This window comes from Neobacillus vireti, from assembly GCF_036962465.1.
GTDB classification, from domain to species: domain Bacteria; phylum Bacillota; class Bacilli; order Bacillales; family Cytobacillaceae; genus Neobacillus; species Neobacillus vireti_B.
Genome location: NZ_JBALNF010000009.1, coordinates 1 through 54349, shown reverse-complemented (window position 1 = coordinate 54349; position 54349 = coordinate 1). Strand labels below are relative to the sequence as shown.

The 54349-nt window shown below is 38.2% G+C and carries 82 protein-coding genes and 1 riboswitch (1 of these 83 cut by a window edge); of the genes, 72 read left to right on the top strand and 10 right to left on the bottom strand.

Annotated elements, in window-relative coordinates; genetic code table 11:
• From V7077_RS04305 to V7077_RS04025, 57 genes are all read left to right on the top strand, one after another.
• Window positions 1-41 carry the final stretch of a helix-turn-helix transcriptional regulator gene (locus V7077_RS04305; protein WP_335498626.1) on the top strand. 193 nt of this gene lie to the left of the window's left edge, so only the last 41 of its 234 coding nucleotides appear in the window; its start codon lies beyond the left edge, outside the window; it ends in the stop codon at window positions 39-41.
• Window positions 42-65: 24 nt separating this feature from the next.
• Complete coding sequence (locus V7077_RS04300) at window positions 66-197, top strand: hypothetical protein (RefSeq protein WP_335498625.1); 132 nt, start codon at window positions 66-68, stop codon at window positions 195-197.
• 14 nt (window positions 198-211) lie between these two features.
• Window positions 212-565, top strand: coding sequence for a hypothetical protein (locus V7077_RS04295; protein ID WP_335498623.1), 354 nt, complete (start codon window positions 212-214; stop codon window positions 563-565).
• Between the two features lie 177 nt (window positions 566-742).
• Window positions 743-1480: a BRO family protein gene (locus V7077_RS04290; protein ID WP_335498622.1), complete on the top strand. Its 738-nt coding sequence runs from the start codon at window positions 743-745 to the stop codon at window positions 1478-1480.
• A complete protein-coding gene (locus V7077_RS04285) occupies window positions 1473-1652 on the top strand; it encodes a hypothetical protein (protein ID WP_335498620.1) in 180 nt (59 codons plus the stop codon). Before V7077_RS04290 ends, V7077_RS04285 begins: the two co-directional genes overlap by 8 nt.
• 14 nt (window positions 1653-1666) lie before the next feature.
• Complete coding sequence (locus V7077_RS04280) at window positions 1667-2011, top strand: YqaI family protein (protein ID WP_335498619.1); 345 nt, start codon at window positions 1667-1669, stop codon at window positions 2009-2011.
• A 90-nt stretch (window positions 2012-2101) separates the two neighbouring features.
• Window positions 2102-2989 carry a phage replisome organizer N-terminal domain-containing protein gene (locus V7077_RS04275; protein WP_335498618.1) on the top strand — a complete coding sequence of 296 codons (888 nt, stop codon included), beginning with the start codon at window positions 2102-2104 and terminating at the stop codon, window positions 2987-2989.
• Window positions 2990-3018: 29 nt separating this feature from the next.
• A complete protein-coding gene (locus tag V7077_RS04270) occupies window positions 3019-3828 on the top strand; it encodes an ATP-binding protein (RefSeq protein WP_335498616.1) in 810 nt (269 codons plus the stop codon).
• Between the two features lie 171 nt (window positions 3829-3999).
• Window positions 4000-4257 (top strand): hypothetical protein, encoded by a 258-nt coding sequence (locus tag V7077_RS04265; RefSeq protein WP_335498615.1) that lies wholly within the window; start codon window positions 4000-4002, stop codon window positions 4255-4257.
• On the top strand, window positions 4250-4588 hold the full coding sequence (locus V7077_RS04260; protein WP_335498614.1) for a hypothetical protein: 339 nt from the start codon (window positions 4250-4252) through the stop codon (window positions 4586-4588). Before V7077_RS04265 ends, V7077_RS04260 begins: the two co-directional genes overlap by 8 nt.
• Window positions 4589-4814: 226 nt before the next feature.
• On the top strand, window positions 4815-5009 hold the full coding sequence (locus tag V7077_RS04255) for a hypothetical protein (protein WP_335498613.1): 195 nt from the start codon (window positions 4815-4817) through the stop codon (window positions 5007-5009).
• Window positions 5010-5055: 46 nt separating this feature from the next.
• The gene (locus tag V7077_RS04250) at window positions 5056-5259 is read left to right on the top strand and encodes a hypothetical protein (RefSeq protein ID WP_335498612.1); all 204 of its coding nucleotides are present in this window, start codon (window positions 5056-5058) and stop codon (window positions 5257-5259) included.
• The gene (locus V7077_RS04245) at window positions 5259-5531 is read left to right on the top strand and encodes a hypothetical protein (protein ID WP_335498611.1); all 273 of its coding nucleotides are present in this window, start codon (window positions 5259-5261) and stop codon (window positions 5529-5531) included. The genes V7077_RS04250 and V7077_RS04245 overlap by 1 nt, the downstream gene beginning before the upstream one ends.
• Window positions 5528-6013, top strand: coding sequence for a dUTP diphosphatase (locus V7077_RS04240; RefSeq protein ID WP_335498610.1), 486 nt, complete (start codon window positions 5528-5530; stop codon window positions 6011-6013). The genes V7077_RS04245 and V7077_RS04240 overlap by 4 nt, the downstream gene beginning before the upstream one ends.
• Before the next feature lie 96 nt (window positions 6014-6109).
• Window positions 6110-6577 carry a DUF1064 domain-containing protein gene (locus V7077_RS04235; RefSeq protein WP_335498609.1) on the top strand — a complete coding sequence of 156 codons (468 nt, stop codon included), beginning with the start codon at window positions 6110-6112 and terminating at the stop codon, window positions 6575-6577.
• A gap of 110 nt (window positions 6578-6687) precedes the next feature.
• A complete protein-coding gene (locus tag V7077_RS04230; RefSeq protein ID WP_335498608.1) occupies window positions 6688-6807 on the top strand; it encodes a DUF3983 domain-containing protein in 120 nt (39 codons plus the stop codon).
• A complete protein-coding gene (locus V7077_RS04225; RefSeq protein WP_335498607.1) occupies window positions 6800-7057 on the top strand; it encodes a hypothetical protein in 258 nt (85 codons plus the stop codon). Before V7077_RS04230 ends, V7077_RS04225 begins: the two co-directional genes overlap by 8 nt.
• Window positions 7054-8328 carry a DNA cytosine methyltransferase gene (locus V7077_RS04220; RefSeq protein ID WP_335498686.1) on the top strand — a complete coding sequence of 425 codons (1275 nt, stop codon included), beginning with the start codon at window positions 7054-7056 and terminating at the stop codon, window positions 8326-8328. Before V7077_RS04225 ends, V7077_RS04220 begins: the two co-directional genes overlap by 4 nt.
• Window positions 8329-8344: 16 nt before the next feature.
• Complete coding sequence (locus tag V7077_RS04215) at window positions 8345-8548, top strand: hypothetical protein (protein ID WP_335498606.1); 204 nt, start codon at window positions 8345-8347, stop codon at window positions 8546-8548.
• A gap of 9 nt (window positions 8549-8557) precedes the next feature.
• The gene (locus V7077_RS04210) at window positions 8558-8851 is read left to right on the top strand and encodes a hypothetical protein (RefSeq protein WP_335498605.1); all 294 of its coding nucleotides are present in this window, start codon (window positions 8558-8560) and stop codon (window positions 8849-8851) included.
• 32 nt (window positions 8852-8883) lie between these two features.
• Window positions 8884-9021, top strand: a complete 138-nt coding sequence (locus V7077_RS04205; protein ID WP_335498604.1) for a hypothetical protein — start codon at window positions 8884-8886, stop codon at window positions 9019-9021.
• 119 nt (window positions 9022-9140) lie between these two features.
• Window positions 9141-9314, top strand: coding sequence for a hypothetical protein (locus V7077_RS04200; protein ID WP_335498603.1), 174 nt, complete (start codon window positions 9141-9143; stop codon window positions 9312-9314).
• Between the two features lie 11 nt (window positions 9315-9325).
• A complete protein-coding gene (locus tag V7077_RS04195; protein ID WP_335498602.1) occupies window positions 9326-9499 on the top strand; it encodes a hypothetical protein in 174 nt (57 codons plus the stop codon).
• 71 nt (window positions 9500-9570) lie between these two features.
• A complete protein-coding gene (locus V7077_RS04190; protein ID WP_335498601.1) occupies window positions 9571-10026 on the top strand; it encodes an ArpU family phage packaging/lysis transcriptional regulator in 456 nt (151 codons plus the stop codon).
• Complete coding sequence (locus V7077_RS04185) at window positions 10023-10565, top strand: site-specific integrase (protein WP_335498600.1); 543 nt, start codon at window positions 10023-10025, stop codon at window positions 10563-10565. Before V7077_RS04190 ends, V7077_RS04185 begins: the two co-directional genes overlap by 4 nt.
• A gap of 40 nt (window positions 10566-10605) precedes the next feature.
• Window positions 10606-10839 carry a hypothetical protein gene (locus tag V7077_RS04180; protein WP_335498599.1) on the top strand — a complete coding sequence of 78 codons (234 nt, stop codon included), beginning with the start codon at window positions 10606-10608 and terminating at the stop codon, window positions 10837-10839.
• A 428-nt stretch (window positions 10840-11267) separates the two neighbouring features.
• Window positions 11268-11420, top strand: coding sequence for a hypothetical protein (locus V7077_RS04175; RefSeq protein ID WP_335498598.1), 153 nt, complete (start codon window positions 11268-11270; stop codon window positions 11418-11420).
• A gap of 97 nt (window positions 11421-11517) precedes the next feature.
• Window positions 11518-11907, top strand: a complete 390-nt coding sequence (locus V7077_RS04170) for an HNH endonuclease (RefSeq protein ID WP_335498597.1) — start codon at window positions 11518-11520, stop codon at window positions 11905-11907.
• Between the two features lie 190 nt (window positions 11908-12097).
• Window positions 12098-12664, top strand: coding sequence for a hypothetical protein (locus tag V7077_RS04165; protein ID WP_335498596.1), 567 nt, complete (start codon window positions 12098-12100; stop codon window positions 12662-12664).
• Window positions 12654-14345 carry a terminase TerL endonuclease subunit gene (locus tag V7077_RS04160; protein WP_335498595.1) on the top strand — a complete coding sequence of 564 codons (1692 nt, stop codon included), beginning with the start codon at window positions 12654-12656 and terminating at the stop codon, window positions 14343-14345. Before V7077_RS04165 ends, V7077_RS04160 begins: the two co-directional genes overlap by 11 nt.
• Window positions 14346-14359: 14 nt before the next feature.
• Window positions 14360-15601, top strand: a complete 1242-nt coding sequence (locus V7077_RS04155) for a phage portal protein (protein WP_335498594.1) — start codon at window positions 14360-14362, stop codon at window positions 15599-15601.
• Window positions 15564-16175, top strand: a complete 612-nt coding sequence (locus V7077_RS04150; RefSeq protein WP_335498593.1) for an HK97 family phage prohead protease — start codon at window positions 15564-15566, stop codon at window positions 16173-16175. The genes V7077_RS04155 and V7077_RS04150 overlap by 38 nt, the downstream gene beginning before the upstream one ends.
• Complete coding sequence (locus V7077_RS04145; protein ID WP_335498592.1) at window positions 16175-17344, top strand: phage major capsid protein; 1170 nt, start codon at window positions 16175-16177, stop codon at window positions 17342-17344. Before V7077_RS04150 ends, V7077_RS04145 begins: the two co-directional genes overlap by 1 nt.
• A gap of 54 nt (window positions 17345-17398) precedes the next feature.
• Window positions 17399-17563, top strand: coding sequence for a hypothetical protein (locus V7077_RS04140; RefSeq protein ID WP_335498591.1), 165 nt, complete (start codon window positions 17399-17401; stop codon window positions 17561-17563).
• A complete protein-coding gene (locus V7077_RS04135; protein WP_335498590.1) occupies window positions 17553-17843 on the top strand; it encodes a head-tail connector protein in 291 nt (96 codons plus the stop codon). The genes V7077_RS04140 and V7077_RS04135 overlap by 11 nt, the downstream gene beginning before the upstream one ends.
• A gap of 11 nt (window positions 17844-17854) precedes the next feature.
• Window positions 17855-18187, top strand: coding sequence for a phage head closure protein (locus tag V7077_RS04130; protein ID WP_335498589.1), 333 nt, complete (start codon window positions 17855-17857; stop codon window positions 18185-18187).
• The gene (locus V7077_RS04125) at window positions 18187-18678 is read left to right on the top strand and encodes an HK97-gp10 family putative phage morphogenesis protein (RefSeq protein WP_335498588.1); all 492 of its coding nucleotides are present in this window, start codon (window positions 18187-18189) and stop codon (window positions 18676-18678) included. Before V7077_RS04130 ends, V7077_RS04125 begins: the two co-directional genes overlap by 1 nt.
• 5 nt (window positions 18679-18683) lie before the next feature.
• On the top strand, window positions 18684-19070 hold the full coding sequence (locus tag V7077_RS04120) for a DUF3168 domain-containing protein (protein ID WP_335498587.1): 387 nt from the start codon (window positions 18684-18686) through the stop codon (window positions 19068-19070).
• A 5-nt stretch (window positions 19071-19075) separates the two neighbouring features.
• Window positions 19076-19483 carry a phage tail tube protein gene (locus V7077_RS04115; RefSeq protein WP_335498586.1) on the top strand — a complete coding sequence of 136 codons (408 nt, stop codon included), beginning with the start codon at window positions 19076-19078 and terminating at the stop codon, window positions 19481-19483.
• Between the two features lie 50 nt (window positions 19484-19533).
• A complete protein-coding gene (locus V7077_RS04110; RefSeq protein ID WP_335498585.1) occupies window positions 19534-19857 on the top strand; it encodes a hypothetical protein in 324 nt (107 codons plus the stop codon).
• Window positions 19858-19913: 56 nt separating this feature from the next.
• Window positions 19914-20210 carry a hypothetical protein gene (locus V7077_RS04105; RefSeq protein ID WP_335498584.1) on the top strand — a complete coding sequence of 99 codons (297 nt, stop codon included), beginning with the start codon at window positions 19914-19916 and terminating at the stop codon, window positions 20208-20210.
• Entirely contained in the window at window positions 20194-22782 is a 2589-nt protein-coding gene (locus tag V7077_RS04100; RefSeq protein WP_335498583.1) for a phage tail protein, read from the top strand. Before V7077_RS04105 ends, V7077_RS04100 begins: the two co-directional genes overlap by 17 nt.
• Window positions 22783-22794: 12 nt before the next feature.
• Entirely contained in the window at window positions 22795-23145 is a 351-nt protein-coding gene (locus tag V7077_RS04095; protein ID WP_335498582.1) for a DUF6711 family protein, read from the top strand.
• A gap of 8 nt (window positions 23146-23153) precedes the next feature.
• Window positions 23154-23495: a hypothetical protein gene (locus V7077_RS04090; protein ID WP_335498581.1), complete on the top strand. Its 342-nt coding sequence runs from the start codon at window positions 23154-23156 to the stop codon at window positions 23493-23495.
• The gene (locus tag V7077_RS04085; protein ID WP_335498580.1) at window positions 23496-25475 is read left to right on the top strand and encodes an SGNH/GDSL hydrolase family protein; all 1980 of its coding nucleotides are present in this window, start codon (window positions 23496-23498) and stop codon (window positions 25473-25475) included.
• A 91-nt stretch (window positions 25476-25566) separates the two neighbouring features.
• Complete coding sequence (locus V7077_RS04080; protein WP_335498579.1) at window positions 25567-26418, top strand: SGNH/GDSL hydrolase family protein; 852 nt, start codon at window positions 25567-25569, stop codon at window positions 26416-26418.
• Window positions 26419-26495: 77 nt separating this feature from the next.
• On the top strand, window positions 26496-27407 hold the full coding sequence (locus tag V7077_RS04075; RefSeq protein ID WP_335498578.1) for a hypothetical protein: 912 nt from the start codon (window positions 26496-26498) through the stop codon (window positions 27405-27407).
• Window position 27408: 1 nt separating this feature from the next.
• Window positions 27409-27948 carry a hypothetical protein gene (locus tag V7077_RS04070; RefSeq protein WP_335498577.1) on the top strand — a complete coding sequence of 180 codons (540 nt, stop codon included), beginning with the start codon at window positions 27409-27411 and terminating at the stop codon, window positions 27946-27948.
• A gap of 12 nt (window positions 27949-27960) precedes the next feature.
• Complete coding sequence (locus tag V7077_RS04065) at window positions 27961-28230, top strand: hypothetical protein (RefSeq protein WP_335498576.1); 270 nt, start codon at window positions 27961-27963, stop codon at window positions 28228-28230.
• Between the two features lies 1 nt (window position 28231).
• Entirely contained in the window at window positions 28232-28363 is a 132-nt protein-coding gene (locus tag V7077_RS04060) for an XkdX family protein (RefSeq protein ID WP_335498574.1), read from the top strand.
• A gap of 42 nt (window positions 28364-28405) precedes the next feature.
• Window positions 28406-28807 carry a phage tail fiber protein gene (locus V7077_RS04055; protein ID WP_335498573.1) on the top strand — a complete coding sequence of 134 codons (402 nt, stop codon included), beginning with the start codon at window positions 28406-28408 and terminating at the stop codon, window positions 28805-28807.
• 2 nt (window positions 28808-28809) lie between these two features.
• Complete coding sequence (locus V7077_RS04050; protein WP_335498572.1) at window positions 28810-29055, top strand: hypothetical protein; 246 nt, start codon at window positions 28810-28812, stop codon at window positions 29053-29055.
• Between the two features lie 5 nt (window positions 29056-29060).
• Complete coding sequence (locus tag V7077_RS04045) at window positions 29061-30482, top strand: hypothetical protein (protein ID WP_335498571.1); 1422 nt, start codon at window positions 29061-29063, stop codon at window positions 30480-30482.
• Window positions 30479-30796: a hypothetical protein gene (locus tag V7077_RS04040; RefSeq protein WP_335498570.1), complete on the top strand. Its 318-nt coding sequence runs from the start codon at window positions 30479-30481 to the stop codon at window positions 30794-30796. The genes V7077_RS04045 and V7077_RS04040 overlap by 4 nt, the downstream gene beginning before the upstream one ends.
• 10 nt (window positions 30797-30806) lie before the next feature.
• The gene (locus V7077_RS04035) at window positions 30807-31142 is read left to right on the top strand and encodes a hypothetical protein (protein ID WP_335498568.1); all 336 of its coding nucleotides are present in this window, start codon (window positions 30807-30809) and stop codon (window positions 31140-31142) included.
• A 4-nt stretch (window positions 31143-31146) separates the two neighbouring features.
• Entirely contained in the window at window positions 31147-31335 is a 189-nt protein-coding gene (locus tag V7077_RS04030; RefSeq protein WP_335498567.1) for a hypothetical protein, read from the top strand.
• Window positions 31335-31961, top strand: coding sequence for a glucosaminidase domain-containing protein (locus tag V7077_RS04025; RefSeq protein WP_335498566.1), 627 nt, complete (start codon window positions 31335-31337; stop codon window positions 31959-31961). Before V7077_RS04030 ends, V7077_RS04025 begins: the two co-directional genes overlap by 1 nt.
• A 38-nt stretch (window positions 31962-31999) precedes the next feature.
• On the opposite strand, the gene V7077_RS04020 is transcribed toward V7077_RS04025, so the two are convergent.
• Genes V7077_RS04020 through V7077_RS04005 form a run of 4 tightly spaced genes read right to left on the bottom strand, consistent with a single transcriptional unit; the run spans window position 32000 to window position 33102 of the window.
• Window positions 32000-32521: a hypothetical protein gene (locus tag V7077_RS04020; protein ID WP_335498565.1), complete on the bottom strand. Its 522-nt coding sequence runs from the start codon at window positions 32519-32521 to the stop codon at window positions 32000-32002.
• 15 nt (window positions 32522-32536) lie between these two features.
• Window positions 32537-32782: a hypothetical protein gene (locus tag V7077_RS04015; RefSeq protein ID WP_335498564.1), complete on the bottom strand. Its 246-nt coding sequence runs from the start codon at window positions 32780-32782 to the stop codon at window positions 32537-32539.
• Window positions 32766-32933 (bottom strand): hypothetical protein, encoded by a 168-nt coding sequence (locus V7077_RS04010; protein ID WP_335498563.1) that lies wholly within the window; start codon window positions 32931-32933, stop codon window positions 32766-32768. Before V7077_RS04010 ends, V7077_RS04015 begins: the two co-directional genes overlap by 17 nt.
• Window positions 32917-33102: a helix-turn-helix transcriptional regulator gene (locus V7077_RS04005; protein WP_335498562.1), complete on the bottom strand. Its 186-nt coding sequence runs from the start codon at window positions 33100-33102 to the stop codon at window positions 32917-32919. The genes V7077_RS04010 and V7077_RS04005 overlap by 17 nt, the downstream gene beginning before the upstream one ends.
• 155 nt (window positions 33103-33257) lie before the next feature.
• Here V7077_RS04005 and V7077_RS04000 point away from each other — a divergent pair, with 155 nt between their 5' ends.
• From V7077_RS04000 to V7077_RS03980, 5 genes are all read left to right on the top strand, one after another.
• Window positions 33258-33524 carry a hypothetical protein gene (locus V7077_RS04000; protein ID WP_335498561.1) on the top strand — a complete coding sequence of 89 codons (267 nt, stop codon included), beginning with the start codon at window positions 33258-33260 and terminating at the stop codon, window positions 33522-33524.
• A gap of 102 nt (window positions 33525-33626) precedes the next feature.
• Window positions 33627-33851: a hypothetical protein gene (locus tag V7077_RS03995; RefSeq protein WP_335498560.1), complete on the top strand. Its 225-nt coding sequence runs from the start codon at window positions 33627-33629 to the stop codon at window positions 33849-33851.
• Between the two features lie 190 nt (window positions 33852-34041).
• Window positions 34042-34278, top strand: a complete 237-nt coding sequence (locus tag V7077_RS03990) for a hypothetical protein (protein WP_335498559.1) — start codon at window positions 34042-34044, stop codon at window positions 34276-34278.
• 165 nt (window positions 34279-34443) lie between these two features.
• On the top strand, window positions 34444-35835 hold the full coding sequence (locus V7077_RS03985) for an FtsK/SpoIIIE domain-containing protein (RefSeq protein ID WP_335498558.1): 1392 nt from the start codon (window positions 34444-34446) through the stop codon (window positions 35833-35835).
• Entirely contained in the window at window positions 35777-36403 is a 627-nt protein-coding gene (locus V7077_RS03980; protein WP_335498557.1) for a replication-relaxation family protein, read from the top strand. Before V7077_RS03985 ends, V7077_RS03980 begins: the two co-directional genes overlap by 59 nt.
• A 12-nt stretch (window positions 36404-36415) precedes the next feature.
• Here V7077_RS03980 and V7077_RS03975 read toward each other — a convergent pair whose 3' ends face one another.
• The 3 genes from V7077_RS03975 to V7077_RS03965 form a co-directional block, all read right to left on the bottom strand.
• Window positions 36416-36913, bottom strand: a complete 498-nt coding sequence (locus tag V7077_RS03975) for an ATPase, T2SS/T4P/T4SS family (protein WP_335498555.1) — start codon at window positions 36911-36913, stop codon at window positions 36416-36418.
• A gap of 150 nt (window positions 36914-37063) precedes the next feature.
• Complete coding sequence (locus tag V7077_RS03970; protein ID WP_335498554.1) at window positions 37064-37855, bottom strand: YqhG family protein; 792 nt, start codon at window positions 37853-37855, stop codon at window positions 37064-37066.
• Window positions 37833-39521, bottom strand: a complete 1689-nt coding sequence (locus tag V7077_RS03965) for a DEAD/DEAH box helicase (RefSeq protein ID WP_335498552.1) — start codon at window positions 39519-39521, stop codon at window positions 37833-37835. The genes V7077_RS03970 and V7077_RS03965 overlap by 23 nt, the downstream gene beginning before the upstream one ends.
• A gap of 210 nt (window positions 39522-39731) precedes the next feature.
• Window positions 39732-39819: riboswitch (glycine riboswitch) on the top strand.
• Between the two features lie 157 nt (window positions 39820-39976).
• Here V7077_RS03965 and gcvT point away from each other — a divergent pair.
• Genes gcvT through gcvPB form a run of 3 tightly spaced genes read left to right on the top strand, consistent with a single transcriptional unit; the run spans window position 39977 to window position 43901 of the window.
• Entirely contained in the window at window positions 39977-41080 is a 1104-nt protein-coding gene (gcvT, locus tag V7077_RS03960; RefSeq protein WP_335498551.1) for a glycine cleavage system aminomethyltransferase GcvT, read from the top strand.
• Window positions 41081-41101: 21 nt separating this feature from the next.
• Window positions 41102-42448 carry an aminomethyl-transferring glycine dehydrogenase subunit GcvPA gene (gene gcvPA / locus V7077_RS03955; protein ID WP_335498550.1) on the top strand — a complete coding sequence of 449 codons (1347 nt, stop codon included), beginning with the start codon at window positions 41102-41104 and terminating at the stop codon, window positions 42446-42448.
• A complete protein-coding gene (gene gcvPB / locus V7077_RS03950) occupies window positions 42441-43901 on the top strand; it encodes an aminomethyl-transferring glycine dehydrogenase subunit GcvPB (protein WP_335498549.1) in 1461 nt (486 codons plus the stop codon). Before gcvPA ends, gcvPB begins: the two co-directional genes overlap by 8 nt.
• Before the next feature lie 91 nt (window positions 43902-43992).
• Here gcvPB and V7077_RS03945 read toward each other — a convergent pair whose 3' ends face one another.
• Window positions 43993-44376, bottom strand: a complete 384-nt coding sequence (locus V7077_RS03945) for a rhodanese-like domain-containing protein (protein WP_335498548.1) — start codon at window positions 44374-44376, stop codon at window positions 43993-43995.
• A 189-nt stretch (window positions 44377-44565) separates the two neighbouring features.
• Between V7077_RS03945 and V7077_RS03940 the strand changes: the two genes are divergently transcribed.
• The 4 genes from V7077_RS03940 to V7077_RS03925 all read left to right on the top strand — a co-directional run bounded on the left by V7077_RS03940 (window position 44566) and on the right by V7077_RS03925 (window position 50415).
• Entirely contained in the window at window positions 44566-45402 is an 837-nt protein-coding gene (locus V7077_RS03940; protein WP_335498546.1) for a lipoate--protein ligase family protein, read from the top strand.
• A gap of 326 nt (window positions 45403-45728) precedes the next feature.
• Window positions 45729-48284 (top strand): vitamin B12-dependent ribonucleotide reductase, encoded by a 2556-nt coding sequence (locus V7077_RS03935; RefSeq protein WP_335498544.1) that lies wholly within the window; start codon window positions 45729-45731, stop codon window positions 48282-48284.
• A gap of 140 nt (window positions 48285-48424) precedes the next feature.
• A complete protein-coding gene (gene splB, locus V7077_RS03930) occupies window positions 48425-49450 on the top strand; it encodes a spore photoproduct lyase (protein ID WP_335498542.1) in 1026 nt (341 codons plus the stop codon).
• Window positions 49451-49530: 80 nt separating this feature from the next.
• Window positions 49531-50415: a patatin-like phospholipase family protein gene (locus tag V7077_RS03925; RefSeq protein ID WP_335498540.1), complete on the top strand. Its 885-nt coding sequence runs from the start codon at window positions 49531-49533 to the stop codon at window positions 50413-50415.
• Between the two features lie 56 nt (window positions 50416-50471).
• Here the strand turns inward: V7077_RS03925 and V7077_RS03920 are convergent, their stop codons facing one another.
• Together V7077_RS03920 and V7077_RS03915 are read right to left on the bottom strand one after the other, a co-directional pair.
• Complete coding sequence (locus V7077_RS03920; RefSeq protein ID WP_335498539.1) at window positions 50472-50864, bottom strand: SA1362 family protein; 393 nt, start codon at window positions 50862-50864, stop codon at window positions 50472-50474.
• 57 nt (window positions 50865-50921) lie between these two features.
• A complete protein-coding gene (locus tag V7077_RS03915) occupies window positions 50922-51866 on the bottom strand; it encodes a DUF1385 domain-containing protein (RefSeq protein WP_335498538.1) in 945 nt (314 codons plus the stop codon).
• A gap of 240 nt (window positions 51867-52106) precedes the next feature.
• On the opposite strand from V7077_RS03915, the gene V7077_RS03910 reads away from it, so the two are divergent.
• The 3 genes from V7077_RS03910 (at window position 52107) to efp (ending at window position 54320) form a co-directional block, all read left to right on the top strand.
• Window positions 52107-52604 carry a YqhR family membrane protein gene (locus tag V7077_RS03910; RefSeq protein WP_335498537.1) on the top strand — a complete coding sequence of 166 codons (498 nt, stop codon included), beginning with the start codon at window positions 52107-52109 and terminating at the stop codon, window positions 52602-52604.
• A 76-nt stretch (window positions 52605-52680) separates the two neighbouring features.
• Window positions 52681-53742, top strand: coding sequence for a M24 family metallopeptidase (locus V7077_RS03905; RefSeq protein WP_335498535.1), 1062 nt, complete (start codon window positions 52681-52683; stop codon window positions 53740-53742).
• 20 nt (window positions 53743-53762) lie between these two features.
• Complete coding sequence (gene efp, locus V7077_RS03900) at window positions 53763-54320, top strand: elongation factor P (RefSeq protein ID WP_335498534.1); 558 nt, start codon at window positions 53763-53765, stop codon at window positions 54318-54320.
• The last annotated feature ends 29 nt before the right edge of the window (window positions 54321-54349 follow it).

Genomic DNA, 54349 nt, shown 5'->3' with positions numbered 1-54349 from the left:
TTTTTTTTATAGAAGATGCTTGCAAAAGTTATCAAAACTAAATAGAAGGCTTGGGAGCTGGAGAAATGCAAACAGGGAGTCAGCCAAAAATAAGTGAAGAAACATTAAAAGAAATGGCTAAGTTTTTTATGAAGACATCAATTCCTCGAATTCTTGCAGAAAAGAAAAAGGCTGCTGAAAGTCAAACAGCAAAATAAAGGAGGCATTAAAAGTGGATGGAAAATACTTAGCAAGCAATTTTGAGGCATTAAAAGTATTGGGCGATGGGAAAGTGTTTGTTACTGTTAATGATTTGTTAAACAGTAATCGGTTTGAAAATGTTGAGTTGGTAGCTTATTCAATTGATGGAACTAGCTCAGAAATTGTAAACGTTGAATGTCTGTTTCGACATACAAAAAGAGACACAATGTATTTTCGAGATTTTGATTTTTACAAAAATCCTGATCATGTTTCAGATAACCTTAAACGCACTGCGGATTATGGCAGAGGCTTTGCTGATTATGATTTGTACAGATTCATAAAGCTTCGTGATTTCTATCTCCAAAGCATTGAAATTAAAGCCTAATGGCTTTCTCTTTTTAGCCAATATGCAGAAATTGTCTAGCGATTAAATGAATATTTTTAGGAGGTAAAACATATGGGCTACATCGTTTTTATCAGTATATTCTTTCCGGTCGCCATGGCATTAATGTGGGTTGTTGAAAAGTACTTAATCAAACCGTCTGAAAGGAGTTGAAGAAGGTTGAATGTGATTCAAAAAGCGTTTAATTACAGCGGCAATAAGGTACGTACCATTGTTAATTGTGATGAAGTTTGGTTTATAGCTAAAGATGTGTGTGAAATTCTAGATATTAAAAATGTTTCCGATGCCGTATCAAAATTAAATGAAAAATTTAAAACCACTGTCGGTTTAACCGATAACGGTTCAAATTACAAAACCAACGCTTTAGCAGTTAATGAAGCAGGACTTTATAAACTAATCTTTAGATCACGTAAAGAGGAAGCTGAAAAATTCAGCGATTGGGTAGCTGAAGATGTTATTCCAAGTATCAGAAAAACGGGAGGATACATAGCTAACGATGAAATGTTCATCAAGACATATCTTCCGTTTGCTGACGAACAAACGAAATCGATGTTTAGAGCAACTTTATTGACAGTAAGACGGCTAAATGAAGAAAAAGCAATCATGCAGCCAAAAGCTGATTACTTTGATGCTCTGGTTGATCGCAACCTTTTAACTAATTTCCGTGACGCTGCAAAAGAGCTTCAAGTAAAGGAAAGGGATTTTATAAACTGGCTTATCAGTAATAAGTTTGTCTATCGTGATTCAAAGGGGAAATTAAAGCCATATGCTCAATTTGTTCCTGAATTATTCCAGATAAAAGAGTGGGAACGAAATGGCCGTGCTGATGTTCAGACACTAATTTCTCCTAAAGGGAGAGAAACATTCCGACTGTTAATGGAGAAAAGAGTTGGTTGAAATGTTATTTGAGGTTGATTATGCATTGAAGGTTAACGGTAACTTCTATACCGTCTTCAAAGAATTTGTGTTTGCAGATAGTGTATCTGAATGCTGGAGTAAAGTAGAACCAATTAGGCAAGAACTTGAATTAAAAAATAAGCAGCAGATTCATATATTCATAGGAGATTGAGAGGATGAGAGGAAATGGAAAAAGCCAAGCTAATAATATCCCAGGCTGATGCCTTAGAGATGGCATTGAAAAAATCAAAAGGGGATAAACAAAGTATCATTTCATGGCATGTACAAGATTTTTGGGCTGGGGACGAGGAGCCATTAAATAAATTATCACTAGATACGTTAATTATTGCTCTTTATTTTGGGTTTGAAATCGAGGAAGGACCAGAAAGTTTTGGTGATGATGTAATGGGCGATGAGATTTTAAAAGGTGATTACTATTTAGAACATGACGGAGAATTGATATTAGAAATCAATGCAATTGATTATCTATGTGATCATTTAGGAGCTGTAAAGAAAACTGCAGGAGAATAAAAACCCGATGCGCCAACATCGGATTCAAAAGAAAAAACCTTAATACTATTCTATCACAATATGTACAAGTTATTCCAAGAAGGTGAAAAAATGACAGAAGTTAAGTGGATCAAGTTAAGCGTGAACATGTTCGAAGATGAAAAAGTACGCTTGATTGAATCTCTTCCCGAAGCTGATACCATTTTGATCATTTGGATTAAATTATTAGCTCAAGCCGGGAAAACAAATGCATCAGGTTACATTTTTCTCAATGAGCATATTCCATATACCGATGAAATGTTATCGACTATCTTCAATCGACCAATAGGAACTGTTCGATTAGCTCTAAAAACCTTCGAACAGTTCGGGATGATTGAAATAAATGATGATCACTTTATCTCAATAACTAACTGGGAAAAGCATCAAAATATTGATGGATTAGAAAAAATAAGGCAGCAAACAAAAAAACGAGTAGCTGAACACCGGCAAAGAAAAAAAGAAACGTTACTCGAATCTCCAAGTAACGTTACAGTAACGCGTGGTAACGAAACAGAAGTAGAAGTAGAAGTAGATAAAGAAAAAGAATTTACTACTACTACAACTTTAGAAAATCCGGTTGTTCTCTTTGAACGATTATTGTGTCGATTGTCTCCAATTCAATCCGATAAACTTTTCCAATGGGTAGATGATTTTAATGGAATATCAGAAATAGTGAATGAGGCAATTATCATAGCGGATAACAAGAACAAACGGTACTTCGGATTTGTAGAGTTTCTATTGAAAGAATGGTCTAACAATAACCTTAAAAGCCTGGACCGTATTAAAGCATATGAGCAAGAGAAGTTCAATAAACAAAAGTCAGTAAGAACAGGAACAAGTAAAAAAGGCTCCCTTTTTGAACAAGGGGAAGAAAGCAAAAAGCGGCAAGCTGCAATTAAACCTTTATCTCCAGAAGAAATGGAAAGGTTGAAACGATTGGAGGATGAGCTGCCATATTAACTATTAGTAAATTATTAGGCCCCGAACGAATGAAGAGAATGATTTTTAATATCCGACCTGATTTAAAAGGCAAAGTTGAGCTTCGGGATATATTACTAAAGAAATTCAATTGCTCTCAATGCGGAGAAGAAACTATTGATGGATGGGAATTTGACTTAGATGGAACCAGACAACTCATTACTGCTGCAACAGTTTGTAACAGATGCGGGACAAAAGAACTTAGTAGTTTGGTTACAGATGAATTGATTCAAAAAAGAGTTGATTCACTTTTATCGAATTGGTATTTCCTTCCTGATAAAGAAACGGCAGGCTTTAGGAATTTTCAACCCGTTAACGAGTTAATTAAAGAAGCTAAACAAAAAGCTATGAACTATGTTGGTGCTTTTAGCCAGGATGATTTAAAAGAGAAAAATCTCTTGATTATGGGAAATCCGGGAACCGGTAAAACTCATCTGTCTAAAGCTATTGCTCGAACATTAAAAGCAAGGGGATTTAAGGTAGGTTTTATTCCAGCAGTGGAATTGTTCAACAAAATTAAAGGAACATTCGATTCAGGCTCGTCTGAACGATTATATGAAGATATGAAAAAGTTAGATCTTCTCATTATTGATGATATGGGAGTAGAAACAACAAAACTAAATGATGTCAGCTGGACGGTCCGTACCTGGACAGAAATCATTGATGCACGATTAGGATTAGCAAATATATGGACTACTAACCTTGATGATACTCACTTAGGTGAAGTAGTGGGACAACGTGCTTTTTCACGAATGTATGAAGATACAAGATTTATAGATTTATTCACCGATGATTATCGTAAAACAAAAACGATAAAGTGAGGGTTATTATGTGCCAAATATGCAATGGTACCGGTGTTGTACATGATATTGGTAGCTTTGGCTATCGGACAAACTGCTGTCCTGTTTGTGGTCCAGAATCGGATGAAGTATGGAGAGGGAAGATTGAAGCGTTTCTTATGGAAATTAATCAGAAAAAGGAGGCGCATAAATATGGGCTACTCAGAAGGTGATTGGGTAAGGGAAATCGACACCGGAAGAATCGGCATCTGTAAAAAGAAAAGTTGGTGTGAAGTGAGCGTACGGTTCGGAAAAGCGGCCGCTCTAAGATATCCGGAGGAATTGGAATTAGCACCTTTGGATATCCAAAATGAAGATTTACTCGCGATGCAGCACTTGGCAGTTGAAATAGGAGATGAGCAATGGTTTAGAGAACTCGCTCAAAAGATGGGAGTTGAACAGCTTGGCTGATTTTACTGAATTAGAAAGAAAAGTTAATTGGGTGAAACAATGCCCGGTGGAAGCGGCAGAATTAATTATTTTACTTGAAACCCAATCCGGTTTGATGGCAGAAAAGGCAGCTGAAAAAGAGCAGGCTTTTGGTCAATTCATGCAGATCATCGAAGACCAGAAGAGTGATCTCGCTTTATATAAACTCCAGGAAACAAGACTCCTTGTCCAATTAGCTATTAAGGACCAAGAAATAAAAAAGCTGAAAAGCAGTACACGTTTTCGGGTATTTCAGGAAAATTTATCACTCGCAGAGGAAAATGCCCGCTTAAAGGAGTTGGCAAAGGTATGAGCCCCAGATGTCCGAAATGCGGCGGCAATGCTTATGTGGTGGATAAGCGTAAATCACAGGTAAAGCTACAGTGCCTTGATTGCCAAGTTACCTGGAAAACAGATTCTAAGATCTGCCCAAGGTGCAAGAGACATAACGGTTATGCAGTGGATGGGTTATGTGCCCAATGCTACTCAACTCAATTGAGTCTTAAGTGACCAATATAGCGAAGGAAGGAGATGAAACGATGAAAGTAACAGATATTCAAAAGGCAAAAAAGATTTATGCCGATGAAAATGGGATTGTCTTAGAAATTAATGATGAAAAAATACACTTGTTTTGGGGTGTTATTGACGAAATTGCAGAAGTTTCAGAAGAGCATTACCATGAGCAAACTGTTGAAGTATTCAAGGCGTTAATCAGTCAGAAAAACGTTAATTAGTTATGTCGCAATACGAGAAAATTATAAAAAGTTAGGAGTTGTCTATATGGGTATTCTCTACAACTCTGTAAAACTTCAAAAGAATATGAAACAGGAATTTATTTTAGAAAGATTACTAGCTTTGGGTATCACTAAATCTCAAACTGGTAAATCCATTCATGAATGTGATTATGAGGAATTGAAATATGAATTGGTACTCGCTTCCTTTAGGGAAATTGACGATAACAATGATAGCGGAAAGTGGTTCTAATGTCCGGATTTGATAGCTTAAAGAATCGTATCATCCTTATGCCAGAAGCAAAAATGGATTATTCACAAAGGCAAATTGAGAAATTCGTTGAAATGTGGAAAGCAGGTAAGCCTATCGGAGAAATTGCGGATCACTTTTGGATTAAGCATTATGAAGTAGCGCTCCTAGTGATGCACTGCGAATTGGAAAATTTAATCAGACCGAGAAAAGGCGGGCTGTATGGATCAGTACCCAGGAAGAAGAGATATAGACGAAAGGGGAAAAGTAAATGAATTTAGGCAAACTTTTTATGCTTCAAAGCGAGTTAGATGCACATATTGAGGAACAACATCCGCGGCAAGAAGGGACAAGCCGGCATCATGAGAAAGTGTTAGCTCTATTAGTGGAGCTTGGGGAGCTGGCTAACGAAACACGCTGCTTTAAGTTCTGGAGTCATAAACCGGCAAGTGAAAGACAAGTGATTCTTGAGGAATATGTGGACGGAGTGCATTTCCTGCTTTCTATCGGCTTAGAAAACGGCATTGAGGAATTAAATATTAGACCAATCAAAGCTAAGACGTTCACTGAGTTATTTATTGGTTTATACAATGCGTTTTCAGTACTGAGTATACATTTTTCTCCTAAAACATATAGCGCTGCATGGTCAGCTTATGCGGGCTTAGGAGAAATGCTTGGGTTCAGTTGGAAAGAAATTGAGGCCGCTTATGGTGCTAAAAACACGATTAATCATGCTAGGCAGGAGTCGTGGTACTGATGAACAAACGCCAGCAAAAGAAGCAGGAGAAAAGGGAAAGGCAAGCATTATATGAACTATTGGAGAAATTAAAGAGCTTTATAAGGGTGAAACTAGATGGCAAGTAAGTATAACTCAAAAAAGGTCGAAAAAGATGGACACCTTTTTGACTCCAAGATAGAGGCTAGATACTTTGATCAATTGAAATGGCTCGAAGCGAATAAACAGATTTTATTTTTCCGCATGCAGCCGAGGTATTTGCTTCAAGAAGCCTTTGAGAAGAACGGAAAAAAGTATCGAAGAATTGATTATGTTGCTGATTTTGAAATACATCATATAGACGGAAGCATCGAGGTAGTTGACTGCAAAGGGTTTGAAACTACTGATTTTAAAATCAAGAAAAAACTATTTGAATACAAGTACCCTCATAAACTATCACTTGTTACATACAGCCAAATCGATGGGGGATGGATGGAATTAGAGCAGCTCAACAAAAATCGGAAGTTGAGAAAGGCTGTGAAGGAATCTGGAAGCAAAAGTGGTAATCGCAGACGACAGAACAGCATGGCAACAGGCAGAGGATAAATGGATGGTGTGTTTTTCACGCTGTCCCCTTTATAAAAAATGCGCTAGTCACTTTGGGACCGATTGTAAGCGACTAGGCGGTGAAGAAATACCGAAAGTTAGTGTAAGTAATGGCAAACAAAGCAAAAAGAAAAAGAAGGCTTAAAAAGGCATTTAAGAAGCGTGAGAAAGAACAAGTAAAGATAGCTTGGCGCAATATTTTTGTAAAAGCTGGTGTGTTAAATGGGTAGTATCCGAAAGATGAAACGGGACCAGCAGTCGAAACCAAAGATCAATTATCAACTAGACCTAAAATTAACGGAATCTTTAATTTTTAACCGTGGTTTTGATGCTGGAGCGAAAGAGCAAAGGGAATCAGATATTGAATGCCTGGTAAATCTCCTTGAAGGATTAGAAGAGTGGCCGGGGATTGGTGAGGTTACAGCCGCTAAAATTCGGCAACATTTTTTAAGTAAGTTTGGTGTGAAGGAGGATGAATAGTGCAACTGGATTTATTTAGAGAAATCATAGTGGACAACTTCGCAGGCGGTGGTGGTGCATCGACAGGTATTGAAATGGCTACAGGATTATCAGTAGACATTGCGATTAATCATGATCCATCTGCTATAGCCATGCACAAAGCAAATCATCCTGACACCGAGCATTATTGTGAGAGTGTGTGGGATGTAGACCCGGTTAAAGCAGCCAAAGGTAGAAAGGTGGGGCTTGCTTGGTTCTCTCCGGACTGTAAGCATTTCAGCAAGGCTAAGGGCGGAAAACCTGTCGAAAAGAAAATCAGAGGGTTAGCTTGGATTGCAGTGAAGTGGGCAATTGCTGTAAAACCTAGAGTCATAATGTTAGAGAATGTTGAAGAATTCAAGACGTGGGGCCCGTTAACTAATGATGGTTATCCGGATGAAAGTAAAAAAGGTAGGACATTTCAATCATTCGTTAAATCTCTAGAAGCTTTAGGTTATGAGGTTCAGTTCAAAGAATTGAGAGCTTGTGACTTTGGAGCTCCTACAATTCGAAAAAGATTTTTTATGGTAGCAAGATGCGATGGAAAACAGATTGTATGGCCTCAGCCAACACATGGGGATCCACAGAGTTTAGAAGTACAAGCAGGTAGGTTAAAACCATGGCATACAGCTTCAGAAATTATTGATTGGAATATCGGTACTCCGTCTATTTTCCAGAGAAAAAAACCTTTATCAAACAATACATTACGAAGGATTAATCGAGGAATTAAGAAATTTGTTGTTGAAAACAAAAATCCATTTATTGCTCCAATAGAACCATTAACATCATCGTTTATCACAAGCTATTACACTGAGACATCAAAGAATGAGGTCAGAGGTCTACAGTTAACAGAACCTTTACACACCATAACAGCCGGTGGCAATCGATTTGGATTGGTTTCAGCATTCCTTACTAAATATTACGGTTCTGATATAGGACAATCTTTATTAGATCCACTTCATACAGTGACCACGAAGGATAGATTTGGATTAGTGACAGTTCATGGAGAGAGTTACAAAATTACAGACGTTGGAATGAGAATGCTACAACCTCATGAATTGTTTTTTGGTCAGGGCTTTCCAGACAATTACGTTATCGATAAGGATTATACAGGTAAGCTATATCCTAAATCAGAACAAATAGCCCGGTGCGGAAATGCAGTTCCTCCACCTTTTGCAGATGCATTGGTAAGAGCCAATCTTCCGGAATATTGCGTTAAGCACAATCGATATAAGCCTGCTGTAGCAAATTAAAGGAGCTGTTGCTCTCATGGACGAAGTTGACTACCAAACCCTAACGCAAAAACTCGGAGAAGTGACAATACAAAACAAACAATTAAAACGAGCAAATATCAACATGAAAAAAGAGGTAAAGAGTCTACGCCGCATTATTAAGAAAATGAAAGATGAAGCAGCTAAGGAAAAGAAGCAACATTACAAAAATGGCCGGCGCGGATCTAAATTGAATGGGTAGGTGTATTGAATGCTGACACCTGAAGATTTTAAAAAGGCTGCTCAAAATGGAATTGCTTCTGACGTATTAAGTAGTCGAGTAGTTAAGTATGGGTGGGATAAAGAAAAAGCAATTAACACTCCCATAAGAGAATACAGTACCTATGAAGATAAAAGTTTGTATTGGAATTATGTGAATGTTGCTGTGGTAGGAAGAAGAACATTTGATTATCGTATAAAAAAAGGTTGGTCACCTTATCAGGCAGCAACGATTCCACCGACAACAGGACCTAGAAAAGCAACTTTTGATTTAATTACATCTTAGACTTATATTGTGTCGCAAAGGAGGTTATGGAAATGAAGGATTTATGTGATTTATGCAAGGTTGGAGAGATTACAGAAACCGTTGAAGAAAACGGAGAAAATCTTTATTTATGTGATGATTGTTATAAGGATTATCAAGAAAAAGCCGAATGGATTAGAAACTTAGAGTAGGACGCTATACGAGTAAAAGGCACAGGAGTGATTAAATGTTGAAAGAAATAGCCAAACCGGTCGGACTTGTTATACTTGGGGCCATTATTATATGGCTTAATCGATAGGGAGGTCATAATATGGGACAAGCTTTAGATTACCCAGAGATTATGTACAATGATGCTATCTATAAATTAGAGCAGGAATGGCAGCGTAAATTAACCGAGCACGAACGACATGTGCTAATTGAAGGCTACAAGATTGGTAGAACCGTAGAAGCGGAAAATGAGATTAAGATTCTTTTTGCTAAATAGGAGGGAGAATAATGGGACAAGTTACTGTCTGGTATATGACCGAGGAAGAACGCTTAGCGTATATTGAAAAACATCCAATCAAGCCAACTAAAAAGGCGAAAAGAAATGAGCCTTTTGAAAATATCTATAAGGACTATAAATGGCGAGGAAATAAAGGTGCAGAAAACAGATGGAATGAAAAATAAAATAAGCCAGGAATTCTCCCGGCTTGGTAAACACTTAACGAATTTCATTTTACCATATGGGAGGGTTATAGGTGAGCAAACAATTAGTATTCAGTCTTCCTGGGATTGACCGAGACAAAACAAAGGAGGAAGTAGAAAAAGCACTTGATCAATATCGTATCCTTTTACTTTCTGTCCCAGAAGAAAAGATTCCAAAAATTACAGCCAATTATTCGCTCGTTCCTCCTGCATTCACCAATGAATTCCACTCACCTACTGAAAATGCAGTAATTGAAAAAATGGACCTAGAAAGGGAACGCGAAAGATATATTGAATGGGTTCGTAAAGGCGTGAATAGGCTTAGATTTAAAGAACGGGAAATAATCGTTAAACGATACCTAGAAGATGAAGAAATGTATGATTACGAGCTGTATAACAAATTGGGGATGTCGGAGAGCAAGTATTATAGATTAAAAGCAAGGGCCTTTTATAATCTGGCCTTTGCTCTCAAAATAGAAGTCTATGAACAGGGTGTGAGTAAACTATGAACTTTGTTCAGCCCATTCGCGATCCAGATATGATTTTTGAAATTAAACGGTACTTAAGAGAGCAGAATGAACGGAATTATATGTTATTCGTCACTGGAATCAATTCAGGCCTTAGAATATCTGATATTCTGCCTCTTAGAGTAAAGGAAGCAAAGAGCACATACTTCAACATTATTGAAATGAAGACAGGAAAGAAAAAACGAATTGATATGACTCCTCAGCTGCAACGTGAGTTTAAAAAATATATCGAAGGTAAAGAAGACCATGAGTACTTGTTCAAAAGCAGAAAAGGTTTAAATAAGCCAATAGGCAGAAGCATGGCTTATAAGATATTACGTAATGCGGCAGCACATGTAGGACTAGATGATATCGGGACCCATACATTAAGAAAAACATTTGGTTATCATCTTTACAAACAAACTGGTGATGTGGCCTTGCTTCAGAAGATACTGAATCACTCCGATCCAGCCTTTACACTTAGATATATTGGTATTGACCAGGATGCAATGAACAAAGCGATAAAGGAATTTAAAATATAAGCACTAGATAAATATTACGTATTAGAAAGGAGTAAAGAAATTGAATTGTACAAATAACCATTGTTTATGGAATGCTTTTGAACAATGTTGCCATGAAAGCGAAGAAGGATTTGAAAAAGCGACTCCTGATGAATTAGATTGTCCATCATCCCTAAGAAAAGACTTTGAAGAGCAACTAAATAACATATTTATTGAGTGTGCAAGTTTATTAAGATATAGAAATATGAAGGAGTTAATTCAGATAAAGAAATTCATTGAGTCTCAAAGAAGTTAATGAACTATATGAAAACACTGTGCTATGTAATTAAAGGCAGCACAGTGTTTTTTTATATAATAAATAATGAATTCGCTTCATTAAATTAATGTGTAATTCATTTTTAAGAATTCTGTTTAAATTAGTGATATCAATGGATTCGGCTGGTTGGTGAATTACACACAATATAAGATATGGGTAATTTTAGTGGGAGATAATTGAAGGAAAATAGAACGAGTATTTTGTTTTGAACATGCTATAGTTGTAGTATGAATATTTATAGGTTACGGAAATAACCTAGATATTTTTTTATTCTAGTAGATCTTGCTCGATCTAATTGTAAAAGACGGTACTGCGACTTGGGGCAGCATCGTCTTTTTTTATGTTCATTGCAAAGTGAGCTAAGGACTTAACTTAGTTTGGAATGAATAACGGTTGAGGTGATGCTTATGAAAGAACATAAACAGCAGCTTAATAGTAAGTCACCTAAGAAGAAACGTAAAAGGAAGCAAGAGCAATTATCCACTAAAGATATAGAAGAACTAATGGGAATGAACATGCCGGTATATACCAGGCACAATGGAGCGATCAGAAGGAAATGAAACTATTTATACTTGGTTATGCTGTCGGTCAATTGCTTACTGTCCTGTTTATATATATGGGTTATAACTGGTATGAATACAGAAATGAGGATTAGTTATGTTAAAGAGCTGCAGTTATTGTGGAGTTATTCATGCACGTAACTATCAGTGCCCTAAGAAACCTAAGAGGCTTAAAGAACCTACAGCCATTGATAGATTCAGATGGACCAAGGCTTGGCAAAGGAAACGTAAGGTAATCAATGAACGTGACAAACATCTGTGCCAAGTGTGTATCCGCAAACTATATAACACTATGGATCAATACACATTCACTAACATAGAGGTACACCACATTGTGCCTATCGTTGAGGATTGGAATAAGAGGTTAGATGATGATAATCTTATCTGTTTATGCAGCTATCATCATAAGATGGCTGAGGCAGGAGAGATAGACAGGCACCAGCTGCTACGCATAGCAGCGCAGCAAGAGCAAACCTATCTGGCTTAAGATCATAATAAAATAGCTGATTATGGCTCGTTTTTATCAGTATTTTGTCATAAAATCGTCTGTTTTTACCAAAAGTTGTTGAAATAATCCCCCCCAGTCTAATTTTTTTAAAAAGTTAAACCTGTGACACCACGTCCCCACTCGAACGCACAAAATATTCCCAGATCAGCTTTTGAAAGGAGTGAAAACAATGCCAACACCTTCTAAACCTTATGTAGTTCTGAATAGTGAGAAGAAATCACATCGAACAAAAAAGGAATTGAAACAAAGGCAGCAAGGTGAAAGCAGGCTTGCTACTGGAGTTGCATTGAAGGAACGCTCCAATGTAAAAAGCAATACCATTGCACATAAAGAGTTCAAACGAATTAATGACCTGCTCAAGAATATTGAAAAGAACGACGCGATCTATGAGCCAGTAATAAACCGGTACTGTTTGATGATAGCGGAATGCAATGAATTGGAAGAACGAAGAGAATATTTCTTTTGTTTGATTGAACAATTAAAAAGCGGATTTGAGGAAATTTGTGATGAGTTAGCTCCAGATGAAAAAGTCGAAAAATTAATAGAGTTTACCAAAGAGATTGCCAAGCTAACAGGAAGCATGATGTCTATAGATAAAATCCTCCAGACCAAACGAAAAATGCTTCTGGACATCGAAAAGGAAAACATAATGACCATAGCGGCAGCATTAAGAAGTATTCCAAAAACAGAAGAGAAATCATCCAATAAACTCTTGGAAGCGTTGAATGATGCTTGATAGTAAAGCTTATCAATATGCTCAATGGTGTGTGGAAGAAGATAACCGAAAAGTCGGTAGGTATGTAAAGAAACAAGCTCAGGCATGGATTGACATTGTGGATGGAAAATCAGATGAGGCATATTTTGATGAAAAGGCTTATCGGAAGATGTGTAAAATCCTTAAATTAATGGTCCACCCGGATTTACAATGTCCTATGTATGAAGGATTAGAGGATTATGCCTGGTTTCTCATTACTGCAATACTTTGTACAAAGCTAACTAATGAAAAGAATATAGATATTCGATACTATATAACCGCTGTTTTGGAAATATCCAGAAAAAATTTCAAAACATTCAATTCTGCGGTTATTTTTATTTTGCTCATGTTAACAGACCCACAGTTCAGCCGATTCTTTTCGGTGGCACCAGACTTAAAACTTTCAAGTGAGTTAAAAATTGCAATTCGAAAAATAATCAAAGTTAGCCCTGCATTAGCTGAAGAGGATGTTTTTAAGATTCTTAGAAGTGAAATCAGATGCCTGCTAACAGAGAGTGAATATATTCCACTTGCTTACTCTGAAGACAAGATGGACGGTAAACTAGCTAATGCTTTCCTAGCGGATGAAGCTGGTGCAATGGACTCTTATCCAATCGAAGCAATGAGATCCTCACAGATTACACTTTTCAATAAACTAGGGATTATTATTAGTACTCAGTATCCCAATGATAATAATGCCATGATTGACGAAATCGACATGTCCAAAAAAGTGTTAGATGGTTTATACGATAATAAGAGAAGATTCGCTTTACTTTATGAGCCAGATGATGAATTTTTAGTGAATGACCAATGGCAAACAGAGGATTTAGTCATTTTTCAAAGCAATCCTGTTGCTGTGTCAAATGATTACATTTTTGAAGCAATCAAGGATATGCGAACAACGGCCATTCTGTATGAAAACAAGCGAGAAAACTACCTGTGTAAGCATAATAATATTAAATATAAAGGCCTTGGGGTTGAGGGCTATATTGATATTACGAAAGTAAAAGAATGCAAAATTGAGGAAGATTTAGCGTTCTGGAGAGGGAAACGCGTCTATCTTGGATTAGACTTATCCCAAACTGATGATAATACCTCTGTGGCAATGGTAACTGAACATAATGACATGATATATTCGAAAACTTGGGGATTTATTCCTAAGGACCAAAGATTGCTGAAAATAAAGAAAGAAAAAGTTGATTACAATAGGCTGATTAGTAAAGGTGTGTGTTTTGAATGTGGAGATGAGGTTATTGACTATTCATTTGTAGAGAATTTCATTCTAACTCTTGAGGAAAAATATGGGGTTGAAATTGTACAAATAGGCTATGACCGTTATAACGCTATCAGTACTATACAGAAACTCGAAGCAGCTGGTTATGAGTGCGTGGAAATAAAACAACATTCTAGTGTTTTGCATATGCCAACCAAGCTATTGAAAGAACTTGTACTTAAAAAGTTGTTTCACTATGATGAAAATTTAATGCTTGAAATTAATTTTCAAAATGCCCGTTGCACTGAAGATACCAACCTAAATAAATATGTGAATAAAAAGAAGTCTGCCGGTAAAGTCGATATGGTAGTGTCCACTATCTTATCCATATATTTACTTCAACAAGACATGCTGTATGGAATGAATGATTTTGGAGCCCAGGTTATTTAGAAGGAGGTGAGACAGTGGGATTATGGAAGCGAATGTTAGGCTTTGAAAAACGCGAAACATTGGAAGATTTACTAATTAGTTCAGGGTTGTTAACTAAGAGCATTGAAAGAGATCAAGCAATGAATATTCCTGCTTTGAGTGCTTGTGTTGATCTAATCAGTGATACAGTAGCAGCTATACCAATTAAATTCTATAAGGAGCAAGCTGGAAAAGTCACTGTAATAGATGATGACCGGGTAAAGTTACTTAATGATGACACAAAAGATACACTTGATGGATTCCAGTTTAAGAAAGCCCTTGTGGAGGATTATTTGCTCGATGGTGCAGGCTATTCTTACATCAATCGCGAACGTAACAAGGTAAAGAGTCTCCATTTTGTGAAGCATGAGTCAGTATCGATCAACATGAATGTAGACCCAATCTTCAAAAGTTATAACATATTAGTCCAAGGTGAAACATATCGAGATTACGAGTTTCTTAAACTGACCAGACGTTCAAAAGACGGGGTGACAGGGAAAGGGATTATAGAGCAAAATAATAAACTACTTTCAGTAGCATATAACACACTGATCTTTGAGGAAGTACTTGTTAAAACAGGCGGCAATAAAAAGGGATTCTTAAAAAGTCAGGGCCGTTTAAGTAAAGAAGCGGTCGATGAATTAAAATTAGCCTGGAAAAACCTTTACGCTAATAATGATGAAAATGTTGTCGTCCTAAATAACGGTTTAGATTTTCATGAAGCTTCTAACACATCAGTGGAAATGCAACTGAATGAAAATAAGAAAACCAACTCAATAGAAATACAAAAGGTATTAAAAGTGCCAACTTCTATTTTAGAAGGAAAGGCAAGTGATGATGAATATAATCTTTGGATTAAAATTTGCATATTGCCGATACTGGTTGCTTTAATTACGGCTATTAACAAAGACTTATTGCTCCCTAGTGAGAAGAATGAGTCTTTTTATTTTGCCTTTGACACTAAAGAACTATTTAAGGGTGACATGCTGAAGCGTTATCAGGCTTATGAAATTGCAATTAAAAATGGCTTTATGCAGTGGGATGAAGTTCGATATAACGAGGACCTTGAACCTTATGGCGTTGATTTCATCAAATTAGGCCTTCAAGATGTACTCTACAATCCAAAAACGAAAGAAATTTACACTCCGAACACCAATCAGACAAACAACATGGATGAGTTGAAAGGAGGTGAGACAAAAAATGCGAATAGAGATTCGAAACAATCAGGTGCTGCTTGATGGATATGTGAATGCAATTGAACGTGAGAGCCGTATTCTTCCATCGCCACGCGGGCGTTTTAAGGAGAAAATTAAGCCAAAAACATTCGAAAAGGCCTTACGAAAAGCCGATGATGTGGAGTTGCGATTTAATCATGACCCAAAGTTGAAATTAGGTTCTATTAAAGAAGGGAATTTACAGCTTTTTGAGGACAATATTGGGTTGAGAGCGATTGCTACAGTCAGTGATGAAAAAGTTATTGAAAAAGCTAAGAATGGGGAGCTCCGTGGGTGGTCGTTTGGGTTTATTGATAATAAACCTAACTGGGAAGATGGTCCAGAGGGAATTGCACTTCGATATTTGGAAGACATTGACCTTATTGAGGTATCAATTCTCGACAAAACGCCAGCATATATAGCTACCTCAATAGAGGCACGGGGAGAAGAGCAAGTCATTTCAGAGCAACGTTCAGACGAATTTCGTGCAGAAATTGAGGATCTCACCAAGACTGAGGAAAAAAGAGAAAAAACAATTGATTATACTGTTTTTGAAAGAGAAATCGAATTTTTAAAATTGAAAGGCGGAAACCACTAATGAAAATTCCATTTAATGTACTAGCAAATAAAATTGAATTCCGTTCTATGCCATCACTATTGGAACAACGTAACAACCTATTAGATGAGGCCGACGGTCTTTTAAAAAAATCGAAACAAGAGTCTCGTGCATTCTTAGATGATGAAAGCAAACGGTTTGACGAAATTAAGGTAGAAGTTGCAAAGATTGATAAAACTTTAGCTGCAGAAGTTGAGGCCAGAGAATTTGGTGAAAAGAAAAAAATCCCTTCAAAAGTAGAAGAACGCGCAGTCATTGAAGAACGTGTTTTCGCAAATTATATTCGCGGAGTGGTAGAAGAACGTGCAGATGTTAATCTAACTACAGCTGATAACGGAGCAGTAATCCCACAATCAATCGCTAATAAAATCATTAGCAAAGTTTATGATCTAAGCCCAATTTACCAATTGGCTACTCGCTATAACATTGGTGGGACATTAACAATCCCATATTACGATGAAACAACCCAACAAATTACAATGGCCTATGCCGATGAATTTGTTGAACTAGAGTCAACATCCGGAAAATTCACAAGTATTTCGCTTTCCGGATTCTTAGCAGGTGCTTTAACAAAGCTTTCTAAAAAGCTACTTAACAACTCAGATTTTGATTTAGTAAATTTCATTATTCAAAAGGTTGCAGAATCTGCTGTAAAGTGGATTGAAAAAGAACTCCTTAATGGAACAGCAAGCAAAATTGCTGGATTAAGTACTGTTACACAAACTATAACTTCAGCAAGTGCCACAGCAATTACTACTGATGAGTTAATTGATGTACAAGAGGAAGTTCCAGATGTATTCCAAAATGGGGCCATTTGGATTATGAACAGAAAAACACGTAAAGCAATTCGTAAGTTAAAAGATGCTGATGGAAATTACCTATTGAACAAAGACGTTTCTGCTAAATGGGGTTACACCTTATTAGGTAAAGATGTATATACCTCTGACAATATGTCTCAAATGGCAACTGGTAAAACAGTTATTTATTATGGTGATATGTCCGGCTTAGCTGTAAAGGTAGCTGAAGAAGTAACAATTGAAGTATTACGTGAAAAATATGCTACTCAACATGCTATCGGAGTGGTTGCATGGCTAGAAATGGATTCAAAAGTAGAGAATGCACAAAAAATCTCTAAATTAAAAATGGCTTAATTCTAAGGAGGTGGGTTTTCCCATCTCCTTTTTCGTTAGAAAGGAGTGATCCATGTGAAAGTAAAAGCGCTTGTCAGTTTTGCTGGTGTAGTCACTATGGCTTTAAACGAAGTGAAAGAAATCGAGGATAAAGTAATATGTGATGATCTATTGCGAGCTGGATTTGTGGAAGAAGTGAAGAGCGCCCGTAAAAAGTCGGTGAACACTGATGAAAATTAGTGAAGTAGGCATTCGAGAATTAAAAGAATATGCCCGCGAATACAACGATGATGTAGAAACCATTAAAACATTTGAACTGATATTAGTGGCTGGGAAGGCTTATATAAAAGGCTATACTGGCTTAACTGATGAACAATTAGATACACATGAGGATTTAACCATTGTCCTTATGGTTCTATCTAATGAAATGTACGATAACCGAGTATTTTCTGTTGAAAGTGATAAGGTTAACACCGTGATTAAATCAATATTAGATATGCACTCTGTCAATTTGTTATAGGGTGGTCCATTATGACTAGATACAAGATCAATCCGGGCGAATTTCGTCAGGTTATCACATTTCAAAGTAAAAACGGTGTTCAAAATAGTTATGGTGAAACGTCTGATGATTGGATGGATGTCAAAACGACACGGGCCGGTATCTATCCGATTAGTGGTCAAGAGTTTTTCTCTGCTGAGAAGGTGAACGCTGAAATTACTCACAAAATCAACATGCGCTACTTACCTGGACTTTCCACAAATATGAGAATCAAGTATGGAAATAGATATTTTGGAATCTCATCCATAATCAATTTCCAAGAAAGAAATGTGCTGCTGCAGATCATGTGCAAAGAGGTGTTCTGATGGCTAGAAGAAGAAACAGCAACATTGAGGGGTTAGATGAACTATTGAGAACTATTCAGCAGTTAGAAAAACTTCCTCAAAAGTGCGTAACGAAAGCGGCTAGGAAGGGTGCTAATGTCGCTTTGAAAGCAGCTAAAGGGAATGCACCTGTGGATCAAGGTTACTTGAAAAAGAGCCTTAGATTAGTTCCTGAGAAATCAAGGACTAAGGGTAAAAAGGTTTATCAGGTAGCGCCAGACAGAGCCTATAATGATGTTTTTCAGGGTGAATCTAATCAAACCACCACTAGATATAACACTCGTACTGGGCAAACGGAAACCAAGAATAAAACTTCTTACTACCCAGCTTCTCAAGAATATGGTTGGACTGATCAATATGGACATTATCATCCGGGATACAGATATTTGAGAAGGTCTATTGATGAACATAAAACGGCAATTGAAAAAGAAACAGTCAAAGTTATGACTAGCGAAATCGATAAAATAAGGTGATTGCGATGGACTTTGAGGAAGCTTTAAGGGCTGAATTATCCGCTATAACAGAATTAAATAATAAGGTGTTTCCCTTAAATGCAACCCAGGGAACAAAAGCGCCTTATGTTGTTTATATGTCTAGTGAAGGTGTGCAATACCAAACATTAGACGGTTATTTGCCTAATAAAGAGGTAGAGTGTGAGATTAATATTCTCCATGGAAGTTATGGGGCTATGAAAAGCCTAACCAAAGAAGTAATAGCTAAGGTCTTATCATTTTACTCTAGGACCATAGGCGAAAACGGGCCATTTATTGAATCAGTCTCACATGAAAATCCTGTGGAATTATACGAAAATGAAATTTCAGCTTATAGAAGTGTGGTTACGATAATAGTAAACTTTAGGGAGTGAATCAAATGGCAGTAAGAGGATTAGGAACAGTTTTAAAAATGGGCACGAAAACAATTGCAGGCTTAACAGAAATTGGTGGCCTTGAACTGAGTGCAGATACAATCGATGTTACGACTTTGGACAGCGCTGGCGGCTATAGAGAATTTATTGGTGGATTTAAAGATGCTGGTGAAGTATCTTTAAGTGGATTTTTTGACCCAACAGCTTCTGGACAAAAGGACTTATATGATGCTTTTCAATCCGGGGTGGTCAGTGCATTTACTATTCAGTTCCCGGCTGCTTTAAATGCAAGTTGGACTTTCAATGGGGTAGTGACTGGCTTTAAGACATCCACAGGTTTGGAAGACCCAGTAAGTTTCGAGGGATCAATCAAAGTGAGCGGTTCGCCTACACTGGTTACAACAACAGCTTAAGACTAGAGGATTTTCTCTAGTCTTTTTTTATATCTGAGGAGGGTTAAAGTATGAAAGATAAAAATGATGTAGTAATTATTAACCTTGATAGACCACGTGAATTGCGTTTTGGACATAAAGCATTAAAAAGATTAACAGCCATGACTGGAAAAGGCATTGAAAGCTTGGATTTTGATAACTTCCAAATGGATGATATTGAGAAAGTTATTTATTGCGGTTTGCTTCATGATGCAAAAGAGAATAATGAAACTCTTAAACTCGAAGATATGGAAGACTTGCTTGATTGTGCACCTACTTATTCCGAGATTATCGAAAAAATGCAACAAGCCTTCAATGCTGCCTTTGGTAGTCCAGAAGGTGACGAAAAAAACTAACAGAGGGTAGCGGTTCAAAATGGAGCTGGGAAAACTCATTAAAGACCGCTATCCACATGGGAATTAGCATTAGTGATTATAACGATATGACACCGTATGAGCTGAGTGTCGCCATAATGGTTTTTAACGAAAAGAGCAAAAATGAAATGGAAGAAAAACTATTTGTTGCCTATCATAGTGCTTTATGGCAGCGTGTTGATAAATTATCAATCAACAACCTGAAAGAGGTCCTTGATAATCTAAATGGCAAAGTGAAAAACAAGGAAATGACACCTGAAGAAATGCTGGAAAAGGTCAAGATGCTAAACGCTGCATTTAATGGGGAGGTGAAGAGTAATGGCAATAGTTCGTAATCTACTGGTCCGGGCAGGTGCTGATTTTAGTGAACTTATAAATGGAATGAGAAATGCCCAAAGAAAAATTAATGGATTTAGTAATTCCATTGGCAAGTCAATGGGTGGAATCAAAGGGAAAATTGTTGGTGCATTGGCAGGTCTAGTGAGCGCTGTTGCTATAAAAGGCGCTGTTGAGGATGCTATGAAGTACGAGGCCTTAATGGGGACCTTAAGTGAGTCTTTAGGAAAAAGTATGGCAGACTTTGAAAAGTGGCAAAACACTGTGGGATCTTCACTTGGTTACTCTAAGCTCCAATCAGCTGAATTGGCTAATACGCTATCTTTAAACTTCAAAGCAATTGCTACAAGTCAGCAAGACTTAACTGATAAGACCACAAAAATGATGGAAACAGCAGCCCTTATCGCTTCAAAGCGTGGTATGGCAATGACTGAGGTTTCTGATCGTATCCGTTCTGCTATGAACCAAGAAGCCGATGGTGCCGATGAATTAGGGGTTAACGTCCGCGCCTCAGCTATTATACAGTCCAATGCCTATAAACAAATGGCAAACGGTACACCATGGTCGGAATTAAGCACTAATATGCAAAAGGCGATTCTTTACCATCATATATTGGAATCTGTCAGTACAAATCTTGGCGACACCATGCAAAATAACACCGCCATGAAAATGAGTGCTTTTACAGCTTCCTTAGCTGATGTGAAGCTTGCACTTGGCCAAGCGTTCCTTCCTATTCTGAACGTGGTGCTTCCTGTTCTAACTGCCTTTATGAGACAGATAGAAACAGCCTTGTCTTATGTTGCGGCTTTCAGTAGAGCGCTGTTTGGTGGTGGTGCGGTAAGTGCTGTAAAACAACAAACAAAAGCTACTCAAAAGCAGACTGGCGCTGTGGTTAAGTTAGGGAATGCCACAGATGGAACAAGTAAAAAAGCGAAGAAAGCAGCAAAGGCGGCAAAGGATGCGGCAAAGGGATCTGTGGCAGCATTTGATGAAATTAACCAACTAGCAGATAAAGCAGATACCAGTGGAGCCGGTGCTAGTGGTGGAGCTAGCGGTGGCGGTGGTAGTGTCTCTGGTGGTGGTGGGTTAACCATACCTAGTGATAACGGGAACCAAACAGAGCCAAAAATACCTAAGTGGATTCAAGGTCTTGCAGACAAGTTCAAGAAATATTTAAACCCTTTGAGAGATGCTTGGGATAGATTGAAAGAATCGTTTGTTGATCTGTGGAATTCACCAGCCGTTATAAAAATAAGAAAATGGCTTTCAGGTGGATGGGATGCAGGGATTGAAGGGATTTTATTAATAGTTGCCGGGGTAGTTGATATTATTGCCGGACGAATTGACATGCTGACAGCTATGTTAAATGGAGATTGGCGAAAAGCTTGGCGAGGTACCGGGAAGATGCTATTAGGGTTTTGGGAAATTATAACAGGTGTAATTGGGCCAATCTTTCCTGGTCTTACTAAGAAAATGAAAAAATTCGGTGATTTTTTCTATACAAAGTGGAATGAAATCGCTGATATCGATTTTGCTGAAGTTTTCCAAAACATTTTGAAATGGTTTGAAACCATGAAAAAAGACGGGGCCAAAAAATGGGATGACTTAAAAGCAAAAACTTCTGCCACTTGGGATAACATTAAATCCACTATAGCTTCAAAAATGAAAGAAGCATGGAACGAATTCACAAAACCTTTTATCGCAACCTACAACTGGTTTAAAACGAATGTGATTGATAAGATTGCTTCTGTCTTTACCACTGGAAAAAGTACCATTGCCGGCAAAGCGTCTGATATTTGGACAGCTATTAAAGGTAAGTTCGCAGAGGTTTTTAATTGGTTCAAAACGAATGTTACAGACAAAATAGCATCCACTTTCACGGGCGCAAAAGCAGGTATAGCTAATAAAGCCGGAGAAATCTGGACAGCTATCAAAGGAAAGTTTACAGAAGTATACAACTGGTTTAAAACCAATGTAGTAGATAAAATAAGTTCTGCTTTCACAAATTCTAAAAATGGCTTAGCGAGCACAGGTGAAACAGTGTGGAATGCTATCAAATCGCCTTTCACATCGGTCTACAATTGGTTTAAGACAAATGTGGCCGATAAGATTTCAAGCGCCCTCCATACTGTTACATCAGGTATTTCCGATGGATTCAAAGGTGTGGTAACAACTGTGATTAACAACGGCATATCTTTAATAAACAGTGCTATTTCTAAATTGAATTCTGCTTTGCAATACATTGATAAACATTTTTTACCGGGTGATGCAATACCTAAAATCCCACAGATTCCAAAGCTCGCTAAAGGCGGTATCACAAACGGCCCTACATTAGCGTTAATTGGGGATAATCCAGGCGGTCAGGAAGTAGTTTCTCCGCTAGATAAATTATCGGGCATTGTGACAAATGCAATGTTAACTGCTTTGAGCTTTAACAAAGGGTCCTCTGCAAATAATGGTGGAGATGTCGTGTTAAATATCGATGGTAGGACGTTTGCAAGAATTATCAGACCGTATACTGATATGGAAAATAAACGGGTAGGAACAAATGTAAGGTTACAATCGATTTAAGGTGGTGGGCGAATGGCTTTAATTACGGTTAATGGGGTGGTTTTGCCTACCCCTACTGATTACGGTGTTAGTATTATGGATATCTCCAAAGCAGAAAGAAACGCAGCTGGAACTATGATTATAGAGAGAATAACAACCAAAAGAAAAATAGCCTTATCGTGGGCTTATCTTTCAGCTACTGATTTATCAAAAGTCTTAAATGCAGTTGCACCTACCTTTTACAATGTTACTTATTTGGATCCACAGACAGGCGGAAATCGAACCGGCTCTTTTTATTGTGGAGATAGAGATTTAGGTATGATTGATTTTGTGAATGGGGTACCACGCTATAAAGATATTAAATTTGATCTTATAGAAAGGTAGTGGCATAGATGTTAGATTCGAGTTTAGATTATCAAAACAATATCTATGCGAACGTTAGACAAATAGACGCAAAGATTACTTTTACTGTTAATGGTTCTTCAGATGTTTACGATGATACTTACATCACCCAAATGAGGATTATAGAGGAAATGAACACACAAAATGAATCCTTACCTTCAAATGAATTGCAAGTGACGTTGGATAACACCAGCGGAACATTTGATTTTTTATCGATGTCAAACATGCACCGAATTATTGCTAGCCGTCCGAAAATCGCTGTAAAACTTGGTTTGCACGTTGATAAACCGACATGGGACATTTTTGGTGCAAAAAAATGGAGTGAGCTATAAATGGCAAATTACTCACCTAACTTAAATTTATATTTACCGAGCAGGAACGATTCCGGGATAGAAGTTGATCTATCATTAACCGAGAATTTTAATAAAATTGATACGTCTTTGGCAGAAAAGGCGAACAAAACAGAGTTGATGAATATAGGTAATGGTTCCCCAAAGGGTGCATATGCTACCCTATCCGCACTTCAAACCGATTTTCCCACGGGAACGTCAGGAATTTATGTCGTAAGTGCTGATGGAAAGTGGTATTTTTGGAATGGTTCTGTATGGACAGCGGGCGGAATATATCAAAGCACTGCTCTAGCTGATGGAACCGTTACACCGGAAAAAACAACATTTGCTAACACAGACGTTTATAAATATGTAAAACCAAAAAATATCTTAGATATGAACTCATTATCAACCGGAGTTTTAAATAGTTCAGGTGCAGTGGATGCTACGAACACATCTTATAAAACAACAAACTTTATTTCTGTTTTTGGATTAGGTAATATTTATTGTTCTATGACACAAAGCGGAAGTTATGTTGCCTTAAAAAACAATGTCTATTGTTTTTATGATTCCAATAAAACATTCATTTCAGGAACTTATACAGCAAACTGGAGTGGGTTATCTGCATCTATTGCTATACCTTCCAACGCTTACTATATAAGGCTTTGTGGTTATATAGACATATATACAGGCTCAGCCTATGCTAATCATATGATTGAAGCAGGAACAGTAAGAACAACATATGAAATATATTTCACACCCACGTTCAGGCTCAATGATAAAGTAGTTTCCAACGCAAGTTTTGCAGATAGCGTTCGTTATGCCAACCTTATTAAAAATACAAATATAAACTTAGGTTATTCATCATCTTATAATACAGTTAAACTATTTGATAATAAGTTAAATGTTACAAATACTGCTATCAACTCTGCTGAAACAGGATTTAACTGTAAATTAGATGCATCCAAAGTTTATGCTGTCGTAGCCAAAGTAACCAATAATCATAGTACTAATGCCTTGATGGGGCTAAGTCGTTCATTCAAGTCCAATACGGGAGTAATATTGGATACAACTTATTTGGCAAATGTGGGAGCAAGCAGTTCGTATACGGATGTAGTCAAAATAATACGAGATTCCACGGAATATCTTCATGTTAGATTGTATTATTCTATGTATTCAGCAACAGCTATGGATGTTAATTTCGACTTAGAATTTTGGTTATATGACATAACTAATGAAAATGACATACAGCTTGTTTCTTATAGGGAAATTGCGTTTAATGAAAGCTATTCATTGAACAAATCACTATTTTCATATTCTGCTAAGAAAGTAACTACTGGATTTGAAGGAAAAACGTTGTCGGCATTAGGTGACAGTATTACAGCTCAAGAAAAATGGTATGACTCAATTAAAAAGCACTTTGGGTTTAAAACTATAAACGATCATGGGATTGGCGGTACCTGTATAGCTGGAACAAATCCAAATGCTATGTGGCAGGACACAAGAATCAATGCAATTAAAGCTGCGGACATAATAAGTGTAATGGGTGGAACGAATGACTGGACACAAAATATTCCTTTAGGTACTTTGTCATTAAGCAACACTGATACTAATTCGTTTACTGGGGCTTTTAATGTTCTCCTCAATAAACTTGTCAATAAATATCAAACCACGCCAATTGTTATTTTTAGTTGTCCTTATGGTGAATATTTGGTAGGTTCACTGCCTTCTGGCTTTACCGATATCACTCATAATTCATTAGGTCTAACTTCTAAAGACTATGCAGATAGAGCAATAGCAATAGCAGAACTTTGGGGCTTACCACATGCTAACATGCAGCTTTGTGGAATAAATTCAGTTAACATAGCCAATTTTTTTACTGGCGGTGATCATATTCATATTGACGCGAGTTATGGTTATATGTATGCAAAAAAAATGATTCCAGCGATTCAAAGTTGTTCCCCGATTACCGGATACTATTAATATCTTTATTTAAGAAAAAAGTATTTGTTAATCACCCTTGATACCTATATACTTTAGTTTGTTAAAAGTAAAAATATAGGAGAGGGAATATTTGAAAAAATTAATAGTCGTATCTTTGTTCTTAGTAGCTGTTGTCATTTTATCTATTGGGAAATGGCAGTACGATAATAGGATAGAAAAAAATGGTATACAAGTGGCGAAAGCATTTAAACAAAACCAAAAACAAGAACTAAAAATGCAAAAGCAAAAGTTAGCATTATTAGAAAAAGATAAGAATAATAGTGTCTTAGATTGGTTGAAGTACAGATATGCTCAACAATCAAAGATAACAGTATCTGCATTTGGAAGTAGTGTAACAGCAGGAGCAGGGTCTAGCACACTAGACAAACATTGGACTGGTTTACTTCAAAACTTTTTAAGGGATAAAGAAGGAATGTATAATGTATCACTTGAAAGAAATGGATTTGGTGGATACACAACACAAAGACTAATAGCTGAGAAAAGAATCAACGATGTTTTAGCTAACAAACCTGATGTAGTAATTATCGAACCTACAATTATTAATAATTACGCACAAAACATATCTATCCTTCAAACAAATCAAGATATTTTATTTTTTGTAAATGAAATAAGGAAAAAGCTTCCTAACACTTTAGTGATTATTCAATCATCAAATCCAACTGATCCTGTAAAATTCTCAGGTGAAAAAAACGAGTTAGGACTGGATTACGAGGATTACGCAAATGATATAAAGACTTTCACGGAAGAAAATCATCTAAATTATGTTGATGTTTACTCTGGTGTTGAAAATCTTAGAGTTGAAAAGAATAAAAGGCTTAATGAATTATTAAAAGATGATCGCCATCCCAATGATTTAGGGTATGAATATTGGTTTGAAACACTTAAAACATCATTTGAAAAAGTACCGTTGGTAAATAGTTAAATACGCTTTTGGAAGAAAAGACGAAGTAAAGAAGACTGATCAATCAGTCTTTTTTTATTTGTAAAGGCGGTGACAAAATGGCATCATGGCAAACCGTTTTATCCTCTAATGTTTCTTACGGTACCGAATGGCAGCCAATGGGCACATTCTATCTTGATTCATGGAAAAATGATGTCGGGGCCCTTACGGTTACATTAGTTGGTTATGACAACTTCACTATGTTAGACAATATCCCTTTTGGAGATGTGGGAACAGGGGCAAATAAAAACCTTTATGATCTTGCTGTGGATGTTTTTCAAAAAGCAGGAATCACCAGTTATAACATTGATCAATCATTAAAGAACATAACAACGGTAACAGGGTTTAAAGAGCAAGTATCTTGCCGGGTTGCCCTTCAACATATCGGGATTGCTGGGTTATCAGCTGTTTATCAAGATAGATACGGAGTCATGCAAATCAAACCATTTTCTTCAGTGGCAGCAGGAGGTAACTATACAACTTATGCTGGCTCTGGTTTGTATGCTGGGTTTGATCCTTTTAATACGGGAGCCTATACCGAAATCAATGACGGTAATGGAATGAAAAGATTAGATTTAGACAATATGTGGGATGTTCCTGAAATCACACTTGATAAGTCGATTTATCAAGTAGTAGTTAAAGTGTACTCAAGTACAACGGATTCCACTGATTATATCCAAACCAATACAGCTATTGCCGGTTCAAACGGACAGTCTTTTACCCTTGATAATCCTTTAATCAATACCACAGCACGAGCGCAGCTAGTAGCTGACTGGTATATCAATGAGAGCAACTACAATGTGGTATATAAATCAAATTGGCGAGGGAATCCAGTCTTAGAAAGTGCAGATATTGTGATTATTTCAAATGGCATTGATGAGGCTTTTGCAAAGCAAGGAAGGATTTATAAACAAGAGTTTCAATATGAAGGCTATTTAACATGCCAAACCGAAAGCAGAGGTGGAATCTAAAATGGTTTACGTAAAAACAACCTGGGTAGATAGAGCCGTTCAATATCCTAGCCGCTTTACTAGGACGAGTGATGGAACCTATGACACTTTAACACCGGCACCAGGAACCATCACTGCTGCCGGGACACCTCTTACAGCGGCAGCGTTGAATAATTTAGAAAAGCAATATGATGAAGCTGTTGCTTATGCAAATGCGACATTCGCACCGAGTACTCAGGAAAATTGGACAGCCGTAACCTTCCAAAATGCCTGGACTAACTATGGAAACGGTTATGAGACAGCAGCTTTTATGAAGGATAAATTTGGTTTTGTTCATCTTAAAGGAATGATCTATAACGGACTGTTAGGGAAAGCAGCGTTTTTGTTGCCAGCTGGCTACAGACCTTTAAATATTCAGCGTTTCTCCACACAGGCTCATAATGGTACAACACAAGTTGTAGCAGCCATCGATGTAAAGCCGGCAGGGAATTTTGACGTGGTATATGGTGGTAATACGTGGGTGTTACTCGATAGCATTCCACCGTTTAAGGCGGAACAGTAAGGAGTGAGTATGATGAAACAAGTTTTTCGATTTGATAATAAAGGGTATTATGTAGAACCTGTAATTCTCAAGGATAATGATGTAATCCCTCCTAATTGTACAGACATAGAGCCTACAGGCAGTTATTTTCGTGGAAAGTTTGAAAATGGGAGATGGATAGAAGGGGCTACGCAAAAAGAAATAGATGACCTTAAAAATACACCTATTCCAAAAAGCCCACTAGAAATCCTCCAAGAAACAGTTGATCAATTGGTTTTAGACAATCTTATGAGGGGGTTTTAGTATGTTTGAGACATTAAAACGATTATACAATGAAGGCAGACTTACTAAAGAAGGGGTTGCAAATGCAGTCTCTAAAGGTTGGATACCACCAGAACAATATACAACAATCACAGGAGATCTATACACAGTATAGGTTCTTTTTTTTTTATTTTAAAAATAAGGGAGATGTTGACGAATGGCTACATTATCATTAACGAATTACCTTGAGGGAAAATTAGCGGAGCATGTTTTACGGAACACCGCGTACACACCAGCGGCAGCTCTATACGTAGCTTTACACACCGCTGACCCTACCGAAGCTGGCAACGTATCAGAGGTAACAACAGCGGCTTATACGTCTTATGCCCGTAAAGCGGTAACTTTCAACGCAAACAGTGGCGGTATTTGTGCGAGTGCTGCCGATTTAACGTGGAACATTGATGGGGCTGGCGTGACAATTTCGCATATCACGATTTGGGATAGCGTAAGCGGTGCGACCAATCCGTTATTCTACGGACCACTCAACGCAAGCAAGACGATGGCAAACGGTGAGGTCTTCCGTATTCCTGCCGGTTCCTTAACTGTTGGGTTTGATTGATTATGGCTTACTTCTACCTAGTGAGTACCATTGGCAGTGGGAAGAAGTTAGACCCATATCGCCCTAATATACCTGATGGCGTGGAATATGTGGGGGCTGAAAAGAATGGAAAGTATATCATTTTGACAGATACACTAATGCAAGATGATAAGAAATCTGGAATTTTTAATGTTACAGATAAAGTGAATGACTATCTAGCCAATCAAGGATTAACACAAGAAGATATAACGAAATGGTTTGTGGGGTGAGGTAAATGACGGTTATTGTATCCGATAGTTTTAACCGAACGAGTACCACCTCATTAGGAACAACAGATAGTTACAATGGTGGAACCGCAAAAACGTGGACCACAACTACAGGTGTACTAGGAACCAACGGAACACAAGCCTACCCTGTTACAAAAAGTGCTAACAGCGACTATGTTGCGGTTTTAGATTCAGGGATTTCTAATGGAAAAGTAACCGTTACCTTCACTGCACTAAACACCAACGAAGAAGATTTATACTTCCGCTACCAAGATGCAAATAACTTCTTTGTCGTCACTAGATGGGGTAGTTTATCTTACATTAGTAAGGTGATTGGTGGCACGCAAACAAACATAGTAAATACAACGAGTTGGACAGCAGGAACAACCGTAAGAGTAGAATTTAATGGAAATGCCATTTCCCTTTACTATAACAACGTGCTGCAAAAGTCAATTACCGATACGTCTTTACCCAATGCAACAAAGGTTGGTATTGGTGGATACGGTGAAACAACGGTTAGATACGATAATTTTATTATTGAGGATTTCAATACTGGAACTGTCACACCAAAAGATGCATCAGCAGTCCTAACGGGCGTTGGAACTCTAACTGTAAATCCATCCGCAACCCGAAGCAGCTCAGCCGATTTAAAAGGGTTTGGAAACCTAACCGCAACCGGCAGACGAGAAGTAAACAACGGCGCCATCCTCACCGGAACCGGCTCGCTCACAGCCAACGCTATTCTCATTCGGGATGCTTCCGCTAGTTTAGTAGGGTCAGGCATTCTAAACGCTTCGCAACTCGTTATACGGGATGCACAAGCGCTCTTAACGGGTGTCGGAATTCTAAACGCTAGTTCTGGCACTCTTACCATCGTCACAGCTTCAGCAGACTTACTAGGAACAGGCAAGCTAAATGCCAGCAGTCAAAAAGAAGTCCTATCCGGCGCATCCTTACAAGGTCAAGGCAAGTTATCCGCATCAGGTCAGCGTGAAGCCATTGGCTCTGCTTCGTTAATCGGGGCAGGGTTAATCAGCATCGATGTGGGCGATGTGACCGTGATTACAGCCGGGGCAAACTTAGTCGGTGTCGGTAAGATTATTGCGGATGGCATACGCATAGCGCAGGCATCAGCGAGCTTTAACGGTTCAGCCGACCTAAATGTAACGGGGCAAAGAGAAGCGCAATCTGGAGCGAATCTGCAAGGCTCAGGCGCATTGTTTGCGGATGGTCAGCGGATTGTCATTGCAGAGGCGGAATTAATCGGTTCCGGTAAACTACAGATATTCGATGGCGAACCGATTGTTGGGACGATTTACTTGAAGGGCGAACGGCAGCTTAACATGTATCTAGTGGGCAAGCGTGAGTTAAACGTAAATTTACAAGGAAAACAAGCGTTAAACGTCAATCTAAAGGGGTTGATACAATGACAGCGGTAAATCAGAATTTTACGATGTATCAGGGCGATTCAAAGAATCTTATTGTAGCAGTGGAAGGTGTAACGGATTTAATTGGTGTTACCCTTAAATGGGGATTGCGTAAGCGAGAATACGACACGACTAATCTTGTGCTAAAGGAAAATGAGATTACCGTATCCGGAACAGAAATCAGGATTCCCTTGAAGCCACCAGATACCGAAACTTTATTGGGCACCTATTATCATGAGTGTGAGCTAACCGATCAGCAGGGGAATGTGAGTACTTTATTTACAGGAATAGTAACAATTTTAAGAAGTGCAGTATAGAGGAGCCTTTATGGTTCCTCTTTTTATTTTAAAGGATGGCGGTGGTCTTTTGAATACTCAAGTAATGGTGCCAGTTTTAACAGTTTTATGTACGGTTTTAAGTCTTATTGTTGGGTTTTTAACCTTTAATCGTAATCGAGACAAAGATGTAAAAAGCGATGCTTCTCAGTTAGCCGTAATTCAAACCAAGCTCGAAAATATAGATCAGGGAGTTAGAGACATTCAGGTTGAGACACGGGCTACTGCGCAAAGAGTAAGCGAGATGTCAGAGCGATTAACTAGGGTGGAAGAGAGCTCTAAACAAGCTCATAAAAGGCTAGATAAATTCGAGAACAAAGGGGAATAGCGGAATGAAGAAATGGTATGAGTCGAAAACAGTATGGGTTAATGGTCTTGTGTTTCTGGCAGCCATTCTTCAAGCTATCTACGGAAAAGAAATAATTAGTCCGGCTGCTCAAGTTATTATTCTTTCTGCAATTAACACAGCTTTAAGATTGATCACTAAGCATGAAATCAATTGGAAAGGTGATGTTGAATAATGACAAACGAAGCTAAGTATTGGATCCTTGCAAACAAAGCCGCAAAGGAAATTGGATGGCTAGCGGAAACAGTTTTTACCCAATGGGCATGGGAGACAGCTCATTTTACTTCTACTAATCTACGAAATAACAATAATATCGCCGGTCAAACTTGGACTTCTGGTTGTGGCCATGATAAAGGCACTCCACGGCCAAAAGCTGAAGGCGGTTATTACATCAAATATAAAGATGCAGCCCAAGGGTATGTGGAGTTTATCAAGAAAAATCGTCGGTATAGTCGAGTGAAAGAAACAAAAACTGTGGAAGCACAAATTGAAGCTATCGCAAAAGCTGGGTGGGCAATTGATCCGCTTTATGCAGCTGGGTTAAAGTCATTGCACCAGGCTAATATCAGAGATGGCATTTACAAGTTGCCGCGAGAAGAAGCGCCTGTCTATCCTGGGAATATAATTAAAAAAGGCTCCACTAATACTATTGGAGTCAGGACGATTCAGAAAAAACTCAATATAACTTCCGATGGTGTATTTGGTCCTAAAACAGATACAGCCGTGAAATCCTTCCAAAAAAAGCATGGGCTAGTAGTTGATGGCATAGTGGGCGCTAAGACATGGGAAAAATTATTTTAATTAGAAAAGCCCTTCTCAAGTGAGAGGGGCTTTGTTTATTAACTTCCTGTCAATTTCAATGTGTTTAAATCAATATCATCTAATGATTTATCAAAAGCTGGATCCACAATTAACTTAAATACTTGACCATCCTTCACTTTTTCAGACGGTTGTGAGTAATTGTCTTCCGAGCCTTCCTTCCATTGCAGCTGGAAGAAGTCGGCATCGTGTCCTAATGTATTTACCATCTCATATTCAATAACTTTCTGACCTTCATCATTTACAGATTCCTTGGTCTTTGCTGTTTGTAGTATAGTTTTATACGCTTCCTGTTCCTTTGCATCTTGATCAGCTTTATATTTTTCTAGCTCTGCAATTTCTTTTTTTGTTAATTTTGCAGATTCAGCAACATACCACTCAATATCATGCTTTTTAGCTTCCTTTAGGAATGCTTCAGGGTTAAATTTTTCTTGTTTATTTTCTTCCTTTACAGTGTCCTTCTTAACTGTCCCTTTTACTTCCTCCTTATTGCATCCTACTAATAGTCCTAATACAATCATGATTGATAATAGTTTTTTCAATTTGTTTTTCCCCCTTTAGAATGGTAAATCATCATTCATAATTCTCAATAATTCTTGTCTCTCTAATTCTTTTACCTGCTGTGTTACATCCTCGCCAGCTGCAAGTACTTCCTCAAGTTCAACATTATAAGGCATTTCCTTTTTGATATCTTTCCAAAATTGATAAGCAACCTGCTCAGGCTTTCTTCCTCTCGCTGGAAAAGAAGACCTTTGCATTAATTTACTATCAGCTTTGTAGTGAATCTCAATTGTTATGTTCAATATTATCATCCTCATAGTACTTCTTCATTATTTTATGCTGCTCCTTCATCATATCGTAAAAATGCACGATCATTTGGATATCACGTGGAGTATATCCATTTTCCTCGAAATTCTCAATCAGTTTCTCCCACTTCTCATTCATATAGATCATCTACCTTAACTCCTAATATTGTCGCTAATTTAAAAGCCTTTTCCAGTGTAGGATAAGACCTTCCACTTATCCAGTTTGATAATTGGGTGGGGGAAACATCTAATTCCTTTGCTATGTATTTTTTCTTATATCCTGCAGCATCTATTAGTTCACCGATCCGACTTTTCATTAGCATACACCTCTATATCTATATTCTGCCAAGCTATGGAAATTCCTTTCAAAATATTTTTTATAAAAAAATCAAAATTAAATTTAAAGTACAGGCAATATCAGTACCGTATGGGCATAAGAATATATCACAGAACAACGAAAGGGGGATACGGAATGGAACAACTTGGATTTAATGGCTTTGTGAAGGCGATATTTGACGGTTACCGCGAAGCAAAGGCTTATAATCATAACCCTTATAACGACCTTGAAAAATCTTATTTATTATTTGATGTTTCCGAGTTAAATGAACTTTGTGAAAAGGCAAAGAACAAACAGCAGCATGAGGCAATTCTTGATCACATGTATAGGTTTGATGCTACCAGAGTCGATTATTACAAGCGAATTGAAAAGAAAATTATAAATCGGTATTGGGAGGGTTAAATATGAGGGCAATTAAATTTCTAGAACATCTTTTAACTTTAGCAAAGCCTGAAGATTCAGAATGGATAGTTGGCCTTTTATTCGATATAAGGAGGGATATGAATGAGTTTTTTCGATAAGATCATGTCACACGATGAAGCGAAAAAAGTAGTCAAGGAAGAAGGATGGGATTCGTTTTTAAATATGTTTCAACAAGATTATGAGTCTTACAATCTTTATTCATGTTCCACTTATTGGTTTAATGCGGATGATCCACATTATATTTGTAAATTCAGAGGTACCGGCGGTGACATTATTATCGGATGGGAAGGAGTACATGACAAATGAGTAATGTCTGTAAAGATTGCGGCCAGGAACGTGATGATTATCATTTCACTAATGATGAGGATATTTGTGATTACTGTTGGGCAATGAGAGGGGGGAATTAGAATGTTCACAGCGTTAGTTTGGTTAACGGGTACTGGAATAATTAGTGCATTAGCATATGGCTATGGAAAAGCAAAGGGAGGGGAATTGCGTGAGGATTGAGACGATCCCATTTAAGATTTTTATGACTCCTAATACTGGTATCCTGTCTTCTGTGGATGGAGGTTTGGTCTTTTTTATAGGTCTAAGTGCTGCCATTATAGTTCTGATTACACTAGAAAAGCTCGGTGTGAGGATCAACGAAAAGTTAGTACGGTTAGTTGCCTATAGTAGCTTAGGTTTAGGTTTCGTGGCTTTGTGCTGGAAGATGGTTCTATTATTTGGATAAAAACAGTTCTTCTATTATCCAGTTCCTCGGAACGTTCTGATTATTGATTTATTAATGTTTTACTTTGTACCATTTCGTTCTGAATGGATTGAATTATTGGGTCCCTTCCCAATACTCCTTCGTCGTAATAGGGCCCCTTCCCAATTTTAGTGCGGCGGTGATTTTATGATTGAATGGGCAATAATTCCTGCTTTGATAGGTGCAGCTGCCTTTGTTCCAAAAGGTAAGCCGAACGATAAAAGGACGATTGAGCTTATCTTTAAAAATGTTGGTTATGGGATAAGAGACAAGGAAGGTAAGCTACAGACACCTAAATTCAAGAAAAAAGAAATTATCTATGAAGGTTTAAAATTGATAACTACAAAATTTTCGTCAGAATGTACTGCCTGTCAGAAGCAAATTAAGAAAGGTATCTTAGCTTACCATCTTTCTGGCGGAAAAACTATTTATCATACTAAGTGCGTTCCCGTGGAAAGCCATCCACAGCTTGGAGTAACCTACAACTTTAATATCATTCCAGGGCAAGCTGCATCATCTATGAGACAAAAGGAAAAAGAAGCAAGAGTTTTTACAGATGGATTGCATAAGCCAATAGAAATTGAATACAAAAAACTGCTTAGAATACATGTTTACGATGAAGAGTTACCGGAAATGGTCCCGTATGAATCATTGCCGTCTATGGAAAGCAAATGGGCAGTACCATTAGGGAAAACATTGCATGGATTGGTATGGCATAACTTTGATCATACTCCACATATGACCGGCGCAGGAACAACTAGGTTTGGAAAAACAGTCTTATTAAGAATGATTATGACTTACCTGATTGAAAATCATCCGGAGGATGTTGAGTTTTATATTATCGATTTAAAGGGAGGATTGGAGTTTGGTCGATATGAGTGTCTAAGGCAAGTAAAGGCAGTTGCGGCTGGCCCAGAAGAAGCCCTTGAGTTACTCACTTATTTAACGAATAAGATGCCTGATGTGGAAAAAGGGGAACAGTACGGCTTACTCGAGTACGAGTACGCAGAATTCAGACAGAAAAACATTTCTAATATCGTGGATACCGATATAAAAAAACGTAGATTTATCATCGTGGATGAAGGAGCCCAACTAGCGCCTGACGGTGGATTAATGCATCGTCAAGATATTAAAAGATTATTGGAATGCCAATCGAAATTAAGTCGCATAGCAGCCGTAGGAGGAGCGCTAGGCTATCGATTAATATTTGCTACTCAATATCCAACAGCAGATACTTTACCGCGGCAAATAAAGCAAAATGCTGATGCAAAGATTAGTTTCCGTTTACCGAGTGGTTATGCTTCAGGAGTTGCCATTGATGATTATGGTGCAGAAGAATTACCAAGTGATATCAAAGGAAGGGCCCTGTTCAAAACTCACGAATTAAAGGAAATGCAAGTTCCGTTTATCTCTCATGAACAAATGTGGGAGCGACTAGCTAAACATCAAGAACCAACCATACTGGAAGGAGTGCCTGAAAGTGTCATCGAATACACTGAGAAAAATCATGAGGCAAGAGGAAATATTACAAAGTTTTGAGGTGTTACGTTTTGCTACCAGGGAACAGTTGCAGCGGATCCATAATCTTAAGAGTGATAGGAACGCATTGAAAATCTTAAATCAAATGAAGGAGTACTTTCATATTCAGGTCCACAATGGCATGAATGTTTATTATCTCAGCAAGAAGGGCCGGGATACAATTGGTTCTGACGTTGAAATGAAATGGTCGCTGCAAGTGGAGCACCATCTATTACGGAATGAATTATATATTCACTTTAACCAGCCATCGGATTGGCGGGTGGAACATGAAATCGTATTTAAACCTAGAGGATTAGTTACTACAGAGAAAAGAATAATCGCTGATGCATCCTTCACCAATACAGGAACGTTTCATCTTTTAGAGATTGATCGGACCCAGAGCATGATGGAGAACAAAGAAAAGATTAATGTATATGCAGAATTAAGCCCTTTGTTATTTGAACGGTTTAATCATATTCCAGTAATTATTTTCTACACAACATCTGATTTACGAAAAAAGAAGTTAGTGGAGTACTGTAAGGAGAAAGGGGTAAAATGTTTAGTCTATACGAGGGATGACCTGAGATAGAGTAAGAAACCCTTATATACCAATGGTTTCGAGAGTTGGTGTTTGTGGTACATAACCGGTCGGGCCTGTAAAAATAATTAATCCGTGTGCATGTTTTAGCAAGGCTAACAGCTTTCTTGTCATGGAAGGGAATAATGAAAGTTGGTGGAAGGGTATTTGCTCTTGTTGTGGTAAAAGCCGGATGACAAGGCTCTCTCTGTTGTTGGATGGGAGTGTGGAAAGCCTAAGCCCCATTAAATGCCCGTCTACTTCACAAAAAACAGCTCCGCTTTGAGGGCGTCTTCTTTCCCCGATATCCATATTTGCAGTGAATTTAAAATGTGAAATTAACCTGTCGCATTCATCTTTTGGGAGGGACAATCTGGGAATGAGTTTGTTGGTTAAACGGATTTGAACAAGTGTGTCATTCTTGCGAGGGATAATGTGAATATCGGTTGCTTGATTTCTGACAGCATCTTTAATGATTCGATTTGCTAGTATTTCAATCGAGCTGACAATTGGTACCACCACCTTTTACTTTTTCATTACTCATAATTCGACAGCGTTCATGCTTATCCTTCTTTATTTTTAAAAATATAAAAAAATTTTTGGGGAGCATAACGGTGACAGGCACCGTGTGAAAAATTCACATGGTGCCTGTCACCGTAAATGGTGGTGGTTTTATATAGCCTTTTCGGTTAAGTAGAAGAGACCTCCGTTGATGAAGGAGATGTTGATTTTGGGTTCATATTGTTCTTGCAGCGCCATTTTTTCGGTTTCATAGTTCTCATTTGTTTCCTCTTCATCTTCATAAAAATGATTGAGTAACCGAAGGTCCTGTTCCCACCGGTTGCGCGCCGCCTCTGCCCACGTGTGGTCCTCTTCAGAGATCACGTTTCTTAAATAATTTTCGACTCGAATCATCCCGCTTTTTGGTTTAACCAACGGCGATAACGTAAACGAGTAATCCGGAATTTTAGGGGTGAGAGATATTTTTTGGAGGCGGTCGTGAAAGTTTTCGACCATTTGACCGTTTATAAGTTGTAGGCCAATCGACTTAAAAATATCCCGTTTCCGATCGCACTGATAAGAGATCTTTACATTCATACACAGCCATGGAAACAAGGCCGTTTGGTTTTGAATGTACGAATGATTTTCATATAGACGAATATAGCTGGCTAACTTTTTGGTTGAAGCAAAGATTTGATGGAGCCGGGGAGAACCAAAATGAATAATTTCTCCCTTCATATTTTCTGGAGCCTTTTTTTGATCAGTGATCATTGTTAAACTCATTGGATTAGGGATACCGCCTGTTTTTTCGAGATAATGCCAGTAAAAGGGACGGTTCATCAATTCTTTATCAAGTTCCACCGTTAACTGAACAACTAAATATCCAGGTTTATTTTCAACAATGGGGCAATCGTTTGCCTGAAAATACTTTAGAAGAAAATCATGAATTTCCTGCTGCTGCATGTGGTTCACCCTCCTTCATGGATTGCGCAAATTCAATCATAGATGATAAGTTCTCCATTTTTATTCTCATTTCACCCTCAGAACTGGATTGACCGAATATATCAATTAGGTGGTCTTCAATATTACCGAATTCCAGTTTTGTTAGGATATCATCCAATTCACCGATGACCTTTTCAAATAGGTGGATTTTTTCATAAAGCAACTTCAGAATATGTTCTTCTACTGTGCCCTTGATCGCAAAATTATAAATCATGACATCCTTTTCCTGACCAAGACGATGGATCCGCCCAATTCGCTGTTCAAGCCGCATCGGATTCCAAGGTAAATCGAAATTAATAATATGGTTGCAGAACTGTAGATTGATTCCTTCCCCACCAGCCTCAGTAGCAATGAGAACTTGTGCATGCTTCTGGAACAATTCCCGCATCCAATCCTTCTTTCCGCGTTTAAAACCACCACGGAAAGGAACCGAACTGATTCCGTGCTGCTTTAAATACCATTGCAAATACATCTGAGTAGCACGATATTCCGTAAAAATGATCACCTTATCATTTACCTGCTGGATTAATTCAAGCGCTTTTTCAGCCTTTGAATTTTGCTGGACAGCCTCCACCTTGTTAATTAAAAATTGGATTTGTTCTTCAAAACCAGGAGTGGGGTCCTCTTTCTTTTGCAGCATGTTTTTTAACGTATAGAAAACAGCCTCACGGCTTGAGCAAGCCTCACGTTGTAAGGTCATCACCGAAAAAGCACTAGTTTGAGCCCAATCCCCTTCATTTTTCAACATTGAAATAGATTCATAAAGATCCTTTTCAGCAGGAGAAAATTCAATCGGAATGGTTTCAACCTGTCTCTTTGTCCATTCAATACCAGTGTCGGCACGGCGATTCCGAATCATGACCTTGTTGACTAATTCTTTTAAATGCTCATTATCATTTAACGAACGGGCATCCCGTTTGTATTTTTCATAAAATGCGGTCTCGCTGCCCAGGTGCCCGGGTTTTAGAAGGGAAACAAGATTAAAGATTTCTTCAATTCGGTTTTGGATAGGCGTGGCCGTTAATAATAAGCAAAATTTCTTTTTAAGGTTTTGGACAAATTCGTAGTTTTTCGTTTTGTTATTTTTTAATTTATGGGCCTCATCAATAATAATAAGGTCGTAGTCCTGCTTGTAAATAATGTCCCGGTGAGGGTCTCGCTTGGCTGTATCAATCGAAGAAACTACGACGTCGCACTGTTCCCAGACATAGCTTTTTCTTTGAGTAATAGCAGGTATAAAAAATTTGCTGTTGAGTTCAATTGCCCACTGGGTTACCAAAGATGCCGGGACTAGAATTAACACCTTTTTTACTAAGCCGCGGATCATGTATTCCTTTAAAATTAATCCTGCTTCAATTGTTTTTCCTAATCCGACTTCATCAGCAAGAATGGCTTTCCCATTCATGTTTTCAATCACCTGTTTGGCTGTTTCGAGCTGATGTGGCAGTGGTGTTAAATTTGGAAGATGATTCGGGGCCTGCAGGCCTTCAAACTCAGGGATCACCAAATGTTTTTCCACTTCGATTGCTAGTTTAAAAAGCTCCCAATTTCCCCACGGACCATCATTGTCTATTCTATGTAAAAAATCATCCTGCCAAGAGGAATCAAATTCAATTTCAACTGACATCATTACAGCTCCTTTTCATACAATGTTGTGTCAAATTTTATTGCCAATTAAAAGGGATAATGGTGTTCTAATTTTCTAATAAATTTATTGCTCAATGTTGTAGTTTAATGATAGGATGTTAATAGCTTAGAATGTTTTAAATATTTTAATAAAGTAATTTATTTTTTAAGTATAATTAGTATTACCCAATTAAAAAATATTATAATGCGGATGACAGCAAGGGGAGAGACTACGGGAGTAGCGCCGAAGGAGCAAGCAGATATGTGAATCTCTCAGGCAAAAGAACTCTTGTTTGACGCAGCTCTGGAGAGCGCTGCAATACTAGCAGCCACCCACGGGGAAAACCGCTTTAGGTAAACTTTCAGGTGCAAGGACAGAGACCTTCTTATTTTCATAGGGAGGTTTCTGTCCTTTTTTGGGTAAAAAACCTGGTTCAGAATAAGGGGGATTAATGGATGACTGAATTACAACGTACTCCGCTTTTTGAAGTGTATAAAGAATACGGGGGAAAGACTATCGATTTTGGAGGGTGGGAACTGCCGGTTCAATTTTCCAGTATTAAGGAAGAACATGAAGCGGTCCGTACTAAAGCAGGTCTGTTTGATGTATCCCATATGGGTGAAGTGGAAATTAAAGGGAAAGATAGTTTACCATTTTTACAAAAAATGATGACGAATGATATTTCAAAAATTAAAAACGGCAGCGCTCAATATACCGCGATGTGTTATGAAAATGGCGGAACTGTCGATGATTTACTTGTTTATAAAATGGAGGACGATCATTACTTACTAGTGGTTAATGCTTCCAATATTGAAAAGGACTATAAATGGCTTGAGGACCATGTTGAAGGAGAGGTGATCCTTGATAACTTATCCGAAAAGACTGCCCAGCTTGCACTTCAAGGACCGCTTGCAGAAAAGGTTCTGCAAAAGCTTGCCGGAAATACAGACTTAAGTCAAATTGGCTTTTTCAAATTTCAGCAAGAAGTCACTTTAAACAATAAAAAGGCATTAGTATCAAGAACAGGATATACCGGCGAAGACGGTTTTGAGGTTTACTGTGATGCTGCCGATGCGGTTGACCTTTGGAAAGCCATATTAAAGGCAGGAGAACAAGACGGAGTTCTTCCATGCGGATTAGGGGCACGTGATACCTTGCGTTTTGAATCTGTCTTAGCACTCTATGGACAAGAGCTATCCCCTGAGATTACTCCCTTAGAAGCGGGGATTGCTTTTGCTGTGAAGTTAAATAAGGAAGCTGACTTCATCGGGAAAGACGCGTTAAGAAAGCAGAAGGAGACTGGCTTAACTAGGAAATTAGTAGGAATTGAAATGATCGACCGTGGAATTCCACGTCATGGATACCCAGTATATAAGGGCGAAGAACTTATTGGTGAAGTGACTACGGGGACACAGTCGCCTACTTTGAAGCGAAATATTGGTCTAGCACTTATTAAAACGGAGTATGCAGACTTAGAATCAAAGGTTGAAGTCGAAATTCGCGGCAAACGATTAAAAGCATCAGTCGTTCCAACACCTTTTTATAAAAGAGAAAAGTAAAAACACGAGGGGAGCAAGGTTATGAAACATCGCTATTTACCTATGACTGAACAAGATAAGAAGGCTATGCTCGAAACCATTGGTGTTTCTTCAATAAACGAACTGTTTAGCGATATCCCTGAAAAAGTTCGATTTAAGGGTGAGTATAACATTAAAGAGGCAAAGTCTGAGACAGCACTGTTGAAAGAACTGTTTAAGTTAGCAGACCAAAACGCTGATTTTAAAAGAAATGTGTCGTTTTTAGGTGCAGGCGTTTATGATCACTATATGCCTGTAATCGTGGACCATGTCATTTCCCGTTCTGAATTTTATACAGCCTATACACCATACCAGCCTGAAATCTCGCAAGGTGAACTTCAAGCTATTTTTGAATTTCAAACGATGATCTGTGAGCTAACCGGCATGGATGTTGCCAACTCTTCCATGTATGATGGAGGCACTGCCCTTGCGGAGGCTGCTATGCTTAGTGCAGGTCATACGAAACGGAAAAAAATTGTCGTCTCAAGCGCTGTTCATCCAGAGTATCGCGAGGTCCTTAAAACATATGCAAAGGGACAGTATCTTGAAGTAGTAGAAGCTCCTATTAAAGACGGAGTAACAGATCTTGCTTCTTTAAACAATTTAGTAACTGAAGAAGTGGCAGCCGTAATTGTCCAATATCCAAACTTTTTTGGACGCTTAGAGCCGTTACAAGAAGTGGAGGAAATGATTCATGCCCATAAAGGGTTGTTCATTGTAAATAGCAATCCACTCGCACTAGGTGTATTAACTCCACCGGGCAAGTTTGGGGCAGATATTGTCATTGGAGACGCCCAGCCATTTGGTATCCCAGCAGCGTTTGGAGGCCCGCACTGCGGCTATTTTGCCGTTACCAGCAAATTAATGAGGAAGGTCCCAGGCCGTCTTGTAGGACAAACGGTTGATGACCAAGGACGACGCGGTTTTGTTTTAACACTTCAAGCCCGTGAACAGCATATCCGTCGTGAAAAGGCGACTTCAAATATTTGCTCAAACCAAGCCCTTAACGCCCTTGCCGCATCTGTGGCGATGACCGCATTGGGTAAAAAGGGTGTTCGTGAAATGGCTGAAGCAAATCTGCAAAAAGCGCATTATGCCAAGAATGCCTTTAAAAAGGCAGGGTTTGAAGTGGCTTATGACGGCTTCTCCTTTAACGAATTTGTTGTGAAATTAGGCAAACCTGTTAAAGAAATTAATCAAACATTGTTACAAAAAGGAATCATCGGGGGCTATGATTTAGGACGTGACTATTCAGAACTGTCTAACCATATGTTGATTGCGGTAACAGAACAACGAACAAAGGATGAAATTGATACTTTTGTGAAAGAATTGGGGGATTTGCATGCATAACCAAGACCAAGCATTCATTTTTGAACGTAGTACTCCTGGGCGAATCGGTTACAGCCTCCCGGAAATCGATATACCGGAATTAGAGGTGAGCAGCCTGCTTCCAGAAGGTTACTTGCGCGAAGAAGAGCCGGAACTTCCGGAGGTTTCTGAGCTTGATATTATGCGTCACTATACAGCTCTTTCAAAAAGGAATCATGGCCTGGATTCGGGTTTTTACCCACTTGGCTCCTGTACAATGAAATATAATCCAAAAATCAATGAAAATGTTGCAAGATTCAATGGCTTTGCACATATTCATCCTCTGCAGGATGAGAGTTCTGTTCAAGGGGCGCTAGCACTTCTGTACGATCTTCAGCAGCATTTAATTGAAATAACTGGTATGGATGAAGTCACCTTACAATCTGCTGCAGGTGCCCACGGTGAATGGACAGGATTAATGCTTATCCGTGCGTACCATGAATCAAATGGTGATACAAAACGGACCAAAGTAATCGTTCCGGATTCTGCCCATGGTACAAACCCTGCTTCGGCGACGATAGCTGGATTTGAAACGATAACGGTGAAATCTACCAATCAAGGTCTTGTTGATCTCGATGATTTAAGAAGAGTTGTTGGTGAGGATACGGCTGCTCTTATGTTAACCAATCCCAATACACTTGGTTTATTTGAAGAACAAATTCTTGAAATGGCTGACATTGTTCATAGTGCAGGTGGAAAACTGTATTATGACGGCGCAAACCTAAATGCGGTTTTATCAAAGGCTAGACCAGGCGATATGGGATTTGACGTTGTCCATTTAAACCTTCATAAAACCTTTACAGGTCCACACGGCGGCGGGGGTCCTGGTTCTGGTCCAGTTGGGGTCAAGGCTGATTTAATTCCGTTTTTGCCAAAACCTATTATTACAAAGCGAAGAGATGAATATATACTAGATTACGACCGACCGCAATCGATTGGACGTGTAAAGCCGTTCTACGGAAACTTCGGGATAAACGTTCGAGCCTATACGTATATTCGTTCTATGGGGCCTGATGGTCTACAAGCGGTCACCGAGTATGCAGTCTTAAACGCAAACTACATGATGAGAAGACTTGCCGAATATTATGATTTGCCTTTTGATAAGCATTGTAAACATGAGTTTGTGCTAAGCGGTAGACGTCAGAAAAAATTAGGAGTACGAACACTCGATATTGCCAAACGCCTGCTTGATTTTGGCTATCATCCACCAACCATTTACTTCCCGTTAAATGTGGAAGAATGTATCATGATTGAGCCAACAGAAACAGAATCAAAAGAAACACTTGATGCTTTCATTGATGTCATGATTCAAATTGCTAAAGAGGCAGAAGAAAATCCAGAGATTGTACAAGAGGCTCCGCATACCACGGTTGTCGGCAGACTAGATGAAACACTAGCAGCACGTAAACCAGTTTTAAAATACCAGAAGGCTTAAGTAAACATAAGGTCAGATTCCTGATATCTGACCTTTGTTACGTTTAAAAACAAAATAAGGTTCCGGAAGTATGCCGGAACCCTTAGTTTTATTATTTTTTGGTTTTTACTTTACCTGTCCATTTTTTAAATCCGCCTTGAAGCTGAGTTAAATCTTTGTAACCTCTGCGATGTAAGAATTGTGCTGCTCGTGCACTGCGCATACCGCTTTGGCAATATAAAAATACCGGCATATCTGGGCGAATTTCTTTCATGCGCATTTTCATTTGGGACATTGGAATATTGCGTGCTCCTAAAATATGGCCGCCTTCAAACTCGTTCGGTTCACGAACATCTATTAGTTGTGCCTTACGATATCCTGCACGGAATTCTTCTTCTGTTGCCGTTTTAACAATCCTCTTTTGATAAAAATAGGTAAACAGGGAGTAGATAATAACGGCTAAAATAATAATTAATAAAGAATAGAGTGAATTCAACTTCTTTTGCTCCTTTCAAGCTTTACTGCACTAGTATTTATTATATAAGTCATTCCAGTAAAGATAAAGATGTAAAGGAAAAACTTTTTTGATGCCTAATAAAATTATACCAGAAACATCTCGTTTTGAATTCCTATCAGATTTTGGTAGACTAAAATTTGTAATTATTTTATTAAATGAGGTTTTAACATGAAAAAAGAAACTTGGCGTTTTATAGATTCCGGTAATGGTTCACCATCCTTTAATATGGCTTTGGATGAAGCTTTGCTTGATTGGCATAGTGAAGGTAAGTTTCCACCGGTCATTCGATTCTATGGCTGGAACCCGCCAACATTGTCTGTTGGCTATTTTCAAAAGGTGGAGAAAGAAATTGATATGGATGCTGTAAAAGAGCATCACTTAGGTTTTGTTAGAAGGCCGACTGGCGGCCGTGGTGTGCTCCATGAGCATGAGCTTACTTATAGTGTAATTGTTTCTGAAGACCATCCTGAGATGCCTAAAACGGTTACCGAGGCCTATCGTGTAATTTCGGAAGGGATTTTAAAAGGATTCCATCATTTAGGACTCGAGGCTTATTTTGCGGTTCCGAAGACTGCGGAAGAAAGAGATGCATTAAAAAATCCGCGCTCGGCAGTATGTTTTGATGCCCCAAGCTGGTATGAATTAGTTGTGGAAGGCAGAAAAGTGGCAGGCAGTGCACAAACAAGACAAAAAGGCGTTATTCTGCAGCATGGATCCATTCTTCTAGATTTGGATGAGGATAAGTTATTTAGCTTATTTAAATACTCTAATGACCGAGTGAAGGAACGGATGAAAAAGGCTTTTAAGGATAAGGCCGTTGCCATTAACGCGATTAGTCCCCGCAGAATAACACTAGAGGAAGCAAAAGAGGCTTTTTATAAAGGTTTTGCTGAAGGGCTAAATATTGAATTGGAACCCTACCAATTAACAGAAGACGAAATAGCCTATGTCGATAAAATTGCAAAAGAGCGTTATGAAAGTGATGAATGGAATTTTAAAAGGTGAGCTAAGGAGCGGCGCATGCCGCTTTTTCTTTTTGATATTACTTTTTAATAAAAGAGGCAAGCCTCGAAATTTGTTGAATTTTACTGTTATTTGACGAAATTCAGCTGAAATCTTTTATTTTCTTCTCATTCTAGTTTTTTTTGAGTTTGACAAATTAAATCTGATTTGCTGGTTATACAATATATAGTAGTGTCGAAAATATTTTCGGTACTATATATTGATTTATAGAAGGTAACGTGGTAACTTAATTTTATTAAGACAACTAGATATAGCGATACTACTAGAATCTAGCACTATATAGAGATTTTTTTAAAGGAGTTGTTCTCATGTCTGTAGTTTTTAGACAAAAAATGAATATTGATTTTGAAAGGTTGAATGAGGATATCCGCTTATTCCCCCAAGTACACCCGGTTACCCCAGATATGAAAATAACTCATAAAGGTGTATCAAGATTGGTTATGCTTGACCGTTATACCTTTAAAGACACAGCAAAAATTACCCTAACAACTGGCGACTTTGTTGTATTAACCATTAAAGAGGATCCAAAATTCCCAGCACGCGGCTTAGGTACGATTTTGGAGATTGATTGGGAAAAGAAAAAGGCAAAGGTTTTGGTGGAGGAAGAATTTAGAGGCGTACTTGATTCTGAAGAAGCTGCAACAGGTGAAATCATCCGGTCTTTAGATGTGATTGAGAAGCCATTGGAGCTCTTCTATGAGCAGATTGCCAAAAGGAATGCTACTGGTCTTGCTGCAGTAGAAACAACCGAAGAGAAGCGCTTAGAGTGGACGGAGAAGTTTTATCAAGAGTTAGTGAATTTGAACTTTATTCCTGCAGGCCGGGTTCTTTATGGTGCAGGGGCCAATACGGATGTTACGTATTTTAACTGTTATGTCATGCCATTTGTTGCAGACTCTCGTGAAGGCATCTCCGACCATCGTAAACAGGTTATGGAAATCATGAGCCGAGGCGGCGGTGTTGGAACGAATGGTTCAACATTAAGACCGCGTAATACATTGGCTAGAGGCGTAAATGGTAAATCTTCTGGTTCGGTTTCCTGGCTTGATGATATTGCGAAATTAACGCATTTAGTTGAGCAAGGAGGTTCGCGCCGAGGGGCCCAGATGATCATGCTGGCTGATTGGCATCCAGATATTATTGAATTTATTATTTCAAAAATGCAGAATCCTAGAATTCTACGATTCTTAATTGAAAATACAAACGATGAAACCATTAAAAAACATGCAAAAGATAAACTCAAGTTTACACCCTTAACGCCACAAGAAACTGCGATGTATCAAGGGATTGTAAATTATAAAACAATTCCTGGTTTTGGTGGTTTTGATGAAAATAGCATTGCTCATGCTGAGGAAAAGCTTCTAACTGGCGGTAATTATACCGTTCATAATTCTGAGTTCCTAACGGGTGCTAATATCTCAGTATGTTTAACAAAGGAATTTATGGAAGCTGTTGAAAACGATGGTGAATATGAACTCCGGTTCCCATATGTTGAACACTATAATCAAGAAGAAATGAAAATCTACAATGAAGAATGGCATAAAGTCGGTGACGTGCGTGAGTGGGAAAAACTTGGACATAAAGTTCGTGTTTATAAGAAAATAAAGGCAAAAGAACTTTGGAATTTAATTAACATTTGTGCTACTTACTCTGCAGAACCAGGTATATTCTTTATCGATAATGCGAACGACATGACAAATGCAAAAGCATATGGGCAACAAGTCGTTGCAACAAATCCATGTGGAGAGCAGCCACTTGCACCATTTTCAGTCTGTAACCTTGCTGCAGTAAACCTTGCTGAAATGGCAGATAAAGGAACCAAGACGGTTGATTTTGAAAAGCTTAAACAAACTGTAGCAATCGGTGTCAGAATGCAAGACAACGTCATAAACGCTACTCCATACTTCTTAGAAGAAAACAAAAAACAAGCTCTTGGTGAGCGTCGTGTTGGCCTTGGTGTCATGGGATTACATGATCTCCTAATCTATTGTGAAACAGAATATGGTTCACCAGAAGGTAATGAACTAGTTAATAAAGTATTTGAGACAATTGCAACTACTGCTTATAGAACATCTGTTGAATTAGCAACAGAAAAGGGAAGCTTCCCATTCTTAACTAGCGAAACACCTGAAGAAACAAACCGCTTAAGAAAGGCATTTATTAACACTGGTTTTATGAAAAAAATGCCCGAAGATATCCGTGAATCTATTCTTGAAAAAGGAATTAGAAATTCCCACTTACTAACTGTCGCACCAACTGGATCCACTGGTACCATGGTTGGAGTAAGTACCGGATTAGAGCCTTATTTCTCATTCTCATACTTCCGCAGTGGACGTCTAGGAAAATTTATTGAAGTAAAAGCAGATATCGTACAAGAATACCTTGATCAGCATCCTGAAGCAGACGCTAACAACCTGCCAAACTGGTTCGTTACAGCCATGGAGCTTGCACCAGAAGCCCATGCAGATGTCCAATGCGTTATTCAGCGCTGGATCGACAGCTCCATCAGTAAAACTGTTAACGCACCAAAAGGATACAGCGTAGAACAAGTAGAAAAGGTATACGAACGTTTATACCGCGGTGGAGCAAAAGGTGGTACCGTATATGTTGACGGTTCACGTGATTCACAAGTATTGACCCTTAAAGCAGAAGAAAATACAAATGAACAACTATCTATGTTCGAAGAAAAACCACATCAACATGTCGTTCTTGTTGATACAATTAGCGACCTTCGCTCAACAGATGTAACAATTGGATCTGAAGTCGGTAATACCTGCCCAGTCTGCCGTAAAGGAAAAGTTAAAGAAATCGGCGGCTGTAACACCTGTACAAACTGTAATGCACAATTAAAATGCGGTTTATAAAAATTATTTAGAGGATGGGATATTTTCCATCCTCTTTTTCGTGCTAAAAAGATGGAAAAACTTCTCTCCATTATTATTTATTATCTTCCCTTATAACAACTCATACTACTAAAAAACAAACAGAAAAGAGGGAGTCAGTTATGGACCCTTTTATGCCACAACTCGTCTATATCGAGCCCAAAGCATTAGAATACCCCCTTGGCAGAGAACTAAAGGAAAAATTCACAAAATTAGGTCTAGAGATTCGCGAAACCACCTCGCATAATCAAGTCAGAGGAATACCAGGTGATAACGAATTGCAGCAATACCGCAATGCCAAATCGACTTTAGTAGTTGGAATAAGAAGAACGTTAAAATTCGATACATCAAAACCATCTGCAGAGTACGCCATTCCGCTTGCGACCGGATGTATGGGGCATTGTCACTATTGTTACTTGCAGACCACCCTTGGGAGTAAACCCTACATTCGTACCTATGTTAATTTAGATGAAATTTTTGAACAGGCCCAAAAGTATATGGATGAACGAAAACCAGAAATTACCCGCTTTGAAGCAGCCTGTACATCCGACATCGTAGGATTAGACCATCTTACCCATTCATTAAAAAAAGCAATCGAATTCTTTGGACAATCCGAATACGGTCAACTTCGGTTTGTGACCAAATTTCATCATGTCGACCATCTTCTCGATGCGAAACATAATGGAAAAACAAGATTTAGGTTTAGCGTCAATTCACGATATGTGATTAAGAACTTTGAACCCGGAACCTCTTCCTTTGAAGACAGATTAAAAGCTGCCAGGAAAGTGGCGAATGCAGGGTATCCATTGGGTTTTATCGTTGCACCTATCTACATGCATGAAGATTGGAAAGCAGGATATCGTGAATTATTTGAACGGTTAAGTGAAGAGCTAACAGGAGTAGACACACCGGATCTCACTTTTGAACTAATACAGCATCGTTTTACGAAACCAGCTAAAAACGTTATTGCCAAGCGCTATCCGAAAACAAAGCTTGAAATGAACGAGGAAAAAAGAAAATACAAATGGGGAAGGTATGGTATTGGTAAATATGTCTACCCAACCGAGGAAGCAAAAGACCTTGAAACCACCATCCGTGAGTATGTTCAGGAATTCTTCCCAAATGCGGTAGTCCAATATTTCACTTAAATTTTCTACATGTCCGCCGTACTATATTCTAAACACGCTGACTAAAGATGTAACAAGTTCATCTTTAGGAGTGGCTGCCCATGAAAATAGACGGCGTTTTTTCTGGAGGGGGAATTAGAGGCTTTGCTATCATAGGAGCCTATGAAGAAATTGAAAACAGAGGGTTTCAATTTGTCAGAGTGGCTGGAACAAGTGCTGGCTCAATTATTGCCGCATTAATTGCTGCGGGGTATACAAGTAAGGAGATTTATCAGTTGGTGGATGAGTTCGATTTGCCTAAAATGCTTGATTCGCGTAAAACGATCATCCCATTTTCAATTGCTAAATGGCTGCTCGTTTATTGGAAATTAGGGCTATATAAAGGAAATGAACTTGAAAATTGGTTGAAGAAGAAACTTGAAGCAAAAGGGTTGAAGACATTTTCCGATCTTCCTCCTCAGGCGCTTAGGGTAATTACTTCGGATCTGTCGAATGGACAAATGGTAGTATTACCCGATGACTTAGAAAAGTTCGGGATAAATCCTGGAACCTTTCCAATTGCCAAAGCCATTAGAATGAGCTGCAGTATTCCCTATTTTTTTGAACCAGTAAAATTACGGTCCATAGATGGGGTCAACGTGTTAGTGGATGGGGGAGTTCTAAGTAATTTCCCGATGTGGCTGTTCGATTCAGAAAATGTAAAAAAAGTCAGACCAGTTCTAGGTATTAAGTTAAGCCCAAGCGAATATGAACATGAGAAACATCAAATAAAAAACGGTATTCAATTATTTACTGCCTTATTTGAAACCATGAAAGACGCTCATGATCAAAGGTATATTTCTAAAAAACATGTGGATGATATTATCTTTATTAAGGCGGAAGGGGTATCCTTAACCGAATTTAATCTTACAGATGAAAAGAAACAGGTGTTATTTGAAATCGGCAGGGAACATGCAAAGAAGTTTTTAAATCGGTGGACTTACTAATTGTTTGAACTTCAGAACTTGATGCTGCAGCTTTCCTAACAAAAAAAATCGAGTGTCTAAAAAGACGCTCGATTTTTCTTTTTACCCTTTTTGCCGTCGATAACGGTCAAATGAGCAGGAGATTTCTTTTTTGTCTTGGTGCTTTTCTTTAATGATGTTAAAGTTCCAAGAGAGGAGGTTCTGGCAGTAGAATCCCCACCCTTTTGCTGTAATCGTTTTTTAGATTTTTTGGCTGCCTTAAGAAATGCCCGCTGCTCTTTTTTCTGAGGGCTTGAATGTGAAAACCTTCGAAAAAGGAAATAAATGACTAAACCGATCAATGCTACGACAGCTATTCCCTGAATGAAACCGGCAGGATTTGCTGTAAACGAACTGACAAGTCCAAGTAATGCAAGAATAATAAGTACCCCAACAATAATCGTTGATGTCCGATTTTTCAAGAAAGCCACCTCCCTAAGAGCATCTTAAGCATTTTTTTATTCTTTTAAACACATAGGTAAAAAGATTTAGACAATTTCTTCATTTTTTGTGTCAAACTCTGTTTCCTGCTCTCTCTTTAATAATTCTTGGAAAGAGAGAATGGCTACTTCTACTTGGTCATGATTTGGTTCTTTTGTCGTTAACAATTGAAGCCAAAGTCCAGGCAGACCAAGGTACTTTAATACGGGAATATCCCTTAATTTATTGGTTACCTGTAAGACCTCAAATGCAATTCCTAATACGACTGGTATTAAAAGAATACGGTCAACAACCCTCAACCAAAGTGGTGTTGTTGGGACAAGTAAATACACAAAAACTCCAACTATTACCGTAAATAATATGAAACTGCTGCCGCAACGATAATGCAGCCGAGAATGTGCCTGCACATTTTCAACTGTTAATTCTACCCCGGCTTCAAAGGTGTTTATTACTTTATGCTCAGCACCATGATATTGAAACACTCTTTTTATAAGGGGGGTTAATGAAACGAAATATATATAGCATAGGAGTAGTAAGAGCTTAAAGAAGCCTTCCACAAGTACTTGTGCGAAATCTGATGGGAAAATTGGTTTTGTTAGGACCGCTAAAAAAACGGGAATTAATGTAAAAGCAAATTTCCCAAATAAAAACGAAATGACCCCTATAACTGCTACCCCTAAATACATCGTCAATTTTGAAACTTCTTTTTCTTTAATCGTATCATCATCTTTAGGATCGACATCATATCTTTCAGTTGAAAAGTTCAAATGCTTTGAGCCATTCGCGCTAGCTTCAATAATTGAAATGATACCACGCAGAAACGGGATCCTTTTTAAAATAGATAAAGAAGGATTGGCTTTCCGTGGTAAGTGAAAGTATTCTACAGAACGATCTTTCCTGCGGACAGCGGTAACATAATGATGTTTCCCGCCAAACATTACACCTTCAACGACTGCTTGGCCGCCATACACCGGTTTTTGAGAATTAGACATGGTTATTAACACCAACCTATTAACATAGTTGCACAATAGCAGAAATGATAAATCTGTATGTACTTAATTTTATTCTACTAGAAAAGTGAAAAAACCTCTAGGATGACATAATATTTCCATATAAAAACAGAAAAAATTTTTTCTATGTAAGGATTGATTTTCTACGGGCATAATAATGATGGAATTTAATAAGAACTACATAAAATGAGCAAGGTTAAAATAAAGAACGGAGGAGTCATCATGACAAACGAACAACACATCAATAATTACCCAAAACCAATGTCATTCTTAATGATGGTATTTTGGACTGGTTTATTTGGAGGATTTTTTTGGGGTATCATAGGCTACATAGCTTATTTTTTTAATTTTACAGAAGTCAGCCCCAATGTCATACTTGAACCATGGGCTTTGGGTGATTGGAAGTACGGATGGATTGGTAAAGTAATTTCCTTGATATTTCTAGTGATTGTTTCAATTATTATCGCTTTCGTTTATTATGCAGTCCTAAGAAAATTAAAGGGTATCTGGTTTGGGATGGGATTTGGGATTGTTTTATTTTTATTGGTCTTTTTTGTTCTTAACCCTATTTTCCCGGGAATTAAACCATTTATGGAGTTAACTAAGAACACCATTATAACTTCTATTTGTTTATATATGCTATATGGAACTTTTATTGGTTATTCCATTAATTATGAATATGAAATTAATAAAGTGCAAGACAAAGAGGCTGCAACTTAAATTCGAAATAGTCGAATGATTAAAGGTTATGATAAAATATCTTTATCTAAACCATGAAAGGGAGAATGGAGATACAATGGAAAAATTAGAGAAGTTAAGATCAGCTTTTTCAGAAAACGGCATTGATGGTATTCTGATTACCAGCCCTTATAATCGCCGCTACATATCAAATTTCACTGGATCAGCAGGTGTTGTCTTAATTAGTGCAGAGAAGGCTCTGTTTATTACAGACTTCCGTTACATAGAACAAGCTAGTGAACAATGCCAAGGCTTTGAAATTATAAAATACTCTGGTACTATTCCGGAAGAAATTGCCTTACAAGTGAAAAATTTAGGGATTAAAAAACTTGGTTTTGAAGAGGACTATTTAACCTACTCCTCCTTTAAAGTATATGAAAAAGAAATTGATAATGAACTTGTTCCCATTTCCGGAGTGATTGAAAAGTTACGCTTGATAAAGACAGACGCAGAGATTAAGATATTAAAGGTAGCTGCAGATATCGCTGATGCTGCATTTAAACATATTTTGGATTTTATCCGTCCAGGTAAAACCGAATTAGAAGTATCAAATGAGCTTGAGTTTTTTATGAGAAAGGCCGGTGCTACCTCCTCTTCTTTTGATACCATCGTTGCTTCTGGTCATCGCTCAGCCCTTCCACACGGTGTTGCAAGTGATAAAGTAATTGAAGCTGGAGATATCGTAACCATGGACTATGGCTGCTATTATAATGGCTATGTTTCCGACATTACCCGGACTGTTGCCGTTGGAGAACCGGATGTAAAAATAAAGGAAATTTATGAGATTGTCCTTGAAGCACAGCTCCGCGGGATGGCGGGATTTAAACCTGGTATTACAGGGAAAGAAGCAGATGCCATTACCAGAGACTACATAACAGAAAAGGGTTATGGTGAATATTTTGGTCACTCTACTGGTCATGGGATTGGACTTGAAGTTCATGAGGGCCCTGGTTTATCAATGAAGTCGGATATCATTTTAGAGCCTGGCATGGTGGTTACTTGTGAACCGGGAATTTACATTCCAGGCCTTGGCGGAGTTCGTATAGAAGATGATACCTTGATTACGAACACTCATAATGAAGCTCTAACCCATTCCACAAAGGAATTAATTATATTGTAAGAATTTAGGAGGATTTAAATATGATTTCTGTTAACGATTTTAAAACAGGTTTAACCATTGAGGTGGATGGCGGTCTATGGCGCGTTCTAGACTTTCAACACGTAAAGCCGGGAAAAGGAGCTGCATTTGTTCGTTCAAAGCTTCGTAACTTGAGAAATGGAGCGATACAAGAAAAAACGTTCCGTGCAGGTGAAAAGGTTGAAAAAGCACAGATTGACAATCGTAAAATGCAATATCTATATGCCAATGGTGATTCTCACGTGTTCATGGATATGGAATCATATGAACAAGTAGAACTGCCAGCAGCAAATATTGAATACGAATTAAAATTCTTAAAAGAAAATATGGAAGTTCATATCATGATGTTCCAATATGAAACACTTGGTGTGGAATTGCCAAACACTGTTGAATTAGAAGTTACTGAAACAGAGCCAGGTATTAAAGGTGATACAGCTTCTGGAGGTACTAAACCTGCAACACTTGAAACTGGTCTTATTGTTCAAGTGCCATTCTTCATTAACCAGGGAGATAAACTTATCATTAACACTACAGAAGCAAGTTATGTTTCTCGTGCATAAGTTTTAAAACAAAGGCTGTGTTAAAGGTT

Bases quoted from the DNA above. Each gene is read 5' to 3' on its own strand.
- V7077_RS04300 (WP_335498625.1), top strand. From the start codon at position 66: ATGCAAACAGGGAGTCAGCCAAAAATAAGTGAAGAAACATTAAAAGAA.
- V7077_RS04280 (WP_335498619.1), top strand. From the start codon at position 1,667: ATGGAAAAAGCCAAGCTAATAATATCCCAGGCTGATGCCTTAGAGATG.
- V7077_RS04275 (WP_335498618.1), top strand. From the start codon at position 2,102: ATGACAGAAGTTAAGTGGATCAAGTTAAGCGTGAACATGTTCGAAGAT.
- V7077_RS04270 (WP_335498616.1), top strand. From the start codon at position 3,019: ATGAAGAGAATGATTTTTAATATCCGACCTGATTTAAAAGGCAAAGTT.
- V7077_RS04265 (WP_335498615.1), top strand. From the start codon at position 4,000: ATGGGCTACTCAGAAGGTGATTGGGTAAGGGAAATCGACACCGGAAGA.
- V7077_RS04255 (WP_335498613.1), top strand. From the start codon at position 4,815: ATGAAAGTAACAGATATTCAAAAGGCAAAAAAGATTTATGCCGATGAA.
- V7077_RS04250 (WP_335498612.1), top strand. From the start codon at position 5,056: ATGGGTATTCTCTACAACTCTGTAAAACTTCAAAAGAATATGAAACAG.
- V7077_RS04245 (WP_335498611.1), top strand. From the start codon at position 5,259: ATGTCCGGATTTGATAGCTTAAAGAATCGTATCATCCTTATGCCAGAA.
- V7077_RS04240 (WP_335498610.1), top strand. From the start codon at position 5,528: ATGAATTTAGGCAAACTTTTTATGCTTCAAAGCGAGTTAGATGCACAT.
- V7077_RS04235 (WP_335498609.1), top strand. From the start codon at position 6,110: ATGGCAAGTAAGTATAACTCAAAAAAGGTCGAAAAAGATGGACACCTT.
- V7077_RS04230 (WP_335498608.1), top strand. From the start codon at position 6,688: ATGGCAAACAAAGCAAAAAGAAAAAGAAGGCTTAAAAAGGCATTTAAG.
- V7077_RS04225 (WP_335498607.1), top strand. From the start codon at position 6,800: ATGGGTAGTATCCGAAAGATGAAACGGGACCAGCAGTCGAAACCAAAG.
- V7077_RS04215 (WP_335498606.1), top strand. From the start codon at position 8,345: ATGGACGAAGTTGACTACCAAACCCTAACGCAAAAACTCGGAGAAGTG.
- V7077_RS04210 (WP_335498605.1), top strand. From the start codon at position 8,558: ATGCTGACACCTGAAGATTTTAAAAAGGCTGCTCAAAATGGAATTGCT.
- V7077_RS04205 (WP_335498604.1), top strand. From the start codon at position 8,884: ATGAAGGATTTATGTGATTTATGCAAGGTTGGAGAGATTACAGAAACC.
- V7077_RS04200 (WP_335498603.1), top strand. From the start codon at position 9,141: ATGGGACAAGCTTTAGATTACCCAGAGATTATGTACAATGATGCTATC.
- V7077_RS04195 (WP_335498602.1), top strand. From the start codon at position 9,326: ATGGGACAAGTTACTGTCTGGTATATGACCGAGGAAGAACGCTTAGCG.
- V7077_RS04185 (WP_335498600.1), top strand. From the start codon at position 10,023: ATGAACTTTGTTCAGCCCATTCGCGATCCAGATATGATTTTTGAAATT.
- V7077_RS04175 (WP_335498598.1), top strand. From the start codon at position 11,268: ATGAAAGAACATAAACAGCAGCTTAATAGTAAGTCACCTAAGAAGAAA.
- V7077_RS04170 (WP_335498597.1), top strand. From the start codon at position 11,518: ATGTTAAAGAGCTGCAGTTATTGTGGAGTTATTCATGCACGTAACTAT.
- V7077_RS04165 (WP_335498596.1), top strand. From the start codon at position 12,098: ATGCCAACACCTTCTAAACCTTATGTAGTTCTGAATAGTGAGAAGAAA.
- V7077_RS04160 (WP_335498595.1), top strand. From the start codon at position 12,654: ATGATGCTTGATAGTAAAGCTTATCAATATGCTCAATGGTGTGTGGAA.
- V7077_RS04150 (WP_335498593.1), top strand. From the start codon at position 15,564: ATGCGAATAGAGATTCGAAACAATCAGGTGCTGCTTGATGGATATGTG.
- V7077_RS04145 (WP_335498592.1), top strand. From the start codon at position 16,175: ATGAAAATTCCATTTAATGTACTAGCAAATAAAATTGAATTCCGTTCT.
- V7077_RS04135 (WP_335498590.1), top strand. From the start codon at position 17,553: ATGAAAATTAGTGAAGTAGGCATTCGAGAATTAAAAGAATATGCCCGC.
- V7077_RS04130 (WP_335498589.1), top strand. From the start codon at position 17,855: ATGACTAGATACAAGATCAATCCGGGCGAATTTCGTCAGGTTATCACA.
- V7077_RS04125 (WP_335498588.1), top strand. From the start codon at position 18,187: ATGGCTAGAAGAAGAAACAGCAACATTGAGGGGTTAGATGAACTATTG.
- V7077_RS04120 (WP_335498587.1), top strand. From the start codon at position 18,684: ATGGACTTTGAGGAAGCTTTAAGGGCTGAATTATCCGCTATAACAGAA.
- V7077_RS04115 (WP_335498586.1), top strand. From the start codon at position 19,076: ATGGCAGTAAGAGGATTAGGAACAGTTTTAAAAATGGGCACGAAAACA.
- V7077_RS04110 (WP_335498585.1), top strand. From the start codon at position 19,534: ATGAAAGATAAAAATGATGTAGTAATTATTAACCTTGATAGACCACGT.
- V7077_RS04105 (WP_335498584.1), top strand. From the start codon at position 19,914: ATGGGAATTAGCATTAGTGATTATAACGATATGACACCGTATGAGCTG.
- V7077_RS04100 (WP_335498583.1), top strand. From the start codon at position 20,194: ATGGCAATAGTTCGTAATCTACTGGTCCGGGCAGGTGCTGATTTTAGT.
- V7077_RS04095 (WP_335498582.1), top strand. From the start codon at position 22,795: ATGGCTTTAATTACGGTTAATGGGGTGGTTTTGCCTACCCCTACTGAT.
- V7077_RS04090 (WP_335498581.1), top strand. From the start codon at position 23,154: ATGTTAGATTCGAGTTTAGATTATCAAAACAATATCTATGCGAACGTT.
- V7077_RS04085 (WP_335498580.1), top strand. From the start codon at position 23,496: ATGGCAAATTACTCACCTAACTTAAATTTATATTTACCGAGCAGGAAC.
- V7077_RS04075 (WP_335498578.1), top strand. From the start codon at position 26,496: ATGGCATCATGGCAAACCGTTTTATCCTCTAATGTTTCTTACGGTACC.
- V7077_RS04070 (WP_335498577.1), top strand. From the start codon at position 27,409: ATGGTTTACGTAAAAACAACCTGGGTAGATAGAGCCGTTCAATATCCT.
- V7077_RS04065 (WP_335498576.1), top strand. From the start codon at position 27,961: ATGAAACAAGTTTTTCGATTTGATAATAAAGGGTATTATGTAGAACCT.
- V7077_RS04060 (WP_335498574.1), top strand. From the start codon at position 28,232: ATGTTTGAGACATTAAAACGATTATACAATGAAGGCAGACTTACTAAA.
- V7077_RS04055 (WP_335498573.1), top strand. From the start codon at position 28,406: ATGGCTACATTATCATTAACGAATTACCTTGAGGGAAAATTAGCGGAG.
- V7077_RS04050 (WP_335498572.1), top strand. From the start codon at position 28,810: ATGGCTTACTTCTACCTAGTGAGTACCATTGGCAGTGGGAAGAAGTTA.
- V7077_RS04045 (WP_335498571.1), top strand. From the start codon at position 29,061: ATGACGGTTATTGTATCCGATAGTTTTAACCGAACGAGTACCACCTCA.
- V7077_RS04040 (WP_335498570.1), top strand. From the start codon at position 30,479: ATGACAGCGGTAAATCAGAATTTTACGATGTATCAGGGCGATTCAAAG.
- V7077_RS04035 (WP_335498568.1), top strand. From the start codon at position 30,807: ATGGTTCCTCTTTTTATTTTAAAGGATGGCGGTGGTCTTTTGAATACT.
- V7077_RS04030 (WP_335498567.1), top strand. From the start codon at position 31,147: ATGAAGAAATGGTATGAGTCGAAAACAGTATGGGTTAATGGTCTTGTG.
- V7077_RS04025 (WP_335498566.1), top strand. From the start codon at position 31,335: ATGACAAACGAAGCTAAGTATTGGATCCTTGCAAACAAAGCCGCAAAG.
- V7077_RS04010 (WP_335498563.1), bottom strand. From the start codon at position 32,933: ATGATCTATATGAATGAGAAGTGGGAGAAACTGATTGAGAATTTCGAG.
- V7077_RS04005 (WP_335498562.1), bottom strand. From the start codon at position 33,102: ATGAAAAGTCGGATCGGTGAACTAATAGATGCTGCAGGATATAAGAAA.
- V7077_RS04000 (WP_335498561.1), top strand. From the start codon at position 33,258: ATGGAACAACTTGGATTTAATGGCTTTGTGAAGGCGATATTTGACGGT.
- V7077_RS03995 (WP_335498560.1), top strand. From the start codon at position 33,627: ATGAGTTTTTTCGATAAGATCATGTCACACGATGAAGCGAAAAAAGTA.
- V7077_RS03985 (WP_335498558.1), top strand. From the start codon at position 34,444: ATGATTGAATGGGCAATAATTCCTGCTTTGATAGGTGCAGCTGCCTTT.
- V7077_RS03970 (WP_335498554.1), bottom strand. From the start codon at position 37,855: ATGCAGCAGCAGGAAATTCATGATTTTCTTCTAAAGTATTTTCAGGCA.
- V7077_RS03965 (WP_335498552.1), bottom strand. From the start codon at position 39,521: ATGTCAGTTGAAATTGAATTTGATTCCTCTTGGCAGGATGATTTTTTA.
- gcvT (WP_335498551.1), top strand. From the start codon at position 39,977: ATGACTGAATTACAACGTACTCCGCTTTTTGAAGTGTATAAAGAATAC.
- gcvPA (WP_335498550.1), top strand. From the start codon at position 41,102: ATGAAACATCGCTATTTACCTATGACTGAACAAGATAAGAAGGCTATG.
- gcvPB (WP_335498549.1), top strand. From the start codon at position 42,441: ATGCATAACCAAGACCAAGCATTCATTTTTGAACGTAGTACTCCTGGG.
- V7077_RS03940 (WP_335498546.1), top strand. From the start codon at position 44,566: ATGAAAAAAGAAACTTGGCGTTTTATAGATTCCGGTAATGGTTCACCA.
- V7077_RS03935 (WP_335498544.1), top strand. From the start codon at position 45,729: ATGTCTGTAGTTTTTAGACAAAAAATGAATATTGATTTTGAAAGGTTG.
- splB (WP_335498542.1), top strand. From the start codon at position 48,425: ATGGACCCTTTTATGCCACAACTCGTCTATATCGAGCCCAAAGCATTA.
- V7077_RS03925 (WP_335498540.1), top strand. From the start codon at position 49,531: ATGAAAATAGACGGCGTTTTTTCTGGAGGGGGAATTAGAGGCTTTGCT.
- V7077_RS03915 (WP_335498538.1), bottom strand. From the start codon at position 51,866: ATGTCTAATTCTCAAAAACCGGTGTATGGCGGCCAAGCAGTCGTTGAA.
- V7077_RS03910 (WP_335498537.1), top strand. From the start codon at position 52,107: ATGACAAACGAACAACACATCAATAATTACCCAAAACCAATGTCATTC.
- V7077_RS03905 (WP_335498535.1), top strand. From the start codon at position 52,681: ATGGAAAAATTAGAGAAGTTAAGATCAGCTTTTTCAGAAAACGGCATT.
- efp (WP_335498534.1), top strand. From the start codon at position 53,763: ATGATTTCTGTTAACGATTTTAAAACAGGTTTAACCATTGAGGTGGAT.